The organism is Neorhizobium sp. SHOUNA12A, from assembly GCF_023006505.1.
Classification (GTDB): Bacteria; Pseudomonadota; Alphaproteobacteria; order Rhizobiales; family Rhizobiaceae; genus Neorhizobium.
In genome coordinates, this window is sequence record NZ_JALBGV010000022.1 from 1 (window position 1) to 57277 (window position 57277).

Here is a 57277-nt window from a genome sequence, read left to right on the forward strand (position 1 = left end):
CCGATCTCCGGCGGCGAACCGGGGATGGCGCGCAACTGGCTGCCGGTATCGCTGTCGATGCGCGGCACGGAATGCAGCAGCGCCGCGGTGTAGGGATGGCGCGGCGCGGAGAAGACATCGGTTACCGTACCGCGCTCCACCACTCGGCCACCATACATAACGACGAGATCGTCGCAGAGTTCTGCCACCACGCCCATGTCGTGGGTGATCATGATGATCGACAGGCCGAGCTCGTCTTTCAGGTCGCAGAGAAGCCGCAGGATCTGCGCTTGGATCGTCACATCGAGCGCCGTGGTCGGTTCGTCGGCGATCAGCAGCGAAGGCTTGTTGGCGAGCGCGATGGCGATCACCACACGCTGGCGCATGCCGCCGGAAAACTGGTGCGGATACTGGTCGAAATTGCGCTCCACATCCGGAATGCCGACCTGCCGCAGCAGTTCGAAGGCCCGTTCGCGCGCCGCTGCCCGGCCTGCGCCATGAACGACAAGCGCCTCGGCGATCTGTTTACCGACGGTCATCACCGGGTTCAGGGCCGCCTGCGGGTCCTGGAAGACCATGGCGATATCCTTGCCGCGGATCTTGCGCATCTCGGTTTCCGGCAGACCGACGAGATCGCGGCCGTTGAACATTACCTTGCCGGTATCGATCCGGCCGGGATGGCGCAGCATGCCGAGGACCGAACGCACGGTGACCGACTTGCCGGAACCGGATTCGCCGACGATGCCGAGAACCCGTCGCGGTTTCACCTCGAAGGAGACGTTGTCGGTGATGCGGATATTCGTATGCCGGCCGGCGAAGGAGGCGGACAGGCCCTCGACATTCAACAGCGGCGCAACGGACTGGACTGAAATGTCGGTCATTTGCGGTTCACCGTATCGTTCAAGGCGTCGGCCAGCATGCTGAAGGCAAGCGCGACGAGGATGAGGATGACGGTCGGACCGAGCACATAAGTCGGCGCACGGCTGACATAACGCATGCCGTTGTTGAGCAGCGTTCCGAGTGACGGTTCCGGCGGCTGCAATCCAAGCCCGACGATGCTGAGCGCCGCCTCGATGAAGATCGCCGAAACGACAAAGACGGCGCCTTGTACGATGATCGGGTCGATGGCGTTCGGCAAGATGTGGCGGACCATGATCTGCCATTTACCGACGCCCAGCGTGCGAGCCGCGATGACGTATTCCCGCTGTTGCTGGGCGAGCAGCGTGGCGCGGGCAAGGCGTCCGAAGCTTGGCAGACCGGAAATGACGATCGCCACCAACAGCGCCGTCCAACCGGCGCCGAGCACCAGCACGACGCAGATGCCGAGGATGAGCCCCGGGAAGCCCACGATGATATCGAGGCAACGCTGCACGAAATTGCCGAGTCTTGGCGAAACTGCCCCGATCAACCCAAGCAGCGTGCCTGCCACCATGCTGACAGGCACCGCACAATAAACAAGCGTCAGGTCCGACCTTAGCCCGTAGATGCTGCGCACAAAAAGATCGCGGCCGAGTTCGTCGGTGCCGAAGAAATGCACGAGCGACGGTGCCCGCAACGATTCCCGGGACTGGATGTCGTAGCCGAGAGGAAAGATAAACGGAGCCAGAAAGGCAAGCGCCGAGATGAGAATGATCACCGTCAGCGCCACAATGCCGCGCGTCGTGGTGAACGCCTGCATGTAGCCGGCGATCGACGGATTGAACCAATGGCGATGGATCAATTTCGATTGCGGTGCGGCCATGGTCAACTCTCCAGCCGGATGCGCGGATCGAGCGCCGCGATAGTGATTTCGGACAAAAGCTGTATCAGCACTGCAACCAAAACCGCCCCGAGGATCAGCGCCTGCAGCACCAGATAGTCACGGTTTTGGACGCTGGAGACCGCAAGCTGGCCAAGCCCGTTCCGGGCAAAGATTGCCTCGATGACGATCGCGCCGCCCAGGAGCTCGCCGGCCCGAAGCCCGATTGCGACGATCGCCGGGCCGAGGCTGTTGCGCAAAAGATGGCGGCGCATTAGCCGGCCCGGCGGCACACCCTTTGCCTTGGCAAGATCGATGAAGTCTTCACCGCGCACCGAATTGATCGCTGTGGTCAAAAGCCTGGCGACAACCGCCGCCTGCGGCAACGCGAGTGCGAAGGCCGGCAGGATGAGGAATTGCAGCCCCTTCAACGGGTCGCGCAGCAGGCCGATCTCGCCGCTGACGGGCAGGATCGGAAAGGCGATGCCGAGCAGCAGGATCAGCAGCAGACCGGTGAGGAAAGGCGGCGTCGCCAGACAGATGGTGTTGAGAATGTCGAGCCCTGCCCTGGCGGACTGATGGCGCAACGTTGCCGACAGGATGCCGAGCGTGAAGCCGATGATGATCATCAGCATCAGCGCCAGCGCCGCAAGCTCGACCGTGCTTTCCAGCCTGCTCATGATCAGCGTCGAGACCGGGCGGCGCATGGCAAATGAGCGTCCGAGATCGCCATGCAGGAGGTTCCACATCCAATGGAAATACTGCTCGTGGAGCGGCCCGTTGAGGCCGATCTGTTCGCGCACCGCGGCGAGCTGTTCGGGGCTTGCATCCGATCCCGCCAGTGCCACGGCGGGATCGCCGGGCGCCATCCGTGGCAGAATAAAGGCGATGAGAGAACTCGCAATCGCCACCACCACCACCGACGGGAGTTTCTTGAGGAGGAAGGTCAGCATCTCACTCGGCCAGATAAGCTTCGCCGTAGAGCATCTGCGAGCGGAGCGTCGCCTTCACGCCCTTTAGCGTGTCGGAGAGGATGGTCTGGCCCGGTGTCTGCAACAGCGACAGGCTGAAGGCCTCATCGAGCATGTAGTCGGAGAGCGCCTTGACTGCCTTGTCGGTTGCATCAGGCGAGTTGGCCGCCGTCACCGCGTTACGCAGCGTGACATACTGGTCGGACCAGAAGCCAGACGGGTTTCCCTGACGGAGCGAGGGAAGCGAGGAAAGCAGCGTCGCTGTGCTGAAACCGACCTGGCCGTGGATCAGCAGGAATGCGGGGCCGAGATCCCCGGCGACCTGCCGTTTGTCGAAATCCGCAACGTCGAGGACCACTGCTTCCGGCGCAAGCCCGATTTCCTTGAGATTGTTCTGAACGATCTCGAAAATGCTCCGATTCGCCGGGATGGAGGGCACGATGATTGGCACCTTGGCACCCGTGGCGCCAGCCTTTTCGATCAGCGCCTTGGCCTTCGTCGGATCATAGCTGTAGCGGTTCGCCTGCTCCTCACCATAACCCGGCGAGCCGACACCCCAGAAGAGATCGGTCGGAGTACCGATACCGCCAAATACCTGTTCGTTGATACGCTGACGGTCGATCGCATAACCGAGTGCCTGGCGCACTTCCTTCTTATCGAACGGCGCCTTGGTAACATTGACGCCAAACGGATAGATAGCCCCGCCTGAATTCAGGAACTGGTATTGCGGGTTGCCCTCGAATTCGACGAGGTCGTTCTGCGAAAGTCCCGTCGCCATGACGGAACGGCCGCTGCGTAACGCCGAAACCGATGCGGTGCTATCGGTGATGATCGCGAATTCGATCGAGTCGAGATAAGGCAGGTTCCTGTCGCGGTAACCGGTATAGCGCTCCAGCATGATCGAGGCGCCCGGCGTCCATTTGGCGAACTTGAACGGGCCGGTTCCGATCACCTGGGAGCCGTCCTCGCGCTTGGTATAGGTTTCCTTGTCGATGACGTTAGCCTCTTCGAAGAGGTCAAAGATGTTGGCGAGCGGCTTCTTGAACTTGATCGTCAGCGTCGTCGGACTGGTGACGTCGATGCTCTGGAACTCCTTGGCGATGAAGCCGACCTGGGCGGCGGTTTCCGGCAGGGCCATGGTCTCCAGCGTGAACTTCACGTCGTCGGCCGTCATCCTGCGGCCGGTATGGAAGGTCACGTCGTCGCGCAGCACGATTTCCATCGAGAGTCCGTCGGCGGCCACTTTCCAGGACTTGGCGAGCAGAGGTTTGACTTCGAAGGTCTTGGGGTCGGTCTGGGTCAGCGTTTCGAAGACGTTCTTCACCCAAGGCGAATTGCCGGCACGCAGTGTCAGGATGTTGCGTGGCTGGGCATCCGCCGTCTGCGAGACAGTGATCGCCCCCCCGCGAACCGGCTTGCTATCTTGGGCTTTCGCCGGAACGGCGGCACAGAGACCAAAGGCCAGAACGGCCCAGAAAATCATCCCGCCGATGGGGCGGGCATGGCGAATTGCAGGCAAAATCCTGTTGGTCATCAATCTTCCTCCCGAGTGCGACCGAACAGGCGCGACGCGCCTGCCTCCTCCGGTCATCAAGCGCCTAATTATACCGAGTGCTCGCTAGATTTAGCGTCGCTGGGTTTTCTCCGTTTGTCAAGCTCGCCATGTGCCCCATTTCAGCGGCCTCAGAATATATCCAGTTTGGTGGGGGCGAAAAACGAACTGGATGCACGATCGTTTGCATGGCGCCAAGCCAAGATTTCGAGATCATCCGACAAGCCGATGAGGCCTCGATCAAACATCCAATGGACGGATATTGGGTCGGGAACTGATATTGTTCAGCCGGGCTGTCGTCGTAGATCGAATCTGGGCTGTGAATGAAAACCCCGAATCCCATATACAATCTCCACCATGGTGACCGCTATTCAAAACAGGGAGATCGGTCACAATGCTTGCCTTCAGCGCGTCGTGCTTTATCGCGAAGGAATTCCGCCGCGCTCCATGTCATCCAGGAGGTCCCGTCGCTCGGGATCGTCGACGATGCGCTTTGGCAACGAGTGAAATACGCCAGGAGAATTGGCGTGCTGGCTAGTACGGAGCCTTGTGCGGGCTCGGACCGACGACACTATCAAGTTATTACGCGCACGTGCTGAGGATCGGCATCATCAACTTCACATGAGCATCGATCCTCTCAAGAACCTTTGCCGGAACGACCTCACGCTCTGGCAGGGACCACCAAAGCTCGTTGACGCGGTCAACTGTCTCGATCACCGCTTTGAGAACAGCAGCTTCAGGCAAACGTGCACGATTGGCGAAGACTTTCCATCGCTGTGCGTCCATCGCCCTGAAGGAACGCTCGCCGGCGAGCGACAGCGCCATGGCATCCGCCGGAATGTAGGGAATGGTCGAGAGTACATCATATACAGGAGCTAGCTCGGGTTTATCGCCCGCACCAGGATAGATCAGAGACCAGTTCTTGAGATGCATGTCGCCATTGCCCGTGATGGCGGCCAAAGCCAGCCGGCGGACAAATTCAATCTGCGCCGCCGACGATACGGCGATGCCGAGAGCAACGGCGATATCGTGATAGGCGGCACCTTCGTATTTGCGTGAGGGATATATGCCAAATACCTGAGCAAAGTCCTCGATGTGGATCCGCTCGCCGTCGATGCCGCGATCAAAGCGTTTGACGAGCAGGACTTTACCGTCCGACAGTGTCTCGAACTCCTCAGGAATGCCCTCGAATTCGGATTGCTCGACAAGCTCGCGTTCCGGCACGTCCATGCCGATCGCTTCGGCCAAAGCGAGATTGGCATATTCGTTTTCCGAGACACCGGGAAACGACGTCGACGGAAACTTGGCAATATAGGATCCCTGCTCATCGCCTAGTGGCAGCGTCAGCCCCCCACCCTTGCCCGTGTTCTTGATGACGGAAAGCTTCATCTGCACACCAGCGAGCGAAAACCGGACCTTCGATTTGAGAGGTGATGGATCGTCAACGCGAGCAACGGTTCCTGCGCTTGGCATAACGCGGACGGCACCCGGCAGATCCGACCCGAGTGCAACCAGCAGATCAAAGTCGTTTCCGGCGCGAACACTGCCGGTATGGTGCTTTTCCATCGCCTCGCGCAGCTTGTCCTCGGGAAGAAGATTGGCAAAGAACGCCGGCAACGCTCTAGCAACAGGCTTGGGATCCTTGCGCAGACCTCCGCTTACCGCGCGGAAAGACAAGCTCAAAACAGGAAAGCCGCCCGTCGCGCGATAGCTCTCCTCAAAGCTGAACGCGTTGAAATTGCCGGGCGTTCTGACGATCGTGCCGACCGTCAGGTCATTCAGCAGCACTTCAAGTGATGATATGGATCTTGGATTGAGAGGAGCCTCAGGCATTGGCATTGCCGTCTGCGCTGACCGCGAACGCAGGAAGGTCGTCTTCAGCACCATCGGGCTGCAGCAGGGCATCAACCGCCGGGACCATAGCGTGCGGGATGAGCATCAGCTCAAGACCGAGCGCCCGCGAAATGTTGATCAAGGTCGTTGTGCGAGCAGCGGCGCTTCCAGCCTCGATCTCACGATAGCGAGGACGGGATATGCCTGCCAGGTCGGCAACCTGCTCTTGAGTGAGTCCCAAGTCTTTACGTGCCGTCTTCAACCGCCGGCCGATCGCAAGCAAAGCCTCTGACCCAACCATTTGATCTCTAAACCTATCACTGCGGACTGAATGTTACGTTTACATATCTTCGTTCCTTGAAAAAAGTCAAGACAATTGATCTATTTGCAGATCATATTATGAAATATGATCTGTTCAATGCCTTTTCCGAAAGAGTTTATGGGCGCTGCGGGGTCGAGCACGACCGCTAAATTATATATTCCGCTACATGCTTTGTTAAAGCCCTCCTATTCCCGCTCGCCCTCGGCACCGGTGCCTGAGAGAAAAGGAATGAGCATGCCCAAACTGGATAATTCATCACGTCATTTTCAACGAAAGATCTCTGAATTCCGCGAGCTGCGCATTGCGCCGATCGCACCGAAGCGGGTGCTGGAAAATATCCGCCCCTATCTCATTAACCTGATCATTTACCGGAAGCCGCCACCGATCCTGAATGGCCGCCTTGATATCCCATCAGGGGTGAGTAGCGGCCTGCACCGTGGCAGAGTGAGGTCGCTAGAAAACTCTCTGGAGGCCAATCATGCCGATGACAGCAGATCAAACTCAAGCACAGACCGCTACCCTCATTGATCTTGGAACAATTTTCGTCTCGTTGGAACTCAGTAAATCGGCATGGCTGGTGACGGCGTTGTCGCCCGGAAGCGAGAAGATGTCACGCCATACGATTACCGGAGGTGACATCGCTGGCCTATTTTCGTGTTTTGCTGCGCTCCGCCAGAAAAGTCAGCGGCGCAAGAACATGCTTTATCCGCTGGTGGTCAATCAAGAGGTCGGGCTTGATGGCTTTTGGTTGGGGCGGGTGCTCAGCAAGGAAGCCTGGATCGAGAGCCATATTGTCGAGGCTGCATCCATTGCCATGCCCCGCCGCCACCGCCGGGCAAAGACGGATCGCATCGACGGCGAAACGCTGATCCGCGCTCTGATCGCATGGAAACGTGGCGAGCCGCAGGCCTGCTCGATGGTCAAACTGCTCACGCCGGATGAGGAAGACATCCGCAGGCTCGGGCGAGAGCGGAAAACCCTGATTGCTGAACGTGTCTTCCACGTCAATCGCATCAAAGGTCTACTCTTCGCCCAAGGTGTACGAGATTACGAGCCTGTAAATCGAGATCGTCGACAGCGTCTGGAAGAGCTTGGAACTGGAGATGGCAGGGTTCTGTCTAAACACCTCAAAGCCGAAATTTGCACAGAACTCGATCTGTCTCGAATTGCTGCTCACACAAATCAAGGCCGTGGAAGCAGAGCGAGATGCTTTGACTGTACGCGAGGCGCCGGAAACGCCGGCAAGAGCGACTGCTCTTTTGGGGATCAGAGGAATTGGTCTCGAGTTCGCAACGATACTCTACACGGAAGGTTTGTTCAGACACTTCGACAATCGGCGGCAAGTTGCCTCTTACGCGGGCCTAGCGCCCTCCCCGTGGCAAAGCGGCAACGTCAATCGCGAGCAAAGTGTCTCGAAGGCGGGAAATCCGCGGTTGCAAGCGACAATGGTCGAACTTGCCTGGCTATGGTTGCGGCACCAACCAAAATCGGCATTAACGTTATGGTTCAAGGAGCGCATTGCACCGTAATGCCGGCCGCCTTAAAACGCCTATGATCGTGGCGCTGGCGCGTAAATTACTGGTCGCACTTTGGAAGTACGTGAGCTCCGGTGTCGTAATCGAAGGTGCGATCATGAAAACTGCCTGAAGTGCAGACGCAGCTCGCTTAATCAGAAAACTAATCCTCAGGGCCTGATCAGTCCTGACGGATCCAGGTGGACGAACCGGGAATCCTTTTGGCTCTCAAGCGCCGATCGTGAGTTTGGCCCCTTCTCCTGAGCCCGTGCGCGTCGAAAGCGGGATAATGGTGCGGCCGCTACGGACGGCGACCGAATGTGAGGTTGTACAGGCCCACAAACGGGCCGGTAATGACTATGGGCTCAGACGGTGGATCCGCCTAAAGTGGAGAAATCCGATGCCACTCGAATGACTGATTGACAAAAAATCCCGATGTGAGGGATTCGAACCGATGACACTTCGGCGGGAGACAGGCCGTGTCGGAGACGAAAATGCCGAGAATGGAAATTCCGGTTCCCATGCCGAAACCTCACACGCCTGCAGGTGGGATGACACCCTTGGTGAACAGGAAGCAGCCATAAAAGCGGGTTTCACCGGTCGAGATCACGCAATAGGCCTTCTTGGCCAAATCGTAGAAAGCGAAGCGCTCGATGCCGTACATGGGCGAATGCCTGCCTTCCGCCCGGTCGATCTCCGCCTGCACCTCGCTTTGCACCGTCGGAATTTCGCCCGGCGCGCCCATGACTTCCATGCGACCGGCGGAATTCTGGAGCGGCGTGTCGAGCGGCAGCACCGAGAGAATGGCACGGATCGCGTCACGAGCCGAGAGATTGGCAATGCTGAGCGGCCGGCCGACGACCGTCTGTCGGGCGACGCTGTCGCTCGGGAAGTTGGTGTCGGAGACGACCAGCGTGTCGCCATGCCCCATGGAGCGAAGCGCGTGCAGCACGTCGGCGTTCAGCGCCGGATGAATATTCTTGAGCAAAATGTCCTCCTCAATACCATTTATTTGACGGCGCCCGCCGTCAGCCCCTTGACGATATAGCGGCTCCAGAAAGATTCCGACGAGGACCAGGGTCATGATCGCAGTCGTTCGGAACTTTTTGGGCTGGACCGTTGAGGGGCTGTTCGCTCCGCCACTACCAGGCCGCCCTGTATATCGACAGTGCGTCAGCCTCGCCAATCTCGCGAGGGTTGTTGACGAGAAGTCGGGTCTGTTTCATGGCGTCCCGCGCCATTCCGGCCAAGTGCTCTTCTCCGATACCCACGTCCCGCAGCCGCGGCTGAAGGCCGAGCTTAAGCGACAACCCGGCAAGTCCTTCGATGAAAGCGGCGCATCGTCGCTGGTGTCCCTGTTCCGAAGCAAGTTCCGGAAAAACGTCCGCTGCGATCTCCGCGTATATCGATGCAGCGTCCGGCGAATTGAACTGCAGGACGTGCGGGAGCACGAGCGCGTTTGAAAGGCCGTGGGGAATGTGGAAGGTCCCGCCGATCGGATAGGCCAACGCATGAACCGCCGCCACAGGAGAGTTCGCGAAGGCCTGTCCAGCCAGCATAGAGCCGAGAAGCATTGCGCCGCGGGCGACACGATCCTTTCCGTCCAAGACCGCCTTCTCAATATTCGAGCCTAAAAGCTGCAGCGCCTGACGCGCAAGCATCTTTGAAAGAGGATTGTTGTTCGCGCTCTTCGACGCATAGGCCTCGATCGCATGAACCATGGCGTCGATGCCGGTGGCGGCCGTTATGTGAGCGGGAAGGCTTAAGGTCAGATCGGGATCGAGGATCGCGATGTCGGGCAGGATGATGGACGACGACACGCCACGCTTCTCGTCGCCGCCGACCGTGATAATGGAAACCGGGGTGACCTCCGATCCTGTTCCAGCCGTGGTGGGAACAAGAACCAGTGGCAGCCGCGGCCCCTTCGCATTCCCCACGCCCCACGCCTCGTCGAGGGGCTCACCTGAACCGCAGAGCAATGCGACGACTTTGGCCACGTCAAGTGAAGAACCGCCGCCGAAGCCGATGACCCCGGAGACATTGTCAGCCTTGGCGGCGCCTGCCGCAGCCATCACGGTCGCGAGCGATGGGTCCGCTTCGACTCCATCGAACACAGTGGTCTCGATGCCGGAGGCAGTGAGAGACGCAAGAGCAGGTTCACAAAGGCCAAGCTGTCGCAATCCGGGGTCTGTCACGAAGAGAATACGGCGGCCGAGCTTCTGCTTTACGAGATCGCCGATCGCAGATGCAGCACCAGGTCGAAAGACGATCTGTGCGCTTGTACTGAAGACAAACGGATTCATGCATTTTCCCCTTGCCGATTTGCGCCTACGACGCGGTCCGGGACCTTGTCGGGCAATAGCCGGGCTTTGCAGTGTTTGAGCAGAGCACCTAGTCGAGTGCAACGGCACCCATTAGAACGATGCTTGCGACCGGTGTTCCCCAACATTGGGTCAGGCACGCCTGTGACGGCAGCCCACAGTCGCATAGCCGCATGGCCGAGCAAATTGCCTTCTCCACTTTGACGGGACGCTTGGCCCGCCCTCCTCCCGCCACGGCCCGCCAGAAAGTGAAAGGACCCGATGAACTATCACCAGAAGCGAGGGGAAACATCAAGGTTACTCAGCGTGCCTCTGACGCTCGGCCCGCCGATGCTTCCGCCAGGTTTCCTACCAAAGCCGGACCTCCCTTGAAAGGGCCGGCGCAACCGGGATGGCCACTGCGACCAACATTACCCAATCCGTCTTGCACATCAAACAACTCTCCGGTGAGCACCACACGCCATTAAGTATAAAGGTGAGGTGTTCGACGGGGATATTCAGGCGAGATAAAATCCAGCGTGACTTTCCTATCTAACTGATATTTCACCATCTGAAGAAATCAGGGCAGCCGAAACAAACGATGAACGTTCCCGCCCGGAAACAAGCGCGGGCGCGCACGGCCTATGCGAAAAGCACAAATCGCGCAGCTATCCAAGAACGTGCGGCGATAAAAGCGCGTTCAGCGTTCGAACCGCTCCAGCATCCTCTTCAGTTGTGCATTTTGCAGCTGAAGCTTGCGCGCCAGCTGGTCCCGCAGCAGCCTGATCTCCTCATCAAGGGGGATTGCATTGTTAGAAGCGGCGGGAACGCCTGGAGAGGGTGGCGGAACGGATTCGCCCCCTGCCGCTTTCTTCCCCGCGTGCTGCGCTTTCGCGCCGCACCTTCGCCGGCCTGGGAGGGTTTCAGTATCAGCCGCCTCCACGGGCTTGGCGCCTTCGATATCTGTGCCCGACCTGAGAGATAGGTGACGTTTTGTACCGAAGACATGGGTAACACTTTTTCGCTTTCGGCGGGAGGTGTTGATGCCGTGGAGAGAGACTTCGGTTATGGAAGAGCGTCTACGATTTGTCGCCCGGCTTCTGCAGGGCGAAGGCATGAGCGAAGTTTGCCGGGATTTCGGTATCTCGCGCAAGACCGGCTACAAGATCTTCAACCGTTACAAGGATGATGGCCCTGAGGCCTTGAGCGACCGATCGCGCCGGCCGGTTCGCTATGCCACGAGTATCGCATCGAGAAATGTTTTCGCATGTCATTCTGCACAGCGATGTCGCCAACGAATGCCGTCTTTCACCAGACTGAAGTTCTGCCAGCGGGCGCATACTGTACTGCTCGGGCCAGAGCATCTGGACGCGCAGAAATACTCGCCGACCTCAGAGCCCGTCCGAGAATTGGGTTGAGTGATCGGGCCGATGATGATTCCAAGGAGGTGTCTGGAGCCTGAATGAAAGCGCCATGTGGAACCCGACCACCCGGCGGCGGTATAGTCGCAAACAGCCACGATACGAAACCGACCTGACGGATGCAGCCGAAACCGCCGGCTATGGAAAGACCCGGAAGCAACCATCAAGTCCGCCAAGGCCTTCCTTTATGCCGCATCCATCATGACCCTCGTCAGACGGATCGCACGCCCATCATGAATTCTCGGACGGACTCTAAGCAGTCCTGGCAAACGGTATCTTCCCCCCGACCGGCCCCAGCCCGAAATGCGACCGCAGGGTACTGCCTTCATAATCGGTACGGAAGAGACCCCGCTTGCGCAGGATTGGGACGACTTCGGTCGCGAACAGTTCGAGCTGCTTGTTGACGATTGGCGGCATCACGTTGAAGCCATCGGCGGCGCCGGTCTTGAACCAGTCCTCGATGATATCGGCTACCTGCTCTGGGGTGCCTGTCGCAGTGAAGTGCCCTCTTGCGCCGGCAAGCTTCTGGAGCAACTTGCGCAGCGTCAGGCCTTCCTTCAGCGCAAGATCGACATAACCGGTCGCCCGGCTCTTGGAGGCCTCCACCTGCGCCGGATCCGGGAAATCGTCCTGGGTTAGGACACGGTCGAGCGGAATGCCGGAGAAGTCATGGCCTCCGAACCGCGCCGAGAGCCGGGCAAGCCCGATCTGGGGGCTTGTCAGCGCGTCGAGTTCTTCCCACACCTGCTGGGCTTCACGCGTGGTCGATCCGATGGCGGCGCTGATGCCCGGCAGGACGACGATATCCTCCGGGCGACGGCCGTAACCGACAGCCCGCCCCTTCACGTCGGAATAGAAGGATTGCGCGGTCTCCTTTCCGAGATGCGCTGTGAAGATCGCCTCCGCCCAGCGTGCAGCAAAGCCCCGGCCGGAATCCGACTGGCCCGCCTGAATATAAACCGGACGGCCCTGCGGGCTGCTCGGTACGTTCAGCGGTCCCTGCGTGCGGAAATGCGTACCATTGTAGTTGGCCGGCTGGATGAGCGAGGGATCGAGGTACTGCCCCGTCTCCCGGTTGTCGCGGATTGCCTGGGAGGGGAAGCTCCGCCACAAGGCGTCGACGGCCTCGACGAATTCCTCGGCGATCTCATAACGGTCGCCATGGCTGACATCCTGTGCCAGACCATAGTTGAGGCCGGCCTGCGGAGCCCAGGATGTGACGATATTCCAGCCCGCGCGTCCGCCGGACAGGTGGTCGAGAGAAGCGAATTGCCGGGCATGCGTATAGGGAAGGCTGTAGGTCGTCGAAGCGGTGCCGATCAGGCCGATCTTGTCGGTGCGGGCAGCCAATGCCGACAGGAGGGTAATCGGCTCCATCGAGCCGCTGGCGACCAGCCCACCGTTGTTGGGAGCAACCAGGGCATCGGCGAGGAACACCGCGTCGAACTTGGCGGCCTCGGCAATTCGCGCAGCCTCGACATAGAGTTCCAGATCGGTAAGGGCGCGGCGTGTGGAATCCGGATGACGCCATGCGCCCTCGTGGTGGCCGCGGGGCATCAGGAATAGATTGAAGTGCAGCTGACGCGTCATTGGATTTCTCTCAGATGAGGTTATGTTCGACGCCGAAGCTGGCGAGCAGCATGCGGCGGAGTTCGATGAAGGCGAGATGCCCGAGACTGCGCGGATGAGGCAGATCGACCTGATGATCCTCGGCGATCCGCCCATCCTTCAAAACCAGGATGCGGTCGGAAAGCAGCAGCGCCTCGTCGACGTCATGCGTCACGAGAACGACCGTCGGCTTGTTCTGTTCTACCAGGTGGAACAAAAGACCATGCATGCGGATCCGTGTCAGGGCGTCGAGAGCGCCGAACGGTTCGTCCGCCAGCAGCAGTTCTGGCCGGCGCAGCAGGGACCTTGCCAGCGCCGCACGCTGTTTCTGACCGCCGGACAGGGTGGACGGCCAGACATTGGCCTTGTCGCCCAGCCCCACCGCTTCCAGCATGGCGAGAGCCGCTGCTTTCGCGTCGGCGCGGCGTAATCCGAGCGTCAGGTTGTCGATGACGCTCATCCATGGCAGCAACCGTGCATCCTGGAACAGAACGGACGTATTTGCCGGCCGGCGGAACTCTCCCTCGGTCACCGCATCGTCGTCCAGCCCGGCAAGCGCCCGAAGCAGGGTCGTCTTGCCGGAACCGGATTCGCCGAGTAGAGCAACGAACTGCCCCTTGGGAATTTCGAGCGTGATGTCTTTGAGGATGGTCTTGTCGCCGAAACCGCGCGAAAGGTTGCGGAGCGAAACCGACGAGAACGACGAGGTGTGGACGTTCATGCTCCCAAAGCCCTCCGATAGGCGAGTGCGCGGGACTCGATCAACCGCACGACGGTATCGGAGACAAGCCCGAAGATCGCATAGATGAAGATCCCGACGACAATGACGTCGGTCTGCCCCCAGTCGCGGGCGCGGTTCATGAGATATCCGATCCCGGTCTGCGTATTGATGAGCTCGAGGACGACGAGCGCCGTCCAACAAAGGGTCACTGCCAACCGCAACGAGACGAAGAAACCGGGCAGAGCACCGGGCAGCGCCACTTTCCGGATGAATTCGCCGCGGGTGAGGCCGAGTGTGCGGGCCAGTTCCACATGGCCGATGTCTATCCCCCGCAGCGCCGCGTGGGTGTTGATATAGACCGGCACCAGAACTGCGGTGAAGATCAGGAAGATCTTCATCGCCTCGCCGATGCCGAGCCAGATAATCACGAGCGGGACGAGCGCCAGCGTTGGTACGGCGCGCTTGATCTGCACCACGCCATCGATCAGCGCCTCCCCGCTTCGGGTCAGGCCGGACAGAAGTGCGAGGATGATCCCAACCGTGACACCGAGAAAAAGTCCGGCATAGGCACGCCCGGCCGAAGCCAGCAGGTGCGGTAGCAGCGTGCCGTCGGCCAGCATTCCGTATCCGGCCACCCCCGCGGCCGACGGGGCCGTCAGGGTGTAGGGCGACAAGATGCCGAGGCGGGAAGCCGCTTCCCAGACGATCAGAACGAGGAGAGGACCGATCAGTCTCGCACCGGTCGGAAGCTGCCTCGGCGTCAAACGGACAGCCTTGCCGACTTCTGACTGCTGATCGCCAGCCGACTGCGTCTTTTCCAAACGCCCCGAAAGGTATGGATATGAAATGAAGTCCGTCACGGTTCCTCCTCGTGTTCTCTGGAGATCGAAAGCGGCATCAGCGCGCAGCTACGATGACCGGGTCGAATGTGCTGACGAACGACGTCTTGGCGTCGAAACGTTCCTTGATCGACCCGGCCTGATAGAGAATGTCGATCAGCTTCTGGTGATGAGGGATGGCCTCTGCCGACGTCGGCAGGACGAGCGGCGATTCCGCGGCCAGGATCGCCGCAGTATCGTCGGGCGAGATGCGCTGGAAATCGGTGTAATAGAACTTCCCCCAGGCTTGCCTGTTGGCATTCGCCCATTTGGCACCGCGGGTGAACGCGCCGAGGAAGCTTTCAACGGCCGCGACCTTCTTCGGATCGGCCAGAGCAGCGGGGCGGGCGTAGAAATAGCTGGTGCTCGGCAGGATCTGGCGCTCGACCGGATCGAGAACCGGCGAAGCCCCGGCCTGCTTGGTCAGGCGAGTAACATGCGGTTCAGTCAAAACGGCGACGTCGACGGCACCGGAACGGACCGCGTCCGGCAGATCGGCTACGCGAAGATTCACCAGTTCCACATCCTTGAGCGAAATGCCCGCACGGTTCAGCGCCTCGATCAGGAAAACCTGCCGGCCGGAGCCTTCGATATAGCTGAGCTTCTTGCCCTTGAGATCTGCCAGTTTGTTGATGACCAGTCCGGGACGGCTCGTCAGGCGATATTGCGCCACCTCTCGCGTAAACGTGCCGATGATCGGCAGAAGCGTGCCGGCCGCCCGCGCCTGGATTGGCGGCGTATCGCCGACATAGGCGATATCCAGCGCACCGGCCCGCATCGCCTCGAGAATAGCGGGGCCACCGGCGAAATTTGGAAAGCTTGCCTTAAATTCAAGATTCGGTGCTTCGCCGCTGGCATCGAGAAGATGGCGAACGAATTCGCTCTGGTCCGCGACGGCAAGCGTGGTGTTGGGATCGACCGTCAGGGCTGCCTCGGTCTGGCGGCCAAACGCGAGACCGAGCGAAAGGGTGGAGGCAAAGGATAGGAATGTACGTCGGTTCACAGGTCGGTTCCCCAGCTAACAAATCGGTGTCGAACACCGGCCGGGATAAAAGTGCAGCGAAACGATAGATTTTATAAGAAATGTATTTTTCTCAACCCGGTGCCGGGTGACAAATTCGTTTCGGTCATGCTTCATGACCCGGATAAACGATCCAGCTCGCTCCGCCGCGTGTGTTCACGGCCAACTTAACCGGATAGACGCATTGCGCTCGTGGAACCGGTAACCTTGAGGCCTTCTAGGCTCTTGAACGGAATCGGACGTAAACTTGGGAAAGAGGCGGCAATTAAATAAGCCAGTTAAGTCTGTCGCCATAGGCTTACGACTTACACTGAAGACGCTTATGCCATTGCGGCCGCTGCAAAGCCTCCTTCGAGATCAGCGATCAAGTCTTGGACATCCTCAAGCCCGATCTGCAGGCGCAGAACAGGGCCGCCGGCCGGCGGCGAAATGATCTTGCGATCGAACAGGTTCACGTGCAGCGCGAGACTCGGGAAGCCGCCCCAGGAATAGCCAAGGCCGAAAAGCTTTAAGCCATTGAGAAAAGCTTGGGCTTTTCTCTTGTAATCCTTCTTGTGCTCGACCTTCAGCACGAAAGAAAAGATGCCGCTCGCGCCTTTGAAGTCTCGCTTCCAAAGATCGTGACCGGGAGAACTCGGCAATGCCGGATGCAGCACCCGACCCACCTCGTCCCTGCCCTCCAACCATCGGGCAATGACAAGAGCGCTTTCCTGGTGGCGTTCGAGCCGGACGCCCATGGTGCGCAGACCACGCAGCACCTGATAGGCATCGTCCGGCGCACCGCAGATGCCCAGCGCGCCATTGGTCTCCTTCAGGCGCGGCCAGTGCTCCGCGTTGGCGGACACGGTGCCCATCAGGATATCCGAATGGCCCGCCGGATACTTGGTGACGGCCTGGATGGAGATGTCGACGCCGAAATCGAGCGGACGGAAATAAAGCGGCGTCGCCCAGGTATTGTCCATGGTGACAACTGCGCCCTGCCGATGCGCGACTTCCACGATGGCCGGGATATCCTGCATCTCGAACGTGTTCGAACCCGGCGCTTCGGTGTGCACCAGCTTAGTGTTTGGCCGGAACAGTTTTTCGATATCGGCGCCGGCCATCGCGTCATAGAATTCAGCCTCCACGCCGAACCGCGCGAGCATCGTCTCACAGAAATGCCGGGTGGGGCCATAGACGGAATCCACCACCAGCGCATGATCGCCGGGTGAAAGATAGGCGAGGAAGGCGATCGTCACGGCCGCAAGGCCCGAAGGCACCAGGATCGTTCCGGCCGCACCTTCCAGTTCGTTAAGCGCCTCGCAGAGCGCGTTCGTGGTCGGTGTACCGCGCGTGCCATAGGTGTATTTCTGGGCATGCGTATCCATCGCTTCGGCGCTCGGAAACAGGACGGTCGATGCCCGGACGGGCGGCGGATTGATGAAGCCGTGATAGTCGAACGGGTCATATCCGGCACGAACGAGCTGGGTATTCATGCCGAGCGCGCTCGTCTGCTTGCGGTCTTCAGTCATGCGAATGCTTTCCGGGTATCGATGGAATCTTTGGCGAGCGCCCGCTTCCAGCCGAGCGCGGGCGCGATCTTCGTCGCGAAATCGGTGATGATCTGGGCGTACTCCTCCAGAGCAAATTCATAGGGCAGCTCGAGCCGGAGTTCGCCGACCTCGCGCAGAACACTGTCGGCGAGCAGCCTTTCGATGATCTCGTCTGAGCTGCCGACCAGATCGCGACTGAAAAGCGTGCGGCGCGGCCCCTGAGGCGAGAGCGTTCGCTCATGCCGGCTTGCGGCATAATTTCGGTATTTTCCCTGGTGTGCTTGTCGGCTCCGTCAGTCGGGACAATCACTCTGCCTGCCGCGACGCGGGGACTGCGACCAGCCGGCAGAGCGGCGCGAAAAGCGGCGAGTTGCCTCGCCTGCGCCTCTAGGAAGTCGTCGGAAATGTCGCCGGAGGTGAGACTGCCGATCATCAGGTTGAGGCCGGTTCTTCCGGCCCATTCCGATGACCGAAGTGAACCGCCGCCATACCAGACACGGTCGCGCAATCCTTTCGCGAAGGGCTGAAGACGGGCCTGCTGGCGATTGCCGGGAGAGATCACATAGGTCTCGCCATCACCGATATAGTTGCCTTCGAGATCGGCAAGCAAGCGTTCGACCCGCGCATAAGAGAAATCGAAGTTCTGCCAGTCGCCGTCGAAGACAAGCGGCGCGACCAGTTCGGCGTGCAGCGGCGGTCCGGCGCTGACGCCAACATTGAGGCGCCCGCCGGAAAGCGCGTCCGTCATGGAAAGGTCTTCGGCCAGCCGAAACGGACTTTCATAACCGAGTTGGATTACCGCCGAACCCAGCTCGATACGCTTGGTGCGCTGGCTGGCGGCAGCGAGGAAAACCGGCGCCGAGGAGACGCCGTGCTCGATATGCCGCTAGCGGACCCAGCCGCTGTCGTAACCCAGTTCCTCGCCCGCTTCGAAAAGCTTGAGCGAGGCTTCGAGCCCGCTGGCGGGGTCGTCGTCGGGATAATTGCCGGGGGTGAGGAAGCCGATATGGCGAATGTCGAGCGGGGATGGTGTCATGGTTTCGCGATTGTCACGAGGGAGGATCGATCAGCTCTTCGGCAGGCCGGGCGGATTGGTCTGCGACTGCGGCAGCGCCTCTTCCGAAAGCTGCCAGCGGGCAAGAAGCTTGCCGTAAGTACCGTTCTTGATCAGGTTGTTGGTGGCGAGCGTCAGCGCTGCGGCGAGACCCGAACCCTTGCGGGTGGTGATCGCCACGTCCGAGCGCTCCGGCCAGCCGGCCGACAGCGTGCCGACGCGCCGGATATTCTTGTCGCGAGCGGCGATATAGACGAGCTGAGCATGCGGCTGGACAATGACATCGACGCGGCCGGAGCGCAGCGCCACGAGCCGGGCCCCATCGTCGTCGTGATAAACGAGTTCGATCGGCTTCAGGCCGGCCTTGACGTTCTCATCGCTCCACTTGAGCAGGATACGTTCTTGGTTGGTGCTGGCACCAACCGTGATACGCAGACCGGCGGCATCCTTCGGCTCCTTGATTTCCTTGACGGCGCTATCGGCCTTGACGAAGAAACCGTGCAGCCCCTGGCGATAGGTGGAGAAGTCGAACTTCTCCTTGCGCAGTTCCGTCACGCCGACATTGGAAATCACCGCATCGTATTTGCCGGAGACGAGGCCGAGCGGCCAATCCGCCCAGGCGACCGGGATCAGTTCAAGCTTCAGGCCGAGGCTGTCAGCAATCGCCAGTGCATATTCCGGATCGGCGCCGACGACGGTTTTGGCATCGGTGGCATAGGTCGCAAGCGGCGGCCCGCCAGGCGAAACGGCGACGGTGAATTTGCCCGGCGTCGCGAGCTTAAAATCCTTCGGGATTGCCGCGATCGCTGCGGGATCCTTTTCGGCACGAATGCGGCCGGGCTGGTCGGGCGAGAGATCGAAGATATCTTCGGCGGCATCGGCCGCGGATAGTCCGAGCGCGGAACTCAAAAGGCCAGCGGCCAGGAGGCTGAATGTTTTTTTGAAGAGAGACATGATCAGTTTCCATGTTTGTGAAAAGGGGCGCGAGCCAAGAGGGATAAGCCCGCGCCAAATGGGGTCACTTCTTCGGCAGGCCGGGCGGGTTGGTGCGCGCTTCCTTCACCGCCTCGGCGGCGAGGTTCCAGCGGGCAAGCACCTTTCCGTAGCTACCGCCCTTGATCTGCTCGTTGAGCGCGACCGTGATGGCGTCCGCCAGGCCGGAGCCTTTCTTGGTGGCGACGGCGATCTCCGCCGTCTGCGGCCAGCCGCCGGAGAAGCCGCCGACGAATTTCGTCTTCTGCTCCTTGGCCGCCTTGAAGGCCGAGGTGGCGTTCGGGCCGAGATAGGCGTCGGCGCGGCCGGATTGCAGGGCGACATCCAGCACCGCTTCGTCGTCGTAATACTGCACCTCGCTGGCCGGGAGACCCTTCGCCTTGTTGGCTTCGATCCAGCGCAGCAGGATCTGCTCCTGGTTGGTGCCCGACGAGACGATCACCTTGAGGCCGGCGACATCTCCCGGCTTCTCGACCTTGGCCACCTTGCTGTTCAGCGGTACGTAGAAGCCTAACAGGTCGTTGCGGTAGGTCGAGAAGTCGAACTTCTCCTTGCGCTCTTCCGTCACGGTGATGTTGTGGATTGCCGCATCGAAACGGCCGGAAACGAGCCCGAGCGGCCAGTCGGCCCAGGCGATGGGTACCAGTTCCAGCTGCAGGCCGAGACTATCTGCGACAAGCTGCGCGAAATCCGGCTCGCTGCCGACCGGCGTCTTGTTGTCGGTAGCGTAGGCCGCGAAAGGCAGACGGCCGGGAACGGAGGCGACCGTCAGCTTGCCGGGAGTGACGAACTTGTAGCCAGCTGGAATAAGCTTGATGGCGGAATCAACTTTCTCCGCCCTCACGCGGCTTTTCTGCTCAGGCGAGAGATCGACTTCCTGCGCATGAGCGAACGCGCCGAAAAACCCCGAAAGCGACAGGAGGCCGCCGATAGTCAGACCAAGAAGCTTGGACGTGTAGGGCATGCTGGGTGTTTCCTTATGTTTTGTTTGTTCAGAGGACTTTGGCGAGGAATTCGGCCGTGCGCGGGTGTTCCGGTTTGTTGAAGACGTTCTCCGGCACGCCGGTTTCAAGGATACGGCCCTGTTCCATGAAGACGACGAGGTCGGAGACTTCGCGGGCAAAGCCGATCTCATGGGTGACGATGACGAGCGTCGTGCCGGACCGGGCGAGCTCCTTGATGACATCGAGCACTTCGCCCACCAATTCGGGATCGAGCGCCGAGGTTGGCTCGTCGAAGAGCAGGACCTTGGGCTTGAGAGCGAGCGCACGGGCGATTGCAACACGCTGCTGCTGGCCGCCGGAAAGCTGGCGCGGATAGGCATTCGCCTTTTCCGCAAGGCCGACGCGGGCAAGAAGATCGAGCGCTTCTGCTTCCGCCTGCTCGCGGGGAATGCGACGCACCGTGATCGGCGCCTCGACGACGTTTTCCAGAACGGTCAGATGCGGGAAGAGGTTGAAGTTCTGAAACACCATGCCGACTTCCATGCGGCGCTTCAGGATGTCCTTCTCCTTCAGTTCATAGAGCGTCTCGCCATCCTGCCGGTAGCCGATCAGTTCGCCGTCGATGGCGATGAAACCGTCGTCGACCCGCTCCAGATGGTTGATCGAGCGCAGCAACGTCGACTTGCCGGAGCCGGACTGGCCGAGAATGGCGGTGACGCTTCCTGCTGGGATGGAAAGAGTGACTTCGTCGAGAACCTTCAACTGCCCAAAGCTTTTCGAGACCCCGTGGATCGTCACTTCGCCGCCAAGGGCTCTGAGTGGCGCAACTGCGGCTTGGCGCGGGGCTGGCTTGGCAATCACTTCAGCCGCTTTCGGCGCGACCGCCACCTGCGGCACGAAACGGCGATAGAGGCTGGAGAAGATCGACCGCGGCGGATTTCTGAGAGCACCGCGGGCATAATGCCGCTCGACATGGTGCTGGATGATCGACAATACCGTCAGGATGACGAGGTACCAGACGGTGGCCACCATCAGGAGCGGAATCACTTCCAGATTGCGGCGGTAGATGATCTGGATCGTGTAGAAGAGTTCCGGCAGCGCAAGGATATAGACTTGGGACGTGCCCTTCGCGAGACCGATGATATCGTTGAAGGCGGTCGGCAGGATGGAGCGCATCGCCTGCGGCAACACGATCCGTGACGCCTGGCGGCTACGGGGCAGGCCGAGTGCGGAAGCGGCTTCCAGCTGCCCCTGATCAACCGAGAGAATGCCGCCGCGGATGATTTCCGAGGCGAAAGCCGCCTGATTCAGCGTCAGTCCGAGCACGGCGGCGGCGAACGGTGTGATGAGCTGTGTGGTATTCCAGCTGATGAAGTTGATGCCGGTATAAGGGATCCCGACAGTGATCGTCTCGTAAAGATAACCGAGATTGTTGAGGATCAGCAGCAGAACGATCAGCGGGATCGAACGGAAGATCCAGATATAAGTCCAGGACACCCCGACCAGCAAAGGCGAACGAGAGACCCGTGCCAGCGCCAGCCCTGTGCCGAGGATGAAGCCGAACAGTGCGCCGAGGGCGGTCAGCAACAACGTCCGGCCGAGGCCAATCAGAACCGGCTCGGCGAAGAACCACTCTGCGAAGACATCCCAACCCCAGCGCGGATTGCCGAGAACCGAATGGATCGTCGCGGCGATAACGATCAGTGCGAAGACGGTGCCGACGGTGCGTGCCGGATAACGTGCCGGCACAATGCGGTAATGAGAGTAATCCCCCTTGGCGGCTGCGGGTTGTCGCGGAGGAGCTGCCTGGATGTCGCTGAAATCGCTGGTGATCGTCATCCCCGCCTCCTCACGCCGCGCCGTGCAAAGTGGCCGAGACGACCGCCTTGCGCGCCGCGTAGCTGCCGAAACCGAGCGCTTTCTCGAACGGCAGCTTGCGGATGGTCTCAGGATCCGCCGTCGTGTCGAACAGCGCGGAATAACCGTGGGTAAGGTAGAGGCCAACGGCCTCAGGCTGGCGAAAACCGGTGGTTAGGTAGATACGGGTATAACCCTGCCGCACCGCCTGCTCTTCCAGTTCGACCAGCACCTTGCGAGCGAGGCCTTGGCGGCGATACGCGGAGTGGGTCCAGACGCGCTTGAACTCCGTGGTGCCTTCGTCCTGATGTCGCATGAACGCGCCGCCAGCGATCGCCTCGCCATCCCGCAGCAGCAGAAGGAAATTGCCGTGCGGCGGCGCGAAAACCTCCGGTCCGTAACGGTTCATCTCCTTCGTCGCACCTTCGGCGCCATAGAAGCTGCCGTAGCGGCTGTCGTATTCGTATGTGAGTTCATCGATCAGCGGCCTGGCCAGCGGATCAAGCGGATTTGTGTAGAGGAATCGGTCGCTCATGGTCGCTCCTTAAGGCAGGATCAGGAAAGATAAGTTTCGGCGAGCCGCACCCAGAACCGCGCGGCGGGGGCGATGATCTCGTCGTTGAAGTTGTAGTGGGGACTGTGAAGCGCGCTGCTGTCGCCATTGCCGACGAAGAGATAGGAGCCCGGCCGCTGCTGCAGCATATAGGCGAAGTCCTCGCTGGCGGTGCGCGGCCGGAAATCCTTCGCGACCTGTTCCACCGGGAAGTTTTCCTCGGCGACACGACGTGCAAATCGTGTCTCCTCGGCGTGGTTGATCACGGCCGGAAAACCGCGCCGGTAGTTCACATCCGCAAAGGCGCCAAAGCTCTCCGCCTGGGCGCGCGCCAAAGCCGGCAGGCGCTCCTCCAGCTTGTCGCGGATCGCTTCGGAATAGGCCCGAGCGGTCAGCTTCAGTTCGACGCTTTCCGGAATGACATTCGAGGCGGAGCCGCCATGGATCGAACCCACCGTCAGCACCGCCATTTCCAGTGGATCAACATTGCGGGCGACGATGCTTTGCAGCGCGATGATGAACGAGGCCGAAGCGAGCACGGGATCAACGGCCTCATGCGGCGCCGCCCCGTGCCCTCCCCGTCCGACGATGCGGATCAGCGCCTGGTCCACTGAGGCCATCGCCGGTCCCTCGACGAAACCGAACTGTCCCAATGTGACACCCGGCCAGTTGTGCAGCCCGAAGATCGCATCGATCGGAAACCGCTCGAACAGCCGGTCCTCAATCATCTTGCGGGCACCAGCACCGACTTCCTCCGCCGGCTGGAAGATCAGCGTCAGGGTACCGTCGAATTTGCCATGTTCAGCAAGATAACGAGCCGCCGCGAGCAGGATCGTAGCGTGCCCGTCATGGCCGCAGGCATGCATGACGCCGGGGTTGCGGCTGGAATAATCGAGATTGGTCGCCTCCTCGATCGGCAGCGCGTCGATATCCGCACGGATACCGATGCGCTTGCCGCCCTGCCCCCGCGAAAGCGTCGCGACCACGCCATAACCGCCGACACCTTCCGTCACCTCGTAGCCGTAGGATTGGAGGTATCTGGCCACGAGGCCGGAAGTCCGCCGCTCCTGGAAAGAGAGTTCGGGATATTGGTGGAGGTCGCGCCGGATAGCGACGAACTCGTCGATCGAGGCAAGGATCACCCGTTCGGCGTCGTCGCGATGACGCGAGCCGTCAATATGGATATTCATGATCTTCTGCTTTCCGAAGGTTGGGGCCGCACGCCTTGTGCACCCGCTTACCTCTGCTGTGCGCTAAGCGTTGAGCGTTATGCCCGAGCCTTCTCCGCAGCCGGATGACCGTCCGTGTAGATGCTTTCTTTCCGGGGCAGCCCGAGATGGTCCCGCAGGGTCTCGCCTTCCAGATGCGGATCGAAGTAGCCGCGCTTCTTGAGGATCGGGATGACCAGCCGAATGAAATCGTCCAGTCCTTCGGCGATGATCGGGAAGCCAAGGATGAAGCCGTCCGCGGCCTCCTGCTCCACCCAGTCGATGAGCTTGTCGGCAATCGCTTCCGCCGTGCCGACGAAACCTTCGCGTGGCGTTGCGGCTTCCAGTGCAGCTTCTCGCAGTGTCTGCCCCTTTTCCTTGGCGATCCGCTTGATGCGGTCGGTCGTCGAGCGGAAGCTGTTCTTGCCAATATCGCCGAGTTCAGGGAATGGCGCATCCAGATCGTAGACGGTGAAATCATGGTGATCGAAGAAGCGGCCAAGATAGGCGAGCGCATCATCGGTCGAGATCAGGTTGCGGATGATATTGTATTTCTCTTCCGCTTCGGCCTGCGTCTCGCCGACGATTGGACCGATGCCCGGGAAGATCTTCACGTCGTCTGCCGAGCGCCCCTGCGCGACGGCAGACTGCTTCACACGCCGGAAGAAGGTCTGGTTTTCCTCCAGCGAGACAGTATTGGTGAAAACCGCGTCCGCGTGTTTGCCGGCGAGGCCGATGCCGGCATCCGACGAACCGGCCTGAAAGAGGACCGGCTGCCCCTGCGGCGAGCGCTGGATGTTGAGCGGACCTTCGACCTGAAAGAAGCGACCCTTGTGGTCCAGCCGATGCAGCTTTTTGCGATCGAAGAATCTGCCGCTTGCCCGATCACGCACGAAGGCGTCGTCGTCCCAGCTGTCCCATAGACCTTTGACGATCTCCAGATATTCATGCGCCATCTCGTAGCGCAGCGAATGTTCCGGATGCGGGCGGCTGTAATTTTTGGCTGTGCCTTCAAGCGGCGTCGTCACCGCATTCCAGCCGGCCCGGCCACCGCTGATCAGGTCGAGCGAGGCGAACTGGCGGGCGACCGTAAAGGGGTCGCTATAGGACGTCGAAACTGTGCCGGCGAGGCCGATCTTCGTGGTGACGGTCGCCAGCGCCGAGAGGATGGTCAGCGGTTCGAAGCGGTTGAGGAAATGTGGGATCGACTTCTCGTTGATGTAAAGCCCGTCCGCCACGAAGGCGAAGGCAATGCCCGCGGCTTCGGCCTTCAGCGCCGTCGCCTTGAAGAAATCGAGGTTGACGCTCGCATCCACCGGGCTCTTCGGATGACGCCAGGAATTCATGTGGCCACCGGCGCCCTGTAGCATGATGCCGAAACTGATTTTCTTGGTCATTTTGTATCTCCTTCAGGAAATCAAGCCGCGGCCGAAAGCGGCCGGCGGGCCAGAAGCTCGATGGATGCAAGCCGCTCATCGGCACTCACTGCGGGCGGTTCGAGGATAAACTCCTCGATGCCGTGGGCTTTCGAAAGGCGCGCGAGTTCTTCATGGATGCTTTCCGGCGTGCCGTGCAGCACGCTCGGCTTGCGTTCCTCGATGCGGTATTCCTTGGCGCCGGCCTGTCTGGCGAATTCCTCCGCCTGATCCCGGCGGCCGAGGCTAACCGACTGGCCGTTGTCTAGAAACACCTTGAAGATCTTCAACTCGGAAATCTGTACGGCCGCGTGGGCGGCATTTTCCGACGCATAGGCCGCGAGTGCCAGGATCGCGGATTTACCGCCACTCTGTTTCCGGAATGTATCAAGGCTCAGCTGCAGGTTTCCCGGATCGCCGTTCAGATGGCCAGCAAAGACGAAATTCCAGCCATGGGCCGCGGCAAGCCGAGCACTGTCGGGGCTGGCGCCGAGCAGGAAACGGTCGGCGGTGACCGGCGGCCTCGGCCCGGAAAATGCAAGCGCCTCACCGACTTTCGCCATGGCAGAATTATCGAGAAACGCGGTCAGATCGGAAAGCTGCTCGACGAAATCCGGCTTCGCGGCGCGATAGGCCTGAAGCGCAGCTGTTGCCTTGGGCAGCCCGCCTGGCGTCTTGCCGACCCCGAGATCGACACGGCCAGGCGCCAGCGAAGACAGGAGGTTGAACACTTCTGCCACCTTGAAGGGGCTATAATGCTGCAGCATGACCCCGCCTGACCCGACGCGGATACTCGAAGTGTTGGCGAGGATCCAGGAGACCAGCACTTCCGGCGCAGAGCTGGCGAGTTCGGTTCCGCCGTGATGCTCCGCCACCCAGAAACGACGATATCCCAGCTCTTCCGCCCTCTTCGCCAGATTGACCGTGTTGGAGAGCGCCGAAATGGCGCTTTCCCCGGACGAAATGGGACTTTTGTCAAGAAGGCTCAGAGCGTACATCGGGGACCTCACGGATCATCGCTGAAATGTACCGCTATTTGTCTATTAATTTAGTATATAATGAAGGGCGATATTTCTGATTGCATCGACAAAAGAGGAAAATCGTTTTTCGATCTGATGAAAATTCGCCGCTCCTCATCGTCGGGCTGCCCATGTAGGGTGCAACAACTCTGTAGAACCATTCGATGTCTAGATTGCCGAAGACATCCAAACATCGACCATAGGCTTCACACAACTGACCGCGGTCGGAAGGAGCGGCCGGCGTTCGGAGAACGGCTGCATTTTCTCAGCAGACGGAACGTGGTCAGAAGGATCGTCTGCGACGATGATTTGTTGCGGGAAATGATGACGCCTGTAGCCGATGGGCGAATTCTCATCCCACCATATCCATGCCCCACTCCTTGACACAACGCCGCTAGGGCCATTGAGCTAAATATGATCCTCGACCTCTTGTGGGGCCGGTTGACTTACCAACCTTAAGGACTACTCTTTAGTGATCGCAAGCATATCCACGCCCGGATGGGGTGGATGATGGGGCGATTGGGCAACCTTGAGGAGGATGAGGTTTGCCATGACCTATCGTGTTATTCTGTTGATCGGCGCGTCTATCGTCGCCGTTTCGTCGTTTGATGCCGCAGCTCAGGAAGGTGACGCGACGGCGGGCGCCACCGTTTTCAAGAAATGCGCGACCTGTCATATCGTCGATTCCGATACGAACAAGGTCGGCCCGTCACTGAACAAGCTGTTTGGCCGAAAGGCCGGAACGCATCCCAATTTCGCCTATTCGACCGGGATGAAAGAGGCCGGAGACGGCGGCCTCGTCTGGGACGAGGCGACGTTGCGCGACTATCTGCACAATCCAAAAGCGAAGGTGAAGGGCACCAAGATGACCTTCGTCGGCCTGAAGGACGAGCAGGAGATCACCAATCTCATCGCCTATCTCAAGCAATATTCCCAGTAACCGGCCGAGAGACCACCGGCTGGACATGCCTAAATTGCAGTAATTGCCCATCTTTTCCATTCGTGCGATAATAACCCCGTATTTTTGCAGAATGCGGTTTCACGGTCGACCTGCTCAGGGAGGGGCGGAAATGGCTGTTGTGCTGATTCTCGTCTTGATTGTTGTCGGCTCCGTGCTGTTCCATGTGCTGAGCCCGTGGTGGTGGACGCCGATCGCCTCCAACTGGACCTATATCGACAGCACGCTCGTCATCACCTTCTGGATCACCGGTATCGTCTTCGTGGCTGTGGTTTCGTTCATGGCCTATTGCGTCTTTCGCTTCCGACACAAGCCAGGCAACCAGGCGGCCTATGAGCCTGAAAACCGCAGGCTGGAATGGCTGCTGGCATCGGGAACGGCAGTTGGCGTCGCGGCGATGCTGGCGCCTGGCCTCGTGGTGTGGAACCAGTTCATCACGGTGCCCGACGATGCCGTACCAGTCGAGGTCGTCAGCCAGCAGTGGTTGTGGAACTTCCGCCTGCCGGGCGCGGACGGAAAGCTCGGCCGCGCGGAGACGCGCGACGTCAGCGCCGAAAATCCGCTCGGCCTGAACAAGAACGACGCAAGCGGCCTCGACGATGTGATCATCGAGGGCGGCGAGCTTCATCTGCCGGTCGGCAAGCCGGTGCGCATATTGCTGCGCTCGGTCGATGTTCTCCATGATTTCTACGTGCCGGAATTCCGCGCCAAGATGGACATGATCCCCGGCATGATCACCTATTTCTGGTTCACGCCGACCCGGACGGGAAGCTTCGAGATTCTCTGCGCCGAACTCTGCGGTGTCGGCCATCCGCAAATGCGCGGCACCGTCGTCGTCGACGAGGATGCCGACTACCAGACCTGGCTTGGGCAGCAGCAGACATTCACCCAGCTTACGGCGTCATCGGGAGAGCCGCCGCGGCCGGCAAACTGACCCGGCGGAGCGGCCGGAAGCCGCTTCGGAAGGAAAGGGAAGAGAGATCATGGTCGAGATTCCATCCGGAAGTGCAGGCGCCATCCCCGCCGCCGAAGTCGAGGATGTCGAGCTTTATCATCCGGGCAGCTGGTGGACGAAATATGTGTTCAGCCAGGATGCCAAGATCATCGCCGTGCAATATTCGATGACCGCTATCTCGATCGGCCTTGTAGCGCTGGTGCTCTCCTGGCTGATGCGGCTGCAGCTTGCCTTTCCCGGCTATTTCGCCTTCATCGATGCCGATCACTATTATCAGTTCATCACCATGCACGGCATGATCATGGTGATCTATCTCCTGACCGCGCTGTTCCTCGGTGGTTTCGGCAACTACCTCATTCCGCTGATGGTCGGCGCCCGCGACATGGTGTTTCCCTACGCCAACATGCTGAGCTACTGGATCTACCTGCTCGCGGTGCTGATCCTGGTCGCCGGCTTTTTCGCCCCCGGCGGCCCGACAGGGGCGGGCTGGACGCTTTATCCGCCGCAATCGGTTCTTTCCGGCACCCCCGGCGGCAAGGACTGGGGCATCCTCCTCATGCTCTCGTCGCTGATCGTCTTCATCATCGGCTTCACCATGGGCGGGCTGAACTATGTGGTGACGGTGCTGCAGGGGCGGGCGCGCGGCATGACACTGATGCGCATGCCGCTCACCGTCTGGGGCATCTTCACCGCCACCGTGATGGCGCTGCTCGCCTTCCCTGCCCTGTTCGTCGCTTGCGTCATGATGCTGTTCGACCGCGTGCTCGGCACGAGCTTCTTCATGCCCGCCATCGTCGAGATGGGCACGCAGCTGCAGCATGGCGGCGGCAGCCCGATCCTCTTCCAGCACCTGTTCTGGTTCTTCGGCCATCCCGAGGTCTATATTGTAGCACTTCCCGCCTTCGGCATCGTTTCGGACCTGATCAGCACGCATGCGCGTAAGAACATCTTCGGCTATCGCATGATGGTCTGGGCGATTGTCATCATCGGTGCGCTGAGCTTCGTCGTCTGGGCACACCACATGTATGTCAGCGGCATGAACCCGGCCTTTGGCTTCTTCTTCGCCACCACGACGCTGATCATCGCCGTCCCGACGGCGATCAAGGTCTATAACTGGGTGCTGACGCTGTGGCGCGGCGATATCCACCTGACGCTGCCGATGCTCTTTGCGCTCGCCTTCATCGTCACCTTCGTCAATGGCGGCCTGACCGGCCTTTTCCTCGGCAATGTCGTCGTTGACGTGCCGCTGTCGGACACGATGTTCGTCGTCGCGCATTTCCACATGGTCATGGGTGTGGCGCCGATCCTCGTCATCTTCGGGGCGATCTATCACTGGTATCCGAAGGTGACAGGACGCATGCTGAACGACGTGCTCGGTCATATCCACTTCTGGATCACCTTCCTTGGCGCCTATGCGATCTTCTTTCCGATGCATTACCTCGGCCTGCTCGGGGTGCCGCGCCGCTATTTCGAGATGGGAGAAACGGCCTTCGTTCCGCCCTCGGCCCATACGCTGAACATCTTCATCACCGTCATGGCGCTGCTCGTCGGGGCCGGACAGATGGTCTTTCTGTTCAATCTGGTCTGGAGCCTTTTCCGGGGGAGAGAGGCCGGCGGCAACCCATGGCGGGCGACGACGCTCGAATGGCAGACGCCGCAGACCCCGCCCGCCCATGGCAATTGGGGCAAGGACCTGCCCGTCGTCTACCGCTGGGCCTATGACTACAGCGTGCCGGGAGCGGCCGAGGATTTCATTCCGCAGAATGTTCCGGCAAGCGATGGCGTCACCCGGGAGGTTTCCGCATGAACGTCATCCTGATCTTCCTTGCCGCGATCGCCGCCATCATCATCTGGTGGCTTTCCGGGCAGCGGCTGACCTCGAAGCCCTGGCTGGAAACCGGGTCGGTGCAACTGCCGGATCATATCGGCGCAGACCGGCGACAGCCGCCGGCGGTGAAGATCGGCCTCTTCGTGTTTCTCGGCGTCGTCGGCGCCGTCTTCAGCCTTGCCGTCAGTGCCTATTTCATGCGCATGGCGTCGGCCGACTGGTGGGGCATGCCGGTTCCGCGCCTCCTCTGGGTGAACACCGCAGCACTCGCATCGAGCAGTGCGGCGCTGCAATGGGCGAGACGAGAAGCGGGACACGGCCGCATGGAAAGCCTGCGGCCGGCGCTTGTGACAGGACTCGCGCTTGCCGTCTTCTTTCTCGTCGGGCAGATCCAGGCATGGCGGGAACTGGTGTCAGCCGGCTACGTGCTGGCCGACAATCCCGCCAACAGCTTCTTCTACATGCTGACCGGCCTGCACGGGCTGCATATCCTCGGTGGGCTCGCCGTGCTTGCGCACACGACGGTCAGGGCATTTTCAACCGACGTTGCGCCGGAGAGGCTGCGCCTCAGCGTCGATCTCTCCGCCATCTATTCGCATTTCATGCTCGCCGTCTGGCTGTTGCTCTTTGCGCTGTTTGCCGGGTGGGCGAATGATTTCGTCGATCTCTGCCGCACATTGCTGACCTAGGGGCCGAACCAGGAGATTTGCAGATGGCACAGACTATCGGGACACATGGCGAGCCAGACCTCAGGCCGGCGGGCCTGCGCGGTGTCGCCGCCGATTTCGCGTCGGATCAGCGCGCCTTCAAGACCGCCTCCTGGGGCAAGGCGATGATGTGGATCTTTCTCTTGAGCGATACCTTCGTTTTCGGCTGTTTCCTGATCGCCTACATGACCGCCCGTATGTCGACGCCGGTCGCCTGGCCCAATCCGAGCGAGGTCTTCGCGCTGCATATTGGCGGCCAGGACGTGCCGCTGATCCTGATCGCGATCATGACCTTCGTGCTGATCTCGAGCAGCGGCACCATGGCAATGGCAGTCAATTTCGGCTATCGCCGCGACCGCCGCACGACCGCGATCTTGATGCTGCTAACGGCGCTTCTCGGCGCATGCTTCGTCGGCATGCAGGCCTTCGAATGGACGAAGCTGATCACCGAAGGTGTGCGCCCCTGGGGAAACCCCTGGGGGGCGGCACAGTTCGGATCGACCTTCTTCATGATTACCGGCTTTCACGGCACCCATGTCACGATCGGCGTCATCTTTCTCCTCATCGTCGCCCGCAAGGTCTGGCGGGGCGATTTCGACCAGGAACGGCGCGGCTTCTTCACCAGCCGGAGAGGTCGCTACGAGGCCGTCGAGATCATGGGCCTCTACTGGCACTTCGTCGATCTGGTCTGGGTCTTCATTTTCGCATTCTTCTATCTGTGGTGAGGTCGTCATGAACGAGACAGCGGCGCATGCACACATCCAATCTGGACAACGGCTCCAAACCGGGCAGCAGCATCCGATCCGGCTCTACCTCCTCGTCTGGGGCATGCTCTTCGTGCTCAGCGCCTTTTCCTACATGGTCGATTATCTCGGCTTCCAGGGTTATCTCAGATGGACGCTGATCCTGTTGTTCATGATGCTGAAGGCCGGGCTGATCGTTGCCGTCTTCATGCACATGGCCTGGGAACGGCTGGCGCTCGTTTACGCCATCCTGCTGCCGCCGCTGCTGGTGCTTGTTTTCGTCGCGCTGATGGTATCGGAGGCGGACTATACGATCTTCACCCGCCTCGCCTTCTTCGGCACTGGTCCCTGAGGGGCAGTGCCGAAGCCGGTCTTCCGACCTACCGACCACTGCTGCTCCCCAAGCCGGATTCCGGTTCAACGACCTTGCGATACAGATGCCAGGTCGCATGGCCAAGTACCGGGATCACGATAGCCAGACCGGCAAAGAACATCGCAAAACCGACGACCAGAAGCACAGCCACGATGAGACCCCAGAGTATGAATTCCATGGGATTGACCGCGAAGGCTTTCATCGAGGTATAGACCGCTGCCGCCGCACCGGTGTCACGATCAAGAAGCAGCGGAAATGCAATGACTGTGGTGCAAAGCACGGCCAGAGCGAAGAGGAAGCCGACGGCATTGCCGTAGAGGATCAGCTGCCAACCCCTGCTCGTCGAGAACACCTCGTTGACGAAAGTCATCAGCGATTCCGGCCGTCCCGGCCCGAACAGGCTGACATAGAGCGACTGCGCCGTCAGAAGCCACAGGATAAAAATCACCGCCAGCATAACACCGATGGCAAGGATTGCCGGGACCGCCGGGGAATGCCTGATTTCGAGCGCATGCTGCCAGGAGGTGTCAAGGCCAAGCTCCCGCCGGCGACTGATTTCATAAAGACCCAGCGCCGCTATCGGACCGATCAGGGCAAAGCCTGACATGAGCGGAAACAGCAGTGGCAGCGCATTGGCACCGGATGTCCAATACGCGAGGATCACGCCGGCCATAGGGTAGATCAGGCAGAGAAAGACGTAGTGCGACGGCTTGGTCCAGAAATCATCCAACCCCTGACGCAACGAAGTGAAGACATCTGCTACATTGATGCGCCGCACGGTGGGATAGGCCACCTTCCTGGCGCCTCCCGCGATCACGTGAAAATGTGCCATAACAATTCCTCTCCATTCTTGTCACAGACAACAACGACCACAACGGATACCCGCGTTAGGAACGGCGCCATAGGACTGAACCTGCACGCGTGAAGATTATACGCCCCCGGTCGACACTTGACCAGCGGCGCAGAATTGCTGCGCATCTAAGCGTCGTCGCCTAAACCATATGTCAGTGAGCGGGGCGTGGAATTGTCACGTTATCGAGCAGTGATCGAACTATGCCGCTGCTGTCTGAGATCGGGTAACGCGCCCGTCACGACGTTCCAACGCGCCATGGCGCGGATGCGATGAATGTCAATGGCGAGAGACGAGCGCCTGGGCAGTGGCATGACGGAGAGATTACGAGACGCCAAGAAAATCGAGATGGAACGCCGCAGACCTCCGGCTGATCGGAACCCCTGCATTATCCGCTCTCGTTTTCGCAGCAGCAGACGCCATCGCGATGGCCATGCTCGGGGACGACTGGATGCCGGCCGCCCGCTTGTTCTCGAAAGTCATGTCTAACTCCCCAGGGAAACTGTGTTTGTGGCCGGCGGATCTCACCACCGGTCACTGGCGGATTAGCTTTTCGGCGCGTAGTCGAAATCCTTGTCTCGCTGCGCTGCCGCCGGATCACGCTTATCGGGCGCGCCGTATCCTCCACCGCCTGGAAGCTGCAGGATCAATCTGCGGCCGGCCGGCACATGCTGACGCCCCTTGGTGGCAAGAACCGTTCCGTCATCAAGCAAGACGGCACCCGCGGCGCCATCGGCCCCACCCTCACGTCCACGGGGTGGATGGTCGACGCGATCGAACATGGCGTTGAAATGCATCTCGTGACCTTCGGTCGGCGATATCTCCACCACCTGGCCTAGACCGCCGCGGAACTGTCCGGCGCCACCGGAACCGTCTCGCAACTCCTTGCGCCAAAAGATCACCGGGCCGACATGCTCGGTCGCCTCGATCGACATGGAATGCACGCCGCTCGGGAACGCCGTGGCGCTGAGGCCGTCGAGTGTGGAGCGAGCACCGGCGCCGCCGCTGTTAAACAACAGCACTTCTGCACGTTGCCCGCCCTCGGCTGGTGCCTTATCCCCCTGTAGCGGACGCACGCTGACATGCAGGTTCCACAATGCCCCTGCCCCTTCTGCCGGCACTTTGCCGGGAAGCATCTTGTGCACGGCCCCGAGCACCGCATCAGGAACCAGATGGCCAAGCACGTGGCGAACGGAAACAGGCGCCGGGTGCTGGGCATTGAGGATGCAGTTCTTCGGGGCGGTTACACGGAACGGCAGCAGAGACGCGTGGTTGTTGGGGATCTCCGGCGCGATCGAGCATTTCATGCCATAGCAGGCATAGGCGGCCGAATAGATGATCGGGCAGTTGATACCCTTCGGGCTTGGGGGTGACGTCCCCTCGAAATCAGCGAGGATATGGTCCTCTGCCACGTCGAGACGCACAGCGATATCGATCGGCGAACCGTACCCATCGACGCGCATAGTGTTCGAATAAGTGCCCTTCGGCAGGGCCGCGATCCGCTCGATGGTGGCGTCATAGCTACGCTTGAAGATGAAATCGCCCAGCGTTTCCAGATCGGCGAGCCCGAACTCTTCCATCATGTCCATCAGCCGACGATGGCCGATCTCGTTGCAGGCGGCCAGCGAATAGACGTCACCGACCACCTGATGGCTTTCGCGGACGTTGTTGTGCAGGATGTTGACGAGGTCCTTGTTGACCTTTCCGCGCTCGGCAAATTTCATGATCGGAACGAAGATGCCTTCTTCGTAGACCTCGTTGGCATCCGGCCCAAAACCGCGGCCGCCGACATCCACCACGTGCGCCGTGCAGGCGAAATAGCCGACGAGCGCGCCATTGCGGAAGCTCGGCGACACGACGGTGAAATCGTGCAGGTGACCAGTGCCCTTCCACGGATCGTTGGTGATGTAGACGTCGCCTTCGAAGATGTTTTCAGGCCCGATGTCGCGGATGAAGTGGCCGACGGCCTCGGCCATGGCGTTGACGTGGCCGGGTGTGCCGGTCACCGCCTGGGCGATCATCTTGCCACCGCGGTTGAAGACGCCGGCGGAAAGATCGCCTGATTCACGCACACTGGTCGAGAAGGCGGTTCGGATGAGCGTGACGGCTTGTTCTTCCACAACGGAGATCAGCCTGTTCCACATGATCTGCATGTGGACGTCGGAAAGTGCGCTGGTTTTCATGTCGAATCCTCCGTTCAAGCGCTCTGCTTGACGCGTATGAGCAGGCAGCCATCCGACTGCATGATGACTTCGCGGCTCGTGGTGATAATCGTTGACGTCTCGCGTTCCGTGATGACAGCGGGACCGGAAACCCAGTCGCCCGGTTTCATGTCGGCGCGCGCGACAATCGACGCGCTCAGAAAGCTGCCTTCCTGGACGTCGAAGATTTCGCGGGTACCGCGGACCTTGGCTTCGCCAACCTTTGCGGTCTTGCCTATCCTCGCCGGCGGGGCAACCTTTGAGGTTGCGCGCAAGGACCAGCTGACGATCTCGACGTCGAGACCATCGATGACCCGACCGAAAAAGTGTTCGTACTGCTCGTCAAACAGCTTCCGGAACAGGTGGCCGTCCGCATCGGCGTAGTCGCGTACCTCGATCGTGACCGGCACTTCCCACCCCTGACCGACGTAACGCATGTAAGCCGTACATTCGAGATCTGGATTTGCTTCGGGCGAACCGGAACGCACGAACGATATGGCCTCGGCGCTGAGGTCAGCGATCGTCTGATTGATCGCATCCGCATCGAACCGGCTAAGCCGGCTATAGGCGCTACGCACGCTTTCGAAACCGAAGGGAGCGCGCAGGAAGCCGATCGCAGAACCAACGCCGGCACCGGGCGGGATCAGCAGGTCCGACATGCCGAGCTTTTCGCACAGACGGGCGGCGTGGATGGGAGCTGCGCCGCCGAAGGCGATCATGGTGAATTCGGAAAGCTCCTTGCCATTCTCCACGGCATGCATGCGCGCCGCGTTGCTCATGTTCTCGTCGACCACCTCGCTGAGGCCGTAAGCGGCGGTCGCGATATCGGTGTCGAGCTTGGAGGCGAGATCGGCATCCATCGCTCGGTCGGCGGCCGGGCGGTCGAGCTTCATCGCGCCACCTGCGAACTCCCCCGGATCGAGACGACCTAGGATCAGGTCGGCATCGGTGACGGTCGGGTTCGCGCCGCCGCGGCCATAGCAGGCCGGACCGGGCTCGGAGCCGGCGCTGTGCGGACCGACACGGATCTGGCGCATGCTGTCGATAGTGGCGATCGAGCCGCCGCCGGCACCGATCTCGACCATCTCGATGACGGGAATAGAGATCGGCATGCCGCTGCCTTTCTTGAAACGCCACGTTCGCGCCACCTCGAAGGTCTTGGAGGTCTTTGGCGTCTGCTTTTCGATCAGGCAGATTTTTGCGGTGGTGCCGCCCATGTCATAGGAAAGGACCTGATCAAGACCGTAGCTGCCGGCGATATGGGCGGCAAAAATCGCACCGCCGGCAGGACCGGATTCCAGCAGACGAACCGGAAACTCGATCGCACTTTCGACGCTGATGATGCCGCCACCCGAATGGATCATGAAGACCGGGCAGCGCGTGCCTTCCTCGGTCAGGCGTCCAACGAGGCGGTTGAGATAAGATGCCATCAACGGTTTGACGAAGGCGTTGGCGCAGACGGTGTTGAAGCGCTGGAACTCGCGCATTTGCGGCGAGACTTCCGACGAGATCGACACGGAAATATCGGATTTTTTGGCCAGAAGACGGTCGCGAACAACCTTCTCGTGCGCGCCGTTAAGATAGGAATGGATGAAGCCGATGGCGACGCTGTCGTAACCGGCAGCGACGATGCTGTCGCACAGCGCATCAACCTCGGCAAGATCGAGAGGTTTCAGCACCGAACCGTCGGCGCCGATCCTTTCGGCGATGACGAAACGTTCGTTTCGCGGCACCAGCGGCGCCGGCAGCACAATATCGAGGTCATATTGTTCGAAGCGGCTTTCGGTGCGCATCTCGATGACGTCGCGAAAGCCCTTGGTGGTGATAAAGGCGGTGCGGGCGCCCCGCCGTTCGATCAGAGCGTTGGTGGCGAGCGTGGTGCCATGGATGATCGTGTCGATCTGCGAAAGCTCGACACCGGCGACCTCGGCGACCTCTCGGACGCCCTTCACGATCGCATTTTCGGGATAGGAATAATCGGTCAGCACCTTGATTGAATGGAGTGTGGTACCGACCTCCATTGCAACGTCGGTAAAGGTGCCCCCGATATCGACACCGACCCTGATCTGCTTGCCATCTTTCGTCATTTTCTCGACTATGCTCCCTAAGCGAGCTGTTGTTGCGCTTGCCCGATAACCCGATTTTCGGCGTGCAGCGGCCTGTCCCCGCCCGCACAGACGGGCGGGGGTCAAAAGCTCTTGAATGTGTTGAGTTTCTTAAGCTCAGCGCGGCAGATGTAGCGGCAACGCAGAGCTTTGGCGCTACAGTTTCCCGGTAAAGTCTACACCCGGCAATTCTGTTGGAAGTTTTGCACGGTCGACGCCGATCCACTTCTTGTAGAGGGCATCGAGTGACCCGTCCGTCGTGTGCTTGATGACGAAGTCCGTCAGGAAGGCGAGCAGTTCCTTATCGCCCTTGCGGACCGCCATACCCTGGAAGTTGTCGGCGACTTTGTATTTGCGTTCGAACTGCTTGTCATAACCGGTCTCTTTGATGACGAGGCCATAGGTGACGCTGCCTACGATCGCATCAACCTGACCGGACAAAAGCGATTGAACAGTCGTGGCGTCGTCATCGAAGCGCTTGATCTGCGTACCCTTCGGCGCGACCTTGACCAGCAGCGGCTCGAAAGCGCTGCCGCGGTTAACACCGATCACGTATTTCGAAAGATCCTCGTTACCTTTTATGGCGGCGTCCGTCTTGCCCCAGACAGTAATGTCGTTCGACGAATAGGGAATGACATACTGGATCACCTTGGCGCGTTCTTCGGTGATCGTCATCGACGGCACCAGGAAGTCAACGTTGCCGTTCACCAGCAGCGGAATGCGGTTCTGGCCTGTGATACGTTCGAACCTCACCTCGACGCCCAGCTCCTTGGCGATCATCTTGGCGATTTCGATATCGAAACCGTCATTGCCGCCCTTGGAGTCGATAAAACCCCACGGAAACTGGTCCATCTGCACGCCGATGGTTGCCGTGCCCTTGGCCTTGATCTCCTCGGATGTGACAGCCATTGCCGTCGTTGCGAATGAAGTCGCGGCGAAGAGAATGGCGGCAAGGCCGCTCAGGGCTTTCGAACGCGAAGGGGTCGGGACTGCGTTGGTCATGTGATCACCTCTGGTTGGTTTCTTGGCATGCGTTTTGTCTTACCGCGCGGCGTTGAGGCGCCGCTCGATCCGGGCACTGCAGTAGGTCAGTGGTACGCAGAGAAAGAAGTAGACGAGTGCGACCGCCCCGTAGACCTGCAGCGGCTGAAACGTGATGTTCGACATCAATTGACCGGAGCGGGTCAGCTCTGTGAGACCGAGCAGCGCGGCAAGTGCCGTGCCCTTGATCAGGTTGACGAGGAAGCTGATGGTGGCCGGCAGGCCGATGCGCAAGGCTTGGGGCAGCACGACATCGACCATGCGATGCCTGTAGCCGATGCCCAGTGCGCGTGCCGCCTCGCTCTGTCCATCGGGAACGGCCTGGATGCTGCCGCGCCAGATTTCGCCGAGGAACGCGCTGGTGTGGAGCGACAGGCCGATCGTCAGCGCCACCCAGACATCCACTTTGAAGCCCAAAAGTGGCAGGCCGAAATACACGAAGAACAGCTGAACCAGCAATGGCGTGCCCTGAAATATCTGGATGTACGTTGCCATGAAGATGCGCAACGGTTTCCATTTGCTGGTGCGTCCAAGCGCAACAGCCAGACCCAGCGCTCCGCCGACGGCGAAGGCAAGAAGCGAAAGGACAACTGTCCAACGTGCGCCTTCAAGCAGAAAGAGGAATTCATTCCAGCCAAATTGACGGATCATCGGACTGCCTCACTTTGCCGGATAAGTAAAATAGACCCGGCCGATGATGCCGAGGGCAACGGAAACGAACTGGGACAACAGGAGGTAGATGACACCGAGCGTGAAATAGATCTCGAAGCTTCGGAATGTCTGGGCATCCAGCGTCTGTGCAAAATAGGTAAGCTCTTCCGCCGAGACCGACGAAACCAGACTTGAGTTCAGCATCATCAGGATGAACTGGCTGCAGAGAGCCGGATAGACGGCCCGGATGGCCGGCCGGAAGACGATGAACCGATAGATATCAGCCGTATGCATTCCAAGCGCCCTGCCCGCCTCGATCTGACCCGGACGGATAGACTGAACACCGCCGCGCACGATCTCAGCCGCGTAGGCGGCGCAATTCAGCGTCATGGCCAGGATTGCCGCCTGTTCGCCGCTGAGCCGGATGCCGATCGCAGGCATGCCGAAAAACACAAAGAACACCTGCACAAGGATGGGCGTGTTGCGGATCAACTCGATGTAGCCAATCGCAATCGTGCGCAGCGTTGGCAGCTTGCTCATGCGCATCATCATGAAGAAAATGCCGAGCGACAATCCGAACACCATTGAGAGAGACGACATTCTCAACGTACCGATCATGCCTTCCAGCAGCGTTGGCCACGCAGCAAAAACGGGTGCGAAATCGAAAGTGTAATTCATCAGCCCCTCCTCAATGGTTGAGGATCTGGCTGAGGAACGTTCTGGTTCGCTCGTGAGCCGGATTGCTGAAAAATACGTCGGGTTTGGCGCTCTCTATGATTTCGCCACGGTCCATGAAGATGACACGGTGGGCGACTGCCCGTGCAAACCCCATCTCGTGGGTTACACAGATCATCGTGATGCCGTCGTCAGCAAGCGAGATCATCGTGTCGAGCACTTCCTTGACCATCTCAGGGTCGAGCGCTGAAGTCGGCTCGTCGAACAGCATGATCTTGGGGTCCATGCAGAGCGCCCGCGCGATTGCCACGCGCTGCTGCTGACCACCGGAAAGCTGAGCCGGATATTTCTGTGCCTGTTCAGCAATGTGGACGCGCTCGAGATGACGCATCGCTTTTTCCTTTGCGTCAGTCACCGAAGCCTTGCGCACCCGGCGCTGCGCCAGCATGCAGTTTTCCAGGACGGTTAGATGCGGAAACAAGTTGAACTGCTGGAACACCATGCCGACATCGCGGCGAATATGGTCGGCATTGCTACCCTTCTGGCTCAGCTCCGTGCCATTGACGGCAATGCTTCCCTCCTGGATTTCCTCCAGGTGATTGATACAGCGGATAAGGGTCGATTTGCCGGAACCTGAAGGTCCACACAGAACGATATGCTCGCCGCGACCAACTTCAAGGTTGATTCCCTTCAAGACCTGAAGATGACCGTACCATTTGTTGACGCCCGTCATGGCTATGGCTTTTTCCGACATGCTGGTCCCGTTCATGGCCAGTTCCCCTTTATTTGATGTCAGGCTTTCGGTGCGACTTCGAAAATGGCGTCGACTTCTACGGAAGATCCGCGCGGCAATGAGCCCGCACCAATCGCGGTGCGAACGTGGCGTCCCTTGTCTCCAAAGATCTCCACGAGAAGGTCGGAAGCGCCGTCGATGACGGCTGGATGGCCCCCGAAATCCGGCGGCGCATTAACGAAACCACGCAATTGAGCGCAGGCAATGACCCGGTCCAGATCGCCATCCAGCGCGGCATTCGCTCTGGCAACGATGTTGAGCGCGCAAAGGCGAGCGGCCTTGTATGCGTCCTCGGGCGAAATGTCCTGACCGACCACGCCGACATAATGCTCGACACCGTCGATCCGCGGGATCTGGCCCGATACGAAAAGAAGGCTCCCGACGAGCCTGTAAGGAATGTAATTTCCTGAAGCCGGGGCAATCGCAGGCAAAACGATACCGAGCTCCGAGAGACGTGCGACGACGACACCCATAGCAGTTTTCCGTTATTGTAAGACGCGCCGATGCGCGAACCACGTTCCCGGGACCATTCATCAGAAGCCATAAGCGTCGAATGTCGATCCACTTTTCTGATGACGAAGATTGACGAAATAGTATCTCATGTCAAGAGCGAGCCTAGAGGTACTATCTCTTGGGCTGGCGGTTTGTTACATGCTGTTTTTTAGAAGCTTTTACAATATATTAGCCAACTTAAGACGACCACTTCTCTGGTAGTGTCATTAAAATTTCGACCCGTTTCCCGCAATTTTTTTTGAAGCCATCCGCTGATTTGCGTCCAGTGGAACTTCTCTATGTGAAGTGTGCGCACACTAAGGCAATAATTCAGTGGTGGGTAGTAGCATCACCTCGGGATGAAGTGATAACTTGCGTCAAACCCTGCAGTCATTCAGCGGGGCGCGACTTAGGCAAAGGGAAACAGGTTTTGGACACTTTAACGGGCCGAACAATAAAGGCACTTAAAGCTCACATCGGCAGCAACCAGTTCGAAAGCGGTACCAAGCTCGGATCGCTCGCGGAATTGTCGGAGCAGTTCGGCGTCAGCAGAACAGTCATTCGAGAAGCAGTGTCCGCCTTGCGGTCCGACGGCATTGTCGAGTCGCGACATGGTGTCGGGGTGTTCGTTCGCAACAGACCAAGCCCCGATATCGAAGATGCCAGCTCGTTGGATGCAAACCTCACGCTTGCTCCCCTGGCTCGTCTGCAAACGTCATTCATGGATCTGCTGGAGCTCAGAATGGCTTTCGAGGTGCATGCTGCCGGGCTGGCGGCGGTTCGGCGATCCTGGGCTCAGGAATCCAATATCTGGAACGCCGCTCGCGAGTTCGAAGCCTCACTCGAAGACGAAGCTGCGCTTGATCATCTCGACTTCGTCTTTCATCGTTCAATCGCAGAAGCGACGAACAATGGTGCTTTCATCGAGTTCTTCAGCCTTATGAGCCTGCAGATTCTCCCGCAACCGGCTTTCTCCAAGCAGCTCAATCCTGCGCTCATAACTCTAGACTATATCCAGAATACTGTGGTCGAACATCGGGCAATCTGCGAGGCAATTAGCTCAGGCAGTGCGGAACGGGCGCGCGAGGCGATGAGAATTCATCTTAGCCGTAGCCATCTACGGTATCGCGGTTTTTCGGACGACGCTGCCTCGCCCCTGAGCAATGTGGCGCCCAAAGACTAGCCCACCTCGCCGTACATGCTCTTGATAGGATTTGAACCATCGGCACGTCTTGCGGTGTGATTATGTGGCGTAGGCCCACTTCGGTCCCACTCGAAGGCATGTTGTCGGAAGGTGGTTTGCAAGTGGGTTCTATTTCGGTGGGTCGATGACCGTCATGCTGATGCTCGCAACTTGCGTGAATCGGACCGGTTTCGAATTCGTCTGGGCAATGGACCAACAGTTCTTAGTCATGTCCATCGTGGGCAAGAGCTTTTCGAGAAGGCGGCCCTATCCCGCTCCAGGATGCGACTGGAGCTCGAATTCTTCAGATTCGTGGGATCAGACAGTTCCCTTACTTCCATCCGCTTGTGCAAGAGGTCTGGACCGGCCTAACGTCCGCTTCATCGCATGCAGACGAAGGGTGCCCCGTGAGTCCGTCCCGCAAATCGACAGCCCAGCAACAGCCGCGCTCCCTCGAGGCACGCATCTACGCGATCTATTCCACGCTCTCGCCCGCCGAAAAGCGGCTCGCCGACATCCTGCTGCAATACCAGATGGACCTGCCGAGCTATACGGCGGGCGAGCTTGCGGAAAAGGCGCAGGTGTCGAAAGCGACGGCGGCACGGCTGATCCGTTCGCTCGGTTATGCGACCTATCCCGATGCCAAGCGGCAGATCCGGGCCGACCAACACTGGGGATCGCCCCGGGCAGGCCTGGAAGACCCCGATCGCGCGCCGTCAGGCAAGGTCACGCTTTCCAGCACGGTCCAGATGGACCTCGACAATATTCGAACCACCGCCGAAAGCCTGTCCGAAACTACGCTGAGCGAGGTAAGCCAGGCGATCGTCGGCGCCCGCCGCCTGTGGATCATGGGCCTGCGCAGCGGCTACGGCCTGGCGCTGCAGGCGGCGCATTATTTCACGCTGATGAAGAGCGACGTGCAGGTGATCCCCGCCGGCGGGGGGAGCTATTCGCATGAGATCGCCTCCATCGCGAAGGGCGACGTGCTGCTCGTCATCGCATTCCGCCGGCGCCCCAGGCTGCTGCCGACGATCATCAAGGAGGCGCGCGCCGCAGGGGCGATAACGGTGCTGATTACCGATCTCAGCGCCGCGGCAAGCGCCAAGGCCGCCAACCATGTGCTGCGCTGCCGCTGCCAGTCGCCCTCACCCTTCAATTCCTTCGTCGCCGCCGTCACCATCATCAATTATCTCGCCTGGAGCGTATCGACGGCGATGGGCGAGGCGAGCCTTGCCCGATTTGAAAAGATCGACCGGCTGGTGAAACTGCTCGACGACGTATCGACCCCCCAGACCAGTATCGGCCGGTAGTCCGGTAAGGCGCGACTTTGGTCAGGAAAATTTTTCGAGCACGTGCAGACGCGTCGGCGACGCCCAGACACCGGATTTGGATGTAGTCAGGCCACACCTGACGAGCGTCTCGGCAAGACCGACGGCCGCCGAGACGCCATCAACCACCGGAATGCCGTGCGCGCGCTGCAGGTCGAGCGCAAATTCCGCCATGCCGGCACAGCCGAGCGAAACGCCCTCGGCACCCATCGCAACTCCCTGGCAAATGAAGTCGGATATCCGCTCGAACGCGCCGCTTTGCGGATTTTCCAACTCGAGCACCGGAATGTCGGTCGCAAAAACCCGGCGGCAGCGGTGGCCGAAACCGTAGCGGTGGATGTTGTCCTCGATGACCGGCGCCGAGCGGGAAAGTGTCGTCACCACGCAGAAACTGTGCGCGACAAGGCTGACCGCGTGGAACGAAGCCTCGCCAATCCCGATCACGGGTTTTGTCGCAATCGCTCTTGCAGCATCCAGCCCGGTATCGTCGAAACATGCTATGATATGGGCATCGGCGCCATCGCGTTCCGCGGCAACGATTTCCTTCAGCAGGCCGGGCACCGAAAGCGCCCCGTCAAAGGGACCTTCGATCGCTTCCGGCCCGGTTGTGGGCTGCCGGCCGACGATCTCGGTGTCACGGCCGGCAACGGCGCGCGCCGCAGCCGTGATGCGCTGCGTCATCGACGCAGTCGTGTTGGGATTGATGACGGCAATACGCATCGTCTTGGATACTCCAGGGATCAAGTTGGGTCAGGCGGCCGTGAAGGCTGCCGTCGGGCGCGTGTCGATAAGATCGCCATAAGCGATCGGCGCCTCGGTAAGATGGCCGTCGGCAATACCCTGCTGCCAGCGGGCATAGGCGTTCGGATCGATCCGCGGCGTCGTCCACATGCCGTTGGCCCGATAGATATTGGCTAGCCCCACAAGCAGGTCCGGCGAGAATTTCGGGAACGTCTTTGCCAGGAAGTCGCGGTATTCCTCGGCATCATGGGCCAGTATCCACGCCATGCCGCGACCGAGCGCCCTGGAGAACCGGGTCTGGGTATCCAGCCGTGCATCGTCGCTCTCACCTTCGGCATAATAGACGCTCCACGGCACGTTGCCGCCGGTGATGGGGAGTTCGGCAACGACATGGACGCCAGTCTTCGATGCAAGCGTGACGGCGGACGGGTAATCGATCACCAGATAGTCGCCCATTCCCCCCATGAAGAGATCGGACAGCATCTTGCCGTCGAGATCCTGGACGAAATTGACCGTCAGCGGATCGACGCCGTTTTCGCGCAGCAAAAGCTTGGTGAACAGGCCGACGCTGGCGCCATTGCTGCCCTTCATCGAAATCGTTTTGCCAGGCACGGCCTGCCAGTCGAAATCCGCGGGCTGTTCGCGGCCGAGGATGGCCAGGGGCGCGCGGGCCGCGATCTGCGCGAACGGCGTATAACGTTTGCCGCGGCCATGGAACATCGACGGGACCCAGATGCCACCAAGCGCGGCGTCCGCCATGGCCGAGCCGATGTCGCTGAGCACCAGGTCCCAGGGAGATGGAACGCTTGCGGTGACGCCGAGCCCCTCCTCCTGAAAGAACCCCTGCCAGACGGCGACATATTCGGGAAGATAGTTGAGGCTGTGCCCGGTCGCCGAGACGTGGAAGTTCTGCATGATGTTCACTCCTGGTCCAGGAAAATGCGATCGCCGTTGTCGATGTCGAACCACAGGACATCGTCCGCCTGATAATCCAGCGAACACAGTTCACCGATCTTGATCTTCGGGTTGCCCGAGACCCGGACGAAAACGAGGTCGTGTTCCAGCAATCGCTGGTCCTTGTTCTCCTCGCCGGTCATCAGGCGGCAACCGATCACCGTCTCCGCACCGAGGCGCTCGACGACAGCCACCTGGGCCGGCAGCCGCCCTTCCCCGGCCGGATGAAGGGTGAGCTTTTCGGGCCTGACCCCGAATGTCAGCTCCCGTCTCGGAGGGAGCGGCGCTGCGTGTTCGACCGCAAGCCTGCCCGAAAGCTGGAGCGCGTTGTTTCTGACCGAAGCCGGAATGAGGTTCATCGGGGGCGACCCCACGAAACGCGCGACAAAGGTGTTGGCGGGATGATCATAGATCTCGTCAGGCGTATCGACCTGCTGGACGATGCCTTTGTTCATCACGATGATGCGCGTCGCCATGGTCATGGCTTCGACCTGGTCGTGCGTCACGTAGACGAAGGTCTTGCCGACCTTGTGATGCAGAGCCGAGATTTCCGAACGCATCTGCGTGCGCAGCTTGGCATCCAGGTTGGAAAGCGGCTCATCGAGCAGGTAGAGGGCGGGGTTGCGCACCAGCGCGCGGGCAAGCGCGACGCGCTGCCTCTGCCCGCCCGAGAGGCTCGCCGGGCGTCTGTCGAGCAGAGGCTCGAGCTCGAGCTGACGGGCGATACTGAGGGTCCGCTCGGCGATATCCGCCCGCTTCATCAGCCTGTGGCGGGCGACGATGTTGACGATCGGCAGATGATACCACTTGCGAAACGCATCCATGATCAGCGGAAACGCGATATTCTCGCGAACCGTCATATGCGGGTAGAGCGCATAGGTCTGGAAAACGAAGGCGACGCCGCGCTGTTTGGGCTCCCAATCGTTGGCGACGGACCCGTCGAACAGCAGGTCCCCGGAGGTAATGTCGCTGAGGCCCGCGATCATGCGAAGCAGCGTCGATTTTCCGCAGCCGGAGGGGCCGAGCAGGACCAGAAATTCGCCGTCATGGATGTCGGCGCTGAAGGCGTCGATCACGGTGTTGTCGCCAAAGGTCTTGGAGACATTTTTGAAGGTCAAGGCGGGCATGGATTATCCCTTCACGGCGCCAGCCGTCAAACCGGCTACGATCTTGCGCTGGATAAGAAGAAAAAAGACGATGGCAGGAAGGCTGAACACGAGGGCTGCGCCAAGCACGGCCGACATCGGCGTTTCATACTGCCCAACGAAGGAGGCGAGCCCGACGCTTGCCGGCCACAAGGAATTGTCCATCAGGAAGGTCGAGGCGAACAGGAACTCGTTCCAGCCGGCAAAGAAGGCCACCACGGCCGCCGCCGCGATGCTCGGCATGATCAGCGGCAGAATGATCATGGTGAGCACGCTGAACCGCGGGCAATTGTCGATGATCGCGGACTCCTCGATCTCGTAGGGCACCGCATCCATCGCGCCCTTCAGGACGAAACACGCGACGGGCAGCGAGAAGCCGACATTGGCGAGGATCAGACCCGTCAGGCTGTTCAACAGGCCGAAGGTGATGAACATCGCATAGAGCGGCACCAGGATCAGTGCTTCGGGAACGACCTGGGTCATGAACAGCAGAAAGCCGACCAGGCCACGCCCATGGAACTTGAAACGGCTGAGCGCATAGCCGGCAAGCGCGCCGAGTGTCAGGCTCAGAATGGTGCCGCCTGAGGCAATCAGCAGCGTGTTGAACAGCCAGCGGCCGATCGGAACATTGCCGAGCTCGGTTACCAGATCCGGCAAATGCTGCAGCTGCGGCCAGGCGACCTGGCCGGTTCCGTAAAGCTGGGAATTGACGTTGAGCGCGGTGGCTGCCATCCAGTAGACCGGGAAGCCGGCGAGCACGACCAGAACTCCGATCAGCGTATATCGCAGCGCCTTCATGGCGAGTTTTCGGGGTGTCATCATCGCGACATCCTCTTCATGCGGCGTTGTTCGACAGTGTAGTGGACGGCTGCCACCATCAGCGCCAGTGCGAGACCGACCGCGCCGTAAGCGCTGGCCATTCCCAGTTCATGGCCTTCGAACGCGGTCTGGCGGAGCTTGACGACGAGGGTGCTGGTCGAACCAAGCGGGCCGCCCCCGGTTAAAAGGTAGATGATGTCGAAGCGACGAATGGACCAGACGGCAACCAGAAGGGCTGCGAGCTGGATCGAGGGACGGATATGCGGCAGCGTCACTGCTCGGAAGGTGCTGATCCCATCGGCGCCATCGATCCTGGCGGCTTCGCGCACCTCCTGCGGCACCGATTGGAGGGCTGCCAGCACAACCAGCATCACAAATGGTGCGACCTGCCAGACTGTGACGGCAAGAACCGAGCCGAGCGCATAGTCCGTGCTGGTCAGCCACGAGAAGCGGCCGATGCCGAGGAGCTCGGTCATGCGATTGAAGACGCCCGACCGTTCGTTATACATCCACAACCAGATCAGCGAGGCAGCCACCCCGGGCACGGCCCAGCCGAACAGCAGGATTGCACGGACGACCGCCCGCCCCTTGAAGGGACGATCGATGGCAAGTGCGGCCACAACGCCGAGAGCGATGCCGATAAGGACGGTCAGGACCGTATAAACCAGAGTTGCTTTCAGGGAGACATAGAAGGCTGGATCTTCGATCAGCCGTTCATAATTGCCGAGGCCGATGAACCGGCCTCGGTTGGGATTGACGATCCGGGTGTTGGTCAGGCTCATGTACATCTGCCGCGACAGCGGCCAGAACATGAAGACCACCAAATAGATCATGGGCGGAAGGATGAAGGCATAGGGCAACAATTTGACCAGGCCGCTCCTGTTTTTCAGGCCATTCGCGCTCACATCAGTCTCCCTTCTTGATGCGACGGTCTCAGAACTGCTTGTCGATGGCCGACTGAGCTTCGGCGAGCGCCGTCTTCGGATCGGCATTCGCAAGGATGACCTTTTCGACGGCCTGCATCACGAAACGCATGATTTGTGCCGTTTCGACTTCATATCCCTTGATCAGCGTGCTGCGGGAGGTTTCCGCGAGCTTGACGAAGGTCGGCGCCCAAGGGTTGGCCTTGGAGTAGGCGTCGCTGACAGGTACGTCGGTTGCAAGCGCATCCGGACCTGATGCGTCACGCAGAGCCTGCTGGCCAACGGAGCCGACCAGCCACTTGACGAAGGCGATCGCTTCCTTCTGGTGTTTGCCGTGCGAGCTCACGCCGACGAAGATCTGCTGATGCGCGCCGGGGTTCTTGAACGGCATAGGAGCGGCATAAAGATCGCCGGACTGAAGGGCGCCGCCGGAGGCGATATTGAGCGTGCCGCCGGAATTGTCGATCGAGAAGGCCGCGTGTTTTTCCTTAAAGCGCGTGCGCTGCGTCGGAAAACTGTCGCCGATCGGCATGATGCCGGCGTCGTAAGTCTTCTTGAAAGCCGTGATGGCGGCGACGGCTTCCGGAGTATTGATCGTCAGCTTGCCGTTTGCATCGACCCAGTTGACGCCGTAGCCGTAGGCCCAACTCTGGAAATCCATGAACCAGCCCGAAAAGTCGTTGATCTGGTGGCGGGCGGTAAAGCCGATGACGCCCGGAGTTGCAGCTGATGCAGCCTTGGCGGAGGCAATCAGTTCATCCACCGTCGTCGGCACCTTCGCATTGGCGGCATCGATCAGCGGCTTGTTATAGATCAGGGCGTAAACGGCGCGCTGCCAGGCGACGCCCAGGCGCTTGCCGTCGATCACCCCGTTTTCATTACTCTTGTTCAGTTTGGCGCCGTCGGCCGCAGCCGAGAGATCGACGAGGAAACCGGCATCTGCAATCGCGTAGAATAGGCCTTCCTGCATCATCGCTACATCCGGCCCCTGGCCTGCACCCATTTCCGTCGTCAGCTTGTCGGCGAATTCTGCGGACGGAATGGCTTCCTGTTCGAGCGTGACGTTCGGATTGGTTTCCTGGTATTTGGTGACCGCTGCCCAGAGGTTCTTGCCGCGCAACGCATCAAGCCATTGGGAATTGGCCAGTTTCAGCGTGACCTTCTCGCTCGATTGAGCATGAGTTTCGCCTGCACCGAGCCCGACGGTCAATGCAAGCGCCGCAACGGCTGCCGTAGCCAACAGCTTTCGGCGACGAATCCTATCAAACATGTCTGTTCTCCATCTGGGTTTCTTATTTGGCGGTTTCTTATTGGTAGTTGGCATTCACGGATCAGGCAGTGCGTCAGGCGTCCGCTTTCACACGATGCACTGCAAGCGGTGTATGGTGGCTGAGGTTTTCGGCACCCTTATCAGTGACGAGATAGCAGTCGCCGACGTTGCAGCCGGCGACCTCGGGCTCGAGCCATTGCGAGTGGAGGACAAAGGTCATGCCTTCTTCGAGCTTGTCGTGGTTGTTCGATTGGATGTTGTAATTGTTGAACTTCACCATCGAAACCGAATGTCCGACATTGGGATTGTGAGGACCTGATGTCGCCGGATAGACATGCATCAGCTTGCGGCCCTGGCGCTCCCAATCTTCATCCACGACATGCTTGCGCGGGATCAGACGCGGCTTGCCATCGTCTTCGGACACCCAGTTGTAAGGCATTGTCCGGCTGTCATGGGACGAAAGGTAGCCGCGGGCGATGTAGGGTTCGAAGGAAGCGTTGGCGAGATCGGAAATGATCGCGCCGGGCTTGATCAGCGCTGCCGCTTTCTGAACACCTTCGGTGCACATCTGCAGCACGTCTTCCTGCTTGTCGGTAATGTCGCCGACCGCGATCATGCGGGCGATCTGGGCCGTGTAGCCCTGATAGATCACCGCCGAAATATAGAGATTGATGATGTCGCCACTGCGCACCACGTGGCCGTAGGGCTTGCCGCAATGGGTGCCGTATTGGTTGATGCCGATCTGGTAGCCGTCGCCACTTTCGCCGCCTCGCGCCATCTGGGCATAGGTGAAGGCGGCGTAGATTTCATAATCGGTCACGCCGGGTTTTACGACGTGGTATGCGGCCTCTATGCCGATACTAGCCAGCTGTGCCGCGGCCCGCACCACCGCTTGCTCACGCTTCGAACGCACCTTCTGCATGCGATCGATGATCGAGCTTGCCTGCACGAACGAACTCTTTGGCAGACGCTTGCCGAGGCCGTTCCAGTAGCTGGCGGAGGTCGCGTCGCCGATCAGGCCGATCTGAGCCGACCCGAAGCCCTCGCGCTCCAGGAAGGAGCCCACGGCTTCGACGACCTTGTCGACGGTCCTGCCCGGGCGATTATAGGTTTCGCGGCCCCAGGTACCGACCTGCCAGATGTCTTCGACCAGGACCGCCTCGCCCGCCGGCGGCAGTAGGACGGAACTGCTGAAGATGGAAAACAGCGTCAGCGGCTTGTCTTCGTCGGTCGGGACCACCAGCACGCCTTCGCGTGCCCAGTCGCACATATAGCGAAGGTATGAGTTGGAAACGCGGTAGGAGCCGATGGAATCCGCATGAACAAGCATGACATCATGCCCTGCGACGGTCGCCTCGCGCCGAATGCGGCGCAGCCTGTCGACGAATTCGCTTTCGGGGAGCGGACCGACCGGCTCGAACTCGAAACTGGGGCTGAAACCGTCCAACATGCGCTCGAAACGCACATCACCGTGCTGAAAGGGGTGGTTAGGACGAGTTTGGGCGATCATAGGGCGTCTCATTTAGCGGATACTGATGAGACTAGATTATATCTGAAAATTAATTTGCATAGCCCGGCGAATGTTCATTTGTCGAGCGAACTGCTGTAAAAACAGGCATTTGAAAAAATGGCGCAGATTCCCGCTCGAAATGATTCAACCGGGAACGTTGGATGCGTTCCATTTCTCATTGGTAATCGGGAAGTTAAACGACCTTCTGGCTTGAGACGAGGGCAAAAAAAGCACCCCTAATCATGGAAAATCGGCACTCGCGGTTGGTACGGGCGCCTATAGTTTGGCCACGCGCCAGATCGCTTTCCGCGTAAGCAAGACAGGGAATGTGAAAAAAAAGTTTCTCTTACCTGAGTGGCCCCTAGGTAGCAGCAGTCAAGGTCAGGATAAAATTCACGATGCGCCAGCACTCATATAGCTGTAGGTCTTGAACGGAACCGAACCGTAGACCCGATAGATTAAGCACCAGGGGGTTCACCTCTACCAAGTCGATTGGCGGGACTTTTCCCGGAAGCCTGACCGCCTTAGATGGCTCGCCGACAAGTCCGTTAAAAGGCTTGCGCGCCCGCCGATCGCGGGAAATAGTTCTAGCGCCTCCTGCTCAACAAAAACATCAAGCAAGGAGCGCCTATGAGGGCTGACACGAGCCCGGCCGGGATCTGGTAGGGCGCTACGATGGTACGGCCGACGAAATCTGCCGCAACCATGAGTCCGCCGCCGATCAGCGCAGCGCCGGTCATCTGTGGAAGGGCGCGCGTCAAGCCGGCCTCCCGCGCAAGATGTGGCCCCATGAGTCCCACGAAGGATAGGGGGCCAACCGTCAACGTTGCGGCTGCGGTCATAAGTCCAGAAAGCCCAAACAGCGCCAGCCTTGATCTGGCCAACGGCATACCGACCGCAGCCGCAGGGGCTGGTCCGAGCGGCAGGATGTCAAGCCAACGGCGCGCTGCCAGAGCAACGGCAATCAGTGCGGCTGCTATTGCTGCTTCCGCCGTGGTTATCGGGCCGTCGACCAGATAGGTCGAGCCGCTCATCCATCGCATGAGCAGAACTGCCCTTGGATCTCCCGTCGAACTTAAGACGCCGACAATTGCATCGACCATCGCACTGAGCGCGATGCCGGCCAACAAGACCCGTTCCGGGGCGAAGGTGGAGCGCCGTGAACTCAGAAGAATGACCGTGAGAACCGAGATGGCGCCGCCGACCGCAAAGGCAAACTGGCCGGAAAACCCCGGTGCGATGGCAAAAAGCGCGATAGCAACGCCGAAGGTAGCGCCGGCGCTGATTCCGAGAACTTCGGGGCTTGCCATCTCGTTGCCGGTCAATCTCTGGAGGATCGAACCCGCGACGGCAAGCATCGCGCCGGATGCGAGCGCAGCAAAGACCTTCGGGGCGCGGATCGCAAGGATCTCATCGAGGAATTCGCCGGAAAGGACAGTCCAGCCGCCGCCAGGCCCACGTCCGACAAAAAGGCCGACAATCACGAGAACCAGAACACTTACGGCAGCAATGGCGACGGGGACTTTTGTGTTCCATGTGGGCGGGTGCCGCCGCGCCGCCGGCGGCTGCATCCTGTGCCGGATCTTCAATCGCGGCAGTAGCGCCAGGAGCAGCGGCGAACCGAAGATGGCAGTGACTGCACCAGTCGGCAGGAAATCGCCAAAGCCGCCCGCCGCGAGTTGGAGCACGGAGTCGGCAAGAAAGAGCAGTCCCGCGCCGATCAACGGAGACCAGAAGATCAACTGGACCGGCCGACGCGCTCCGGAGAGCCGCGCAAGCGTCGGTGCGACCAGCCCGATGAAGCCTATGACGCCGACAGCACTGGTGACGAAGGCGGCAAGCGCCACCGCACAGGCGACGACCACGATGCGAAGGCGAGCGAGCCTCACTCCGAGCGCGGCCGAACTGCTCTCCCCCAGATCGAGCAGCGACAGCGGCCTGATCACCAGCGCGCAGATGATGGCGACGGTGCCCACTTTCCAGATGAGCGACAGGGGAATGACCCAGCTCTGCTGCGCCAACGAACCGGCCCCCCAGATGAACAGGCTCGCCAGGTAGCGCTGGTTCAGGTAGGTCAGGATAGCCGACAGGCCCCCGCACCAGAGGCTCAGCACAAGGCCCGAGAGGACAAGCGAATAGGGTGAGAAGCCGCGTCTCGCGCCAAAGCCGACGACGATCGCAGCGGCGGCACTGCTCCCGAGAAGAGCGACAATGTCGCGGCCGGCCCCAAGCAGGCTGGGAATAAAAAGCGAGACGACAACCAGTGCGAGATTGGCTCCGGCTGACACGCCGAGCGTCGTTGGGTCGGCCAGCGGGTTTCGCAGGACCTGCTGGAACAAGGCGCCGGACAACGCGAACGCGGCACCGGCAACCAATGCCGTGGCTAGCCGTGGCAACGTCGAATAATAGAGCATCATGCGCTGGATGTCGGTGCCCTGCCCGGCCGATCCTGAGAGCACCGGTCCTGCGAGAAGCCAGAATGCCATGCAGCCGGCGCAGAGCAGGACGAGAGACACGAGCGCCGGCCCGAGATTTTCGCGGTGAATTGCCTTCATGCGTCTTGTTCCAGAACGTCGGTCACCAGGCCGGCGAAACGCATAGCCTCGTTGACCATGCCGAACATCAGTGCCGGCGGAACGACTGATAAATGGCCCGGCCGGGAAAACGGAAGCGCCTGCCACAATGGACTTTGCACGAGTTTTGGCAACACATCGGGCGGAACGGGATCGAAGGCGATCAGCCGGGCGTCCGGATCGGTGATAACGGACAATTCTTCGATGCCAATAGTCTCAAAGCCCCAATAGTTCGATTGCCGCGTCCAGGCATTACGCACGCCAATACGCTCAAGCGCATTGTGAAACAGGCCGGGGGCTGAATAGACGCGAGCGTGGCGGGCATCCATAAAGCTCACCAGCACAACTGGCGGAACAGTCCGGCCGGCAAGCCGTCGGCGGCATCTGTCAAAGAATGCGTCCGATCGCGCCAGGAAAAGCTCCGCCTCGCTTTCACGGCCGAGTTCGGCAGCCAGTTTGCGCGTCGCTACCATTGCCGCCGGGAGGATCGGGCCAGTGTCGGGCGTGAAGATCTCAAGCCGCAAAATCTTCGCAATCGGCTGGAGCCTGGGCAAAAGCTCGTCGAGATAAGGCGTCGTCAGAATAATGTCCGGCTTCAGCTGTATCAGGACCTCGAAATCGACTTCATTAGAACTGCCGATATCGACGACCGATTGCGGCATCGCGGGCTCGACCACCCATTTGCCCCAGTCGGCAAGGTCGGATATTCCGACTGGGGGCAATCCAAGCGACAGGAGCGTGGACGACAGCCCGTAGTCGAGGCTGACCACCCTTTGCCTGGCGACTTCGGCCCACAATGGCTTCGGCATCGACACGGCTGCGGCCGCGGCATAGTGCAGAAGTGAACGCCTTGAAATCTTCATCCCCGAACAGGCCTCAGCGGGCATAGGCAAGCGGATGCAAAAGGTGCGGAACGGAAATCACATCCATATCGATCCCGTAAATGGCGTGGAGCGTCTCAGGCACCACAATTTCGTCCGGCGTGCCGCTTGCGACGACCTGTCCGCCTTTCAGCGCATGGATCCGATCGCAAAAGCGTGCGGCCATGTTGATATCATGAAGAACGATCACGATGCTCCGGCCGCCTTCGCGGGCCAGCCGCTGCACGAGAGACAGCACTTCGATCTGGTGCGCGATATCCAGCGCCGCGGTCGGCTCGTCGAGCAGCAGGCACCGGGCGTCCTGAGCGATCAGCATGGCGATCCACGCACGCTGCCGCTCCCCACCGGATAGTGTGCCTACAATACGATCGGCAAAGGTCTCGATATGCGTGGCTGCTATGGCGGCCTCGACTTTTGCCTTGTCGGCATCGGAGAAACGGCCAAGCGCGCCGTGCCACGGATAGCGGCCGCAACCGACGAGTTCGCGGATCGTCATGTCTGAGCCTGTACCCAAATCCTGCGGCAAATAGGCAACCGAGCGCGCGAAGTCACGGCCGTGATAATGCGCGAGGTTGCGGCCACCGTAGGCAACCGATCCGGCAGTCGGTGCGAGTTGCCGTGCCAGGATTTTCAGGAGACTGGATTTGCCTGAACCATTGTGGCCAACCAGGGCCACCACCTCACCTGCCGGGAAATCGAGACTGACCTCTGACAGGATCGTGTTCCCGTCGATGGAAAGACCGACCTTGTCGACAGCAAAGGCATCCGTCGTTTCGGGAGCGTCCTGCGCTAGCTGAGCCGAGACCACGTTACCTCCTAAGCCAATACTGAAATGTCGCGCCAACAGCGCAGGTGTCTGTCACACATCTTTGTCCACCACTTCGAAAGCGACGCCCACTGCGCGATTGACGGCTGGTCCGAGGACGGACATGTGGGTCTGCCCTGCAAAAAGCTCGAACTGTGTGCGAATGCCGTCCTCGGGACGGTTCAGTCGCTCTGCCATTTCCTGCGCCAACGCAACCGTCTGCTCGGTTTTCCTCTTCTCCAGACGAGAGGCTGCATCTTCGTTTCGGTACTGGAAAGGAGCAAGTTTATCCCCCTCGTACTCACCGGCCGACAGATGCAGGAAGGCCGCGTGACCCGCGACGCTCTGGCGGCGCACCTCATTGTTCAGGATTTCACTGCCTTCCCAATAAATAGTCGGACTGGCAGCGATCCAGTTGGCAAAAAGGACTGGACGTTCGAAAAGGGTGTAGAGAGTGAAAAGACCGCCGAAAGAATGCCCGAAAAGCGATCGCCGCGTCGCATCGAGCCGCACCATTTCGGAAAGCCGCGGAAGCAGCTGCTTCTCGATAAAATCGAGCAGCTCGCCCGTCCCGCCGATGCGGACGGCAGGGCCACCGTCAAAATAGGGGGGATAGGATTTGATCGGCGGAGGCCCCAGGTCCCACGCCCTGCGGAGTGCGTTATAGGGTTCGTCAGAGGGGTAGCCAATCGCCGCGATAACGCCCCAACCGACGTTGGTTCCGGTCGGGTAAGGCGCTTGCGTTACCAGGCTCGCGACGGCAAAGGGAAAGGTTGCATTCCCGTCGGTCAGGACCAGAAGCGGCCATCCCTCGGCGGGAGGTTCGTCGGCGGGAATATAGAGGAAGATGCGATAGGGCTCGCCGCCCGCCTTTGGTGCCAGGTCAAAACAAACAGTTCCGGGCAACGGGTAGGTTTTTTCAGTCATGCTCAACTCGCTGAGATTTTCTGCCATGGCGCCAGCTTCCACCTGCTACCACTTATACTTCAGCGATCCGAGAACCGTGCGGCCTTGGCCGAAGTAGCAATAGCCGCCGTTGCAGACCTGCTCTTCGCGGTTGGCGAGGTTCGTCGCGCTGACGGAGAGTGAAAGTCCTTTCAGGTCCGGATTTTTTGCACCGAAGTCATAGGAAATTGCGGCGTCCAAATACACGACTCCCGCGTTCTTGCCGGTGTTGGCGTCGCTGGTGAAAGATTCGCTTGTTGCGCGGATGCCACCGCCGACGCTGAGGCCGTCGATCACGGTATCTTCAGACGCTGCATAGTTGACCCACAAAGAGGCGACGTGCCGGGGTGTCGTCGTTGGCGTGTTGCCGATAATGGAGCTGTCGAGATTGTCCGTGATTTCCCCGTGAGTGTAAGTGTAGGCGGCGATCAGGCTGATGCCGTTGTCGAAAGTCTTTCGACCTTCGACCTCGAAGCCCGTGAACGTATTCTCACCCGAGTTTTCATAGATAGGGACGAGGATCGGCGTGCCGGCATATTGCGGCTTGCCGGTTTCGACCAAACGATAAACCGCCGTGCTAAGTGAGAAGTTTTCGCCATCCGGCTGATATTTGATGCCGACTTCGATCTGACGGCCTTCGGTTGGCTCCAGCACGGCCCCTGAGGCAGAGAGCTCGGTCGAAGGGACGAAGGAGGTTCCGTAGCTCACATAGGGAGCGATCCCGTTGTCAAAGAGATAGAGAAGGCCGACCTGACCAGACAGAGCTCCGTCTTCCCTCTCGTCGCTTGTGCCAGCGACCTTATCTGTGGTGGTCTGATCCAGCCAATCGTAGCGCAAGCCGCCGACGAAGCGCCAGTTTCCGATCTCTGCCTGTTCCTGCGCATAAAGCCCCGTCTGACGCAGGTCGTTGCCAGTGAAGCCCGTCAGCGCTGGCGTTGGTGCGTTACCAACGTTGCCTGGCAATGTGGACCCGTAGCCGACGGCAAAATCCGAGTTTACGGCAGTGTAATCCAGTCCCGCGAGAATGGTATGGGACACACTGCCGGTTTCGAACTTGGCTTGGAGCCGGTTGTCGATCTGGTAGGCACGCATCTTGTCCGTAACCCCTGCGGTCGACCAGGGATCGGCCGGGGCGCTGAACATTGTCATCCGGTTGAGATAGCGTGCCTTGAGGTCCAGATCGCTCACGCGTGCGTTCTGCCGGAAGGTCAGGCCGTTGCCAAAGTCATGTTCGAGTTTGTAGCCCAGCTGATACTGCCGAATTTTCTGATAATCGTAATCCGGGTCGCTGACGAGATAGATCTGGCCGTCGTTTTTGAAAGTCCAGGCGCTGGCTGCGGTTTCGGTATCCTGGGCCAGGCCGTAGATGGTGATTTTGGTGCTGTCGGTCGGCTC

The 57277-nt window shown here is 60.0% G+C and carries 51 protein-coding genes and 3 pseudogenes (1 of these 54 cut by a window edge); 12 read left to right on the forward strand and 42 right to left on the reverse strand.

The features are described 5' to 3' along the window. The 6 genes from MOV63_RS12425 to MOV63_RS12450 form a co-directional block, all read right to left on the reverse strand. Positions 1-860, reverse strand: an 860-nt coding sequence (locus MOV63_RS12425; RefSeq protein WP_247034025.1) for an ABC transporter ATP-binding protein, incomplete at its 3' end; no start/stop codon positions are given. Then, the gene (locus MOV63_RS12430; protein ID WP_040124734.1) at positions 857-1720 is read right to left on the reverse strand and encodes an ABC transporter permease; all 864 of its coding nucleotides are present in this window, start codon (positions 1718-1720) and stop codon (positions 857-859) included. The genes MOV63_RS12425 and MOV63_RS12430, both read right to left, overlap by 4 nt. Positions 1721-1722: 2 nt before the next feature. Then, positions 1723-2670, reverse strand: a complete 948-nt coding sequence (locus MOV63_RS12435; protein WP_040124732.1) for an ABC transporter permease — start codon at positions 2668-2670, stop codon at positions 1723-1725. A gap of 1 nt (position 2671) precedes the next feature. Then, complete coding sequence (locus tag MOV63_RS12440) at positions 2672-4222, reverse strand: ABC transporter substrate-binding protein (RefSeq protein WP_040124730.1); 1551 nt, start codon at positions 4220-4222, stop codon at positions 2672-2674. A 600-nt stretch (positions 4223-4822) separates the two neighbouring features. After that, entirely contained in the window at positions 4823-6073 is a 1251-nt protein-coding gene (locus MOV63_RS12445; RefSeq protein ID WP_040124729.1) for a type II toxin-antitoxin system HipA family toxin, read from the reverse strand. After that, positions 6066-6374 (reverse strand): helix-turn-helix domain-containing protein, encoded by a 309-nt coding sequence (locus MOV63_RS12450; protein WP_040124727.1) that lies wholly within the window; start codon positions 6372-6374, stop codon positions 6066-6068. Before MOV63_RS12450 ends, MOV63_RS12445 begins: the two co-directional genes overlap by 8 nt. Before the next feature lie 255 nt (positions 6375-6629). Here MOV63_RS12450 and MOV63_RS12455 point away from each other — a divergent pair, with 255 nt between their 5' ends. Continuing rightward, complete coding sequence (locus MOV63_RS12455) at positions 6630-6923, forward strand: hypothetical protein (protein WP_162182357.1); 294 nt, start codon at positions 6630-6632, stop codon at positions 6921-6923. Beyond that, a pseudogene (locus MOV63_RS12460) lies at positions 6880-8042 on the forward strand (IS110 family transposase). Before MOV63_RS12455 ends, MOV63_RS12460 begins: the two are co-directional and overlap by 44 nt. A 399-nt stretch (positions 8043-8441) precedes the next feature. Here MOV63_RS12460 and MOV63_RS12465 read toward each other — a convergent pair. Next, positions 8442-8897 (reverse strand): RbsD/FucU family protein, encoded by a 456-nt coding sequence (locus MOV63_RS12465; RefSeq protein WP_040124194.1) that lies wholly within the window; start codon positions 8895-8897, stop codon positions 8442-8444. 154 nt (positions 8898-9051) lie between these two features. Further along, the gene (locus MOV63_RS12470; protein ID WP_040124726.1) at positions 9052-10212 is read right to left on the reverse strand and encodes an iron-containing alcohol dehydrogenase; all 1161 of its coding nucleotides are present in this window, start codon (positions 10210-10212) and stop codon (positions 9052-9054) included. Positions 10213-11252: 1040 nt separating this feature from the next. Between MOV63_RS12470 and MOV63_RS32590 the strand changes: the two genes are divergently transcribed. Continuing rightward, the gene (locus tag MOV63_RS32590; RefSeq protein ID WP_258719176.1) at positions 11253-11627 is read left to right on the forward strand and encodes a helix-turn-helix domain-containing protein; all 375 of its coding nucleotides are present in this window, start codon (positions 11253-11255) and stop codon (positions 11625-11627) included. 126 nt (positions 11628-11753) lie between these two features. Beyond that, positions 11754-11867 (forward strand): annotated as a pseudogene (locus tag MOV63_RS12480) (IS5/IS1182 family transposase); the annotation flags it as partial. 15 nt (positions 11868-11882) lie between these two features. On the opposite strand, the gene MOV63_RS12485 reads toward MOV63_RS12480, so the two are convergent. From MOV63_RS12485 to MOV63_RS12550, 13 genes and pseudogenes are all read right to left on the reverse strand, one after another. Further along, positions 11883-13220 carry an LLM class flavin-dependent oxidoreductase gene (locus tag MOV63_RS12485; RefSeq protein ID WP_040124723.1) on the reverse strand — a complete coding sequence of 446 codons (1338 nt, stop codon included), beginning with the start codon at positions 13218-13220 and terminating at the stop codon, positions 11883-11885. A gap of 10 nt (positions 13221-13230) precedes the next feature. After that, positions 13231-13959, reverse strand: coding sequence for an ABC transporter ATP-binding protein (locus tag MOV63_RS12490; RefSeq protein WP_247034026.1), 729 nt, complete (start codon positions 13957-13959; stop codon positions 13231-13233). Continuing rightward, positions 13956-14819: an ABC transporter permease gene (locus MOV63_RS12495; RefSeq protein ID WP_247034027.1), complete on the reverse strand. Its 864-nt coding sequence runs from the start codon at positions 14817-14819 to the stop codon at positions 13956-13958. The genes MOV63_RS12490 and MOV63_RS12495 overlap by 4 nt, the downstream gene beginning before the upstream one ends. A 37-nt stretch (positions 14820-14856) precedes the next feature. Then, a complete protein-coding gene (locus MOV63_RS12500) occupies positions 14857-15840 on the reverse strand; it encodes an ABC transporter substrate-binding protein (RefSeq protein ID WP_247034028.1) in 984 nt (327 codons plus the stop codon). A gap of 338 nt (positions 15841-16178) precedes the next feature. Further along, the gene (locus MOV63_RS12505) at positions 16179-17369 is read right to left on the reverse strand and encodes a cystathionine beta-lyase (RefSeq protein WP_247034029.1); all 1191 of its coding nucleotides are present in this window, start codon (positions 17367-17369) and stop codon (positions 16179-16181) included. After that, positions 17366-18426, reverse strand: a pseudogene (locus MOV63_RS12510) (LLM class flavin-dependent oxidoreductase). The gene MOV63_RS12505 and the pseudogene MOV63_RS12510 overlap by 4 nt, the downstream one beginning before the upstream one ends. Positions 18427-18456: 30 nt before the next feature. Then, positions 18457-19398 carry an ABC transporter substrate-binding protein gene (locus tag MOV63_RS12515; protein WP_040124719.1) on the reverse strand — a complete coding sequence of 314 codons (942 nt, stop codon included), beginning with the start codon at positions 19396-19398 and terminating at the stop codon, positions 18457-18459. Between the two features lie 64 nt (positions 19399-19462). Next, positions 19463-20401, reverse strand: a complete 939-nt coding sequence (locus tag MOV63_RS12520) for an ABC transporter substrate-binding protein (RefSeq protein ID WP_247034031.1) — start codon at positions 20399-20401, stop codon at positions 19463-19465. Between the two features lie 28 nt (positions 20402-20429). Then, positions 20430-22220 (reverse strand): amino acid ABC transporter permease/ATP-binding protein, encoded by a 1791-nt coding sequence (locus MOV63_RS32790; RefSeq protein WP_293403255.1) that lies wholly within the window; start codon positions 22218-22220, stop codon positions 20430-20432. Between the two features lie 10 nt (positions 22221-22230). Continuing rightward, positions 22231-22773, reverse strand: coding sequence for a GNAT family N-acetyltransferase (locus tag MOV63_RS12535; protein ID WP_247034033.1), 543 nt, complete (start codon positions 22771-22773; stop codon positions 22231-22233). 20 nt (positions 22774-22793) lie between these two features. After that, complete coding sequence (locus MOV63_RS12540; protein ID WP_247034035.1) at positions 22794-23981, reverse strand: M20 aminoacylase family protein; 1188 nt, start codon at positions 23979-23981, stop codon at positions 22794-22796. A 77-nt stretch (positions 23982-24058) separates the two neighbouring features. Continuing rightward, positions 24059-25396, reverse strand: coding sequence for an LLM class flavin-dependent oxidoreductase (locus MOV63_RS12545; RefSeq protein WP_247034036.1), 1338 nt, complete (start codon positions 25394-25396; stop codon positions 24059-24061). Between the two features lie 20 nt (positions 25397-25416). Then, a complete protein-coding gene (locus tag MOV63_RS12550) occupies positions 25417-26412 on the reverse strand; it encodes an MsnO8 family LLM class oxidoreductase (RefSeq protein WP_247034037.1) in 996 nt (331 codons plus the stop codon). Between the two features lie 571 nt (positions 26413-26983). On the opposite strand from MOV63_RS12550, the gene MOV63_RS12555 reads away from it, so the two are divergent. The 6 genes from MOV63_RS12555 to MOV63_RS12580 all read left to right on the forward strand — a co-directional run bounded on the left by MOV63_RS12555 (position 26984) and on the right by MOV63_RS12580 (position 31976). Continuing rightward, positions 26984-27373 carry a cytochrome c family protein gene (locus MOV63_RS12555; RefSeq protein ID WP_040124711.1) on the forward strand — a complete coding sequence of 130 codons (390 nt, stop codon included), beginning with the start codon at positions 26984-26986 and terminating at the stop codon, positions 27371-27373. Between the two features lie 130 nt (positions 27374-27503). Further along, positions 27504-28325 (forward strand): cytochrome c oxidase subunit II, encoded by an 822-nt coding sequence (locus tag MOV63_RS12560; protein ID WP_040124709.1) that lies wholly within the window; start codon positions 27504-27506, stop codon positions 28323-28325. 49 nt (positions 28326-28374) lie between these two features. Further along, positions 28375-30153: a cytochrome c oxidase subunit I gene (gene ctaD, locus MOV63_RS12565; RefSeq protein WP_247034038.1), complete on the forward strand. Its 1779-nt coding sequence runs from the start codon at positions 28375-28377 to the stop codon at positions 30151-30153. Beyond that, positions 30150-30863 (forward strand): cytochrome c oxidase subunit 3, encoded by a 714-nt coding sequence (locus MOV63_RS12570; RefSeq protein ID WP_040124706.1) that lies wholly within the window; start codon positions 30150-30152, stop codon positions 30861-30863. Before ctaD ends, MOV63_RS12570 begins: the two co-directional genes overlap by 4 nt. A gap of 23 nt (positions 30864-30886) precedes the next feature. Continuing rightward, the gene (locus MOV63_RS12575) at positions 30887-31606 is read left to right on the forward strand and encodes a heme-copper oxidase subunit III family protein (RefSeq protein ID WP_040124704.1); all 720 of its coding nucleotides are present in this window, start codon (positions 30887-30889) and stop codon (positions 31604-31606) included. Positions 31607-31613: 7 nt separating this feature from the next. Next, complete coding sequence (locus tag MOV63_RS12580) at positions 31614-31976, forward strand: cytochrome C oxidase subunit IV family protein (protein WP_040124703.1); 363 nt, start codon at positions 31614-31616, stop codon at positions 31974-31976. A 28-nt stretch (positions 31977-32004) separates the two neighbouring features. Here MOV63_RS12580 and MOV63_RS12585 read toward each other — a convergent pair whose 3' ends face one another. From MOV63_RS12585 to MOV63_RS12625, 9 genes are all read right to left on the reverse strand, one after another. Further along, the gene (locus MOV63_RS12585; RefSeq protein ID WP_040124701.1) at positions 32005-32829 is read right to left on the reverse strand and encodes a DUF2189 domain-containing protein; all 825 of its coding nucleotides are present in this window, start codon (positions 32827-32829) and stop codon (positions 32005-32007) included. 342 nt (positions 32830-33171) lie between these two features. Next, positions 33172-33330, reverse strand: coding sequence for a hypothetical protein (locus MOV63_RS32960; protein WP_157885298.1), 159 nt, complete (start codon positions 33328-33330; stop codon positions 33172-33174). Between the two features lie 62 nt (positions 33331-33392). Continuing rightward, complete coding sequence (locus MOV63_RS12595; RefSeq protein WP_040124699.1) at positions 33393-35030, reverse strand: hydantoinase B/oxoprolinase family protein; 1638 nt, start codon at positions 35028-35030, stop codon at positions 33393-33395. A 14-nt stretch (positions 35031-35044) separates the two neighbouring features. Then, entirely contained in the window at positions 35045-37135 is a 2091-nt protein-coding gene (locus MOV63_RS12600; protein WP_040124697.1) for a hydantoinase/oxoprolinase family protein, read from the reverse strand. 174 nt (positions 37136-37309) lie between these two features. After that, positions 37310-38155 (reverse strand): transporter substrate-binding domain-containing protein, encoded by an 846-nt coding sequence (locus MOV63_RS12605; protein ID WP_040124695.1) that lies wholly within the window; start codon positions 38153-38155, stop codon positions 37310-37312. A 39-nt stretch (positions 38156-38194) separates the two neighbouring features. Beyond that, positions 38195-38845, reverse strand: coding sequence for an amino acid ABC transporter permease (locus tag MOV63_RS12610; RefSeq protein WP_040124694.1), 651 nt, complete (start codon positions 38843-38845; stop codon positions 38195-38197). A 9-nt stretch (positions 38846-38854) separates the two neighbouring features. Next, a complete protein-coding gene (locus tag MOV63_RS12615; RefSeq protein ID WP_040124692.1) occupies positions 38855-39523 on the reverse strand; it encodes an amino acid ABC transporter permease in 669 nt (222 codons plus the stop codon). Positions 39524-39533: 10 nt separating this feature from the next. Beyond that, positions 39534-40274, reverse strand: coding sequence for an amino acid ABC transporter ATP-binding protein (locus tag MOV63_RS12620; RefSeq protein ID WP_040125767.1), 741 nt, complete (start codon positions 40272-40274; stop codon positions 39534-39536). A gap of 38 nt (positions 40275-40312) precedes the next feature. After that, positions 40313-40786: a RidA family protein gene (locus tag MOV63_RS12625; RefSeq protein WP_040124690.1), complete on the reverse strand. Its 474-nt coding sequence runs from the start codon at positions 40784-40786 to the stop codon at positions 40313-40315. 449 nt (positions 40787-41235) lie between these two features. Between MOV63_RS12625 and MOV63_RS12630 the strand changes: the two genes are divergently transcribed. Then, complete coding sequence (locus MOV63_RS12630) at positions 41236-41988, forward strand: FadR/GntR family transcriptional regulator (protein ID WP_040124689.1); 753 nt, start codon at positions 41236-41238, stop codon at positions 41986-41988. Positions 41989-42395: 407 nt separating this feature from the next. Next, positions 42396-43298 (forward strand): MurR/RpiR family transcriptional regulator, encoded by a 903-nt coding sequence (locus tag MOV63_RS32795; protein WP_040124687.1) that lies wholly within the window; start codon positions 42396-42398, stop codon positions 43296-43298. A 21-nt stretch (positions 43299-43319) separates the two neighbouring features. Here MOV63_RS32795 and MOV63_RS12640 read toward each other — a convergent pair whose 3' ends face one another. From MOV63_RS12640 to MOV63_RS12695, 12 genes are all read right to left on the reverse strand, one after another. Next, positions 43320-44036, reverse strand: coding sequence for an aspartate/glutamate racemase family protein (locus MOV63_RS12640; protein WP_040124685.1), 717 nt, complete (start codon positions 44034-44036; stop codon positions 43320-43322). A 30-nt stretch (positions 44037-44066) separates the two neighbouring features. Beyond that, the gene (locus tag MOV63_RS12645; RefSeq protein WP_040124683.1) at positions 44067-44972 is read right to left on the reverse strand and encodes an ABC transporter substrate-binding protein; all 906 of its coding nucleotides are present in this window, start codon (positions 44970-44972) and stop codon (positions 44067-44069) included. 5 nt (positions 44973-44977) lie between these two features. Next, entirely contained in the window at positions 44978-46138 is a 1161-nt protein-coding gene (locus MOV63_RS12650; protein ID WP_040124682.1) for an ABC transporter ATP-binding protein, read from the reverse strand. A 3-nt stretch (positions 46139-46141) separates the two neighbouring features. Next, positions 46142-46978, reverse strand: coding sequence for a carbohydrate ABC transporter permease (locus MOV63_RS12655; RefSeq protein ID WP_247034039.1), 837 nt, complete (start codon positions 46976-46978; stop codon positions 46142-46144). Further along, positions 46975-47880, reverse strand: coding sequence for a carbohydrate ABC transporter permease (locus MOV63_RS12660; RefSeq protein ID WP_247034040.1), 906 nt, complete (start codon positions 47878-47880; stop codon positions 46975-46977). The genes MOV63_RS12655 and MOV63_RS12660 overlap by 4 nt, the downstream gene beginning before the upstream one ends. A gap of 28 nt (positions 47881-47908) precedes the next feature. Next, entirely contained in the window at positions 47909-49168 is a 1260-nt protein-coding gene (locus MOV63_RS12665) for an ABC transporter substrate-binding protein (protein WP_247034041.1), read from the reverse strand. A 73-nt stretch (positions 49169-49241) separates the two neighbouring features. Continuing rightward, the gene (locus tag MOV63_RS12670; protein WP_247034042.1) at positions 49242-50678 is read right to left on the reverse strand and encodes a Xaa-Pro peptidase family protein; all 1437 of its coding nucleotides are present in this window, start codon (positions 50676-50678) and stop codon (positions 49242-49244) included. A gap of 587 nt (positions 50679-51265) precedes the next feature. Next, entirely contained in the window at positions 51266-53233 is a 1968-nt protein-coding gene (fhuB, locus tag MOV63_RS12675) for a Fe(3+)-hydroxamate ABC transporter permease FhuB (protein WP_247034043.1), read from the reverse strand. Next, a complete protein-coding gene (locus tag MOV63_RS12680; RefSeq protein WP_247034044.1) occupies positions 53230-54114 on the reverse strand; it encodes an ABC transporter substrate-binding protein in 885 nt (294 codons plus the stop codon). Before MOV63_RS12680 ends, fhuB begins: the two co-directional genes overlap by 4 nt. 13 nt (positions 54115-54127) lie before the next feature. Continuing rightward, positions 54128-54940, reverse strand: a complete 813-nt coding sequence (locus MOV63_RS12685) for an ABC transporter ATP-binding protein (RefSeq protein WP_247034045.1) — start codon at positions 54938-54940, stop codon at positions 54128-54130. A 51-nt stretch (positions 54941-54991) separates the two neighbouring features. Further along, on the reverse strand, positions 54992-55891 hold the full coding sequence (locus MOV63_RS12690; protein ID WP_405029328.1) for an alpha/beta hydrolase: 900 nt from the start codon (positions 55889-55891) through the stop codon (positions 54992-54994). An 18-nt stretch (positions 55892-55909) separates the two neighbouring features. Then, positions 55910-57277: the 3' portion of a TonB-dependent siderophore receptor gene (locus tag MOV63_RS12695; protein WP_040124673.1), read on the reverse strand. The gene runs 753 nt beyond the window's last position; the window shows 1368 of its 2121 coding nt (coding positions 754-2121); its start codon lies beyond the right edge, outside the window — the gene reads right to left on this strand; it ends in the stop codon at positions 55910-55912.

What these genes read in the sequence shown, in the direction of transcription:
- MOV63_RS12430 (WP_040124734.1), bottom strand. Translation starts at nt 1,720, where the DNA reads ATGGCCGCACCGCAATCGAAATTGATCCATCGCCATTGGTTCAATCCG.
- MOV63_RS12435 (WP_040124732.1), bottom strand. Translation starts at nt 2,670, where the DNA reads ATGCTGACCTTCCTCCTCAAGAAACTCCCGTCGGTGGTGGTGGTGGCG.
- MOV63_RS12440 (WP_040124730.1), bottom strand. Translation starts at nt 4,222, where the DNA reads ATGACCAACAGGATTTTGCCTGCAATTCGCCATGCCCGCCCCATCGGC.
- MOV63_RS12445 (WP_040124729.1), bottom strand. Translation starts at nt 6,073, where the DNA reads ATGCCTGAGGCTCCTCTCAATCCAAGATCCATATCATCACTTGAAGTG.
- MOV63_RS12450 (WP_040124727.1), bottom strand. Translation starts at nt 6,374, where the DNA reads ATGGTTGGGTCAGAGGCTTTGCTTGCGATCGGCCGGCGGTTGAAGACG.
- MOV63_RS12455 (WP_162182357.1), top strand. Translation starts at nt 6,630, where the DNA reads ATGCCCAAACTGGATAATTCATCACGTCATTTTCAACGAAAGATCTCT.
- MOV63_RS12470 (WP_040124726.1), bottom strand. Translation starts at nt 10,212, where the DNA reads ATGAATCCGTTTGTCTTCAGTACAAGCGCACAGATCGTCTTTCGACCT.
- MOV63_RS32590 (WP_258719176.1), top strand. Translation starts at nt 11,253, where the DNA reads ATGCCGTGGAGAGAGACTTCGGTTATGGAAGAGCGTCTACGATTTGTC.
- MOV63_RS12485 (WP_040124723.1), bottom strand. Translation starts at nt 13,220, where the DNA reads ATGACGCGTCAGCTGCACTTCAATCTATTCCTGATGCCCCGCGGCCAC.
- MOV63_RS12490 (WP_247034026.1), bottom strand. Translation starts at nt 13,959, where the DNA reads ATGAACGTCCACACCTCGTCGTTCTCGTCGGTTTCGCTCCGCAACCTT.
- MOV63_RS12505 (WP_247034029.1), bottom strand. Translation starts at nt 17,369, where the DNA reads ATGACTGAAGACCGCAAGCAGACGAGCGCGCTCGGCATGAATACCCAG.
- MOV63_RS12515 (WP_040124719.1), bottom strand. Translation starts at nt 19,398, where the DNA reads ATGTCTCTCTTCAAAAAAACATTCAGCCTCCTGGCCGCTGGCCTTTTG.
- MOV63_RS12520 (WP_247034031.1), bottom strand. Translation starts at nt 20,401, where the DNA reads ATGCCCTACACGTCCAAGCTTCTTGGTCTGACTATCGGCGGCCTCCTG.
- MOV63_RS32790 (WP_293403255.1), bottom strand. Translation starts at nt 22,220, where the DNA reads ATGACGATCACCAGCGATTTCAGCGACATCCAGGCAGCTCCTCCGCGA.
- MOV63_RS12535 (WP_247034033.1), bottom strand. Translation starts at nt 22,773, where the DNA reads ATGAGCGACCGATTCCTCTACACAAATCCGCTTGATCCGCTGGCCAGG.
- MOV63_RS12540 (WP_247034035.1), bottom strand. Translation starts at nt 23,981, where the DNA reads ATGAATATCCATATTGACGGCTCGCGTCATCGCGACGACGCCGAACGG.
- MOV63_RS12545 (WP_247034036.1), bottom strand. Translation starts at nt 25,396, where the DNA reads ATGACCAAGAAAATCAGTTTCGGCATCATGCTACAGGGCGCCGGTGGC.
- MOV63_RS12550 (WP_247034037.1), bottom strand. Translation starts at nt 26,412, where the DNA reads ATGTACGCTCTGAGCCTTCTTGACAAAAGTCCCATTTCGTCCGGGGAA.
- MOV63_RS12555 (WP_040124711.1), top strand. Translation starts at nt 26,984, where the DNA reads ATGACCTATCGTGTTATTCTGTTGATCGGCGCGTCTATCGTCGCCGTT.
- MOV63_RS12560 (WP_040124709.1), top strand. Translation starts at nt 27,504, where the DNA reads ATGGCTGTTGTGCTGATTCTCGTCTTGATTGTTGTCGGCTCCGTGCTG.
- ctaD (WP_247034038.1), top strand. Translation starts at nt 28,375, where the DNA reads ATGGTCGAGATTCCATCCGGAAGTGCAGGCGCCATCCCCGCCGCCGAA.
- MOV63_RS12570 (WP_040124706.1), top strand. Translation starts at nt 30,150, where the DNA reads ATGAACGTCATCCTGATCTTCCTTGCCGCGATCGCCGCCATCATCATC.
- MOV63_RS12575 (WP_040124704.1), top strand. Translation starts at nt 30,887, where the DNA reads ATGGCACAGACTATCGGGACACATGGCGAGCCAGACCTCAGGCCGGCG.
- MOV63_RS12580 (WP_040124703.1), top strand. Translation starts at nt 31,614, where the DNA reads ATGAACGAGACAGCGGCGCATGCACACATCCAATCTGGACAACGGCTC.
- MOV63_RS12585 (WP_040124701.1), bottom strand. Translation starts at nt 32,829, where the DNA reads ATGGCACATTTTCACGTGATCGCGGGAGGCGCCAGGAAGGTGGCCTAT.
- MOV63_RS32960 (WP_157885298.1), bottom strand. Translation starts at nt 33,330, where the DNA reads ATGACTTTCGAGAACAAGCGGGCGGCCGGCATCCAGTCGTCCCCGAGC.
- MOV63_RS12595 (WP_040124699.1), bottom strand. Translation starts at nt 35,030, where the DNA reads ATGAAAACCAGCGCACTTTCCGACGTCCACATGCAGATCATGTGGAAC.
- MOV63_RS12600 (WP_040124697.1), bottom strand. Translation starts at nt 37,135, where the DNA reads ATGACGAAAGATGGCAAGCAGATCAGGGTCGGTGTCGATATCGGGGGC.
- MOV63_RS12605 (WP_040124695.1), bottom strand. Translation starts at nt 38,155, where the DNA reads ATGACCAACGCAGTCCCGACCCCTTCGCGTTCGAAAGCCCTGAGCGGC.
- MOV63_RS12610 (WP_040124694.1), bottom strand. Translation starts at nt 38,845, where the DNA reads ATGATCCGTCAATTTGGCTGGAATGAATTCCTCTTTCTGCTTGAAGGC.
- MOV63_RS12615 (WP_040124692.1), bottom strand. Translation starts at nt 39,523, where the DNA reads ATGAATTACACTTTCGATTTCGCACCCGTTTTTGCTGCGTGGCCAACG.
- MOV63_RS12620 (WP_040125767.1), bottom strand. Translation starts at nt 40,274, where the DNA reads ATGTCGGAAAAAGCCATAGCCATGACGGGCGTCAACAAATGGTACGGT.
- MOV63_RS12625 (WP_040124690.1), bottom strand. Translation starts at nt 40,786, where the DNA reads ATGGGTGTCGTCGTCGCACGTCTCTCGGAGCTCGGTATCGTTTTGCCT.
- MOV63_RS12640 (WP_040124685.1), bottom strand. Translation starts at nt 44,036, where the DNA reads ATGCGTATTGCCGTCATCAATCCCAACACGACTGCGTCGATGACGCAG.
- MOV63_RS12645 (WP_040124683.1), bottom strand. Translation starts at nt 44,972, where the DNA reads ATGCAGAACTTCCACGTCTCGGCGACCGGGCACAGCCTCAACTATCTT.
- MOV63_RS12650 (WP_040124682.1), bottom strand. Translation starts at nt 46,138, where the DNA reads ATGCCCGCCTTGACCTTCAAAAATGTCTCCAAGACCTTTGGCGACAAC.
- MOV63_RS12655 (WP_247034039.1), bottom strand. Translation starts at nt 46,978, where the DNA reads ATGATGACACCCCGAAAACTCGCCATGAAGGCGCTGCGATATACGCTG.
- MOV63_RS12665 (WP_247034041.1), bottom strand. Translation starts at nt 49,168, where the DNA reads ATGTTTGATAGGATTCGTCGCCGAAAGCTGTTGGCTACGGCAGCCGTT.
- MOV63_RS12670 (WP_247034042.1), bottom strand. Translation starts at nt 50,678, where the DNA reads ATGATCGCCCAAACTCGTCCTAACCACCCCTTTCAGCACGGTGATGTG.
- fhuB (WP_247034043.1), bottom strand. Translation starts at nt 53,233, where the DNA reads ATGAAGGCAATTCACCGCGAAAATCTCGGGCCGGCGCTCGTGTCTCTC.
- MOV63_RS12680 (WP_247034044.1), bottom strand. Translation starts at nt 54,114, where the DNA reads ATGAAGATTTCAAGGCGTTCACTTCTGCACTATGCCGCGGCCGCAGCC.
- MOV63_RS12690 (WP_405029328.1), bottom strand. Translation starts at nt 55,891, where the DNA reads ATGGCAGAAAATCTCAGCGAGTTGAGCATGACTGAAAAAACCTACCCG.